Below are 54450 nucleotides of genomic sequence, written 5' to 3'. Positions count from 1 at the left end.
TCCATCAGCCTAGTCTGGCTGGCGCTGTCCTGCGGTGGCGCCGCGGCCAGAAGAAGCAAGGCAGGACCGGCGCAGCGTAGTGCGGGCACCATGTGCGTCTCCCCAAAATGAGAGAGGCCGCCGGGGCGTCTCCCGACGACCCGGCGACCTCCGACATGGTCAGCGGCCGGAAGCTCCAGCCCGGGAGACCATGCGGACCGCTTTGCTTCGGACTGGCGCCGTTGATTGGAGGAGAATACCTCCCGGCGCCTTACGATCGGAGGGCTTCCGATCGCGTCAAAAGCTCAGCGGTGCGTCTCCCGAACGAACTGAACCGACCCCATTGCTGAACCATGAGACATCGGATCACCTCCTTTCGCCAGTTGAAGAGCACGTACCCTCGAAGGGCACGCCAACACATTGAATCACCGCGAGTCGCAGAACAAGTCTTGTATAAAATCTTTTTCTGAGCGATTCTGGAATTCTGGGCCCGAAAGGCGGTCGCCCTTCCCCCACAGCCCAGCCACCAACCATCCTGCCCGGTGCTAGTGGTGCTTGAAGTACTGCACCTCGCGCTCGTGCTTCTCCGCCGCCGCCCGCGTGTCGAACGTGCCGAGATTCCGGCGCTTGTGCGTCTCCGGATCGAGCTTGCGCGAATAGAGCCGATACTGGCCGGACTTGAGCTTGCGGATCATGGCATCCTCCTCGCGCGATCAATGCGCGAGAGCGGAAGAACTATCCGCGGCAATCCTCGGCGACGCGCAGGATCTCGGCATAGGCAGGCACCACCAGGGTCGGCAGACCGGCAGCCTCGACGAGGAAGCGGCCACGGCTATAGCCCATCGCATCGAGCACCGGATCGCGCGGCGCCAGGTCCGCCGCGAGCCAGGGCGAGCTCCCCGCCGCCACCGGCTGGACCGGCAGCTGGCGCAGCGTGCTGGTGGTGCGCAGCGTGACGCCCGCCACACCTTCGCCCTTGCGCGACAGCACCACGCGGCCGCGGCCGCTGTCGCAGCGCAGCGTCAGCTCGGCCTCCCCGCCCGCGACGCCGAACAACGCAATCGATCCGCGCCCGTCCTGGCGATAGGCCCAATTGCCCGGGGTCAGCGGCCAGTCCCGCCAATCGGCACTGCGCGCCGGCGTTGGCGTTGGCACGGGCGCCGGGGCCGGCGTGGGGGTCGGCGCTGGTCGCGGCGCGGGCGGCGGCACGATCGGCGGCGTTTCCGAACAGCCCGCAATGGCGAGCGCGGAGGCGAAGACGAGCAGCTTGCGATGCATGCGCGGCCTTATGGGGGAAGTACCGGGGCGGCTCAACCGGCTTGGCGGCGGATCAGGCGGCGCGCGGGACGATCCGGTCGAGTTCGCCGTTCAGCGCACGCTTGGCTTCGAGGAGTTCATACTGATCCTGGAGCCTTAGGAAGAAGCCTTCGGACATTCCGAAATAGCGTCCGAGCCGCAGATCCAATTCGGCGTCCATGGGCAGATCTCCCGCTATCACTGCGCGGATATGATCGGCGGAGGCGCCGATTGCAGCGGCCAACACGCCTGCATCCATTTGAAGCGGCTGGAGGAACTCACTGTCCAACATCTCGCCGGCATGCGCGTTGTGAAGCCAATCCGGATTAGTGATAATCTGTGATCTCGACACCGTCCGCGCCTCCATCGCGCCAAGCAAAGCATATACGCCATTGCATGTTAATGGAAATCGAGTGCTGCCCGGCGCGATCATCCTTTAACGCGTGAAGACGATTGCTTGGTGGGTTACGAAGGTCTTCTAATGTCTCCGCCGCGTCGAGCATCTTGAGGCGCAAATAGGCTCGGTTTTGGATCTCCGCCGGAAGCGATCGACAACGCTCACCATTCCAGATGCGCTCAGCCGCCTTGTCAGCAAAACTCAATATCATAGTCAGTTGCCCGCAGATCGGACGCATCACACTAAACGACGCGATCACCATGGGCGGCAATTTCTGACTAGAACTCGACTTCACCGCTCCAGCCGAGACACAGGAACATAGCAGAAACGGGCGCAGTTGCAACTAGCGCCGGCCGCCACCACCCCATTTCTTCTGCACCTTGCCATACCGCGTCTTGCGCGTACCCGGCTTGCCTTCGTTCGACCGCCCCATGATCGGCGCCTTGCGCTCCTCCTCGGGCAGGCCGAGCTCCTCGGCCTCGAGCGCGCGGATCTCGTCGCGCAGCCGCCCGGCTTCCTCGAACTCGAGGTTCGCCGCCGCGTCGCGCATCTTCTTCTCGAGCTCCTCGATGTACGCGCGGAGGTTGTGGCCGACCATGTGCGGGCGATCGGCGTCGATCTCCACCGTCACCTGATCCTTCGAGGCGACATGCGCGATGATGTCGCCGATATTCTTCTTCACCGTCTCCGGCGTGATGCCGTGCTCGGCATTATATTCCTGCTGCTTCTCGCGGCGGCGCCCGGTCTCGGCGAGCGCGCGCTCCATGCTGCCGGTCATCCGGTCGGCGTAGAGGATCACGCGCCCCTCGACATTGCGCGCCGCGCGGCCGATCGTCTGGATCAGCGAAGTCTCGCTGCGCAGAAAGCCTTCCTTGTCGGCATCGAGGATCGCGACGAGACCACACTCGGGGATGTCGAGCCCCTCGCGCAGCAGGTTGATGCCGACCAGCACGTCATAGACGCCCATCCGCAGGTCGCGAATCAGCTCGATGCGCTCGAGCGTCTCGGTATCCGAGTGCATATAGCGGACCTTCACCCCCGCCTCGTGCATATATTCGGTTAGGTCCTCGGCCATGCGCTTGGTGAGCGTGGTCACCAAAGTGCGATAGCCCTTGGCCGTTGTCGCCTTGCACTCCTGGATCAGGTCCTGGACCTGCTCCTCGACCGGCTTGATCTCCACCGGCGGATCGATGAGGCCGGTGGGACGGATCACCTGCTCGACGAAGACGCCGCCAGTCTGCTCCATCTCCCAGCCGCCGGGCGTGGCCGAAACATAGACGGTCTGCGGGCGCATCGCCTCCCATTCGTTGAAGCGCAGCGGCCGGTTGTCGATCGCGCTGGGCAAGCGGAAGCCATATTCGGCCAGCGTCACCTTGCGGCGATGGTCGCCGCGCGACATGCCGTTGATCTGGCCGATCGTCTGGTGGCTCTCGTCGACGAACAGCAAAGCGTTCTCGGGCAGATATTCGAACAAGGTGGGCGGCGGCTCGCCGGGCAGGCGCCCGGTGAGGAAGCGCGAGTAATTCTCGATCCCCGCGCAGCTGCCCGTCGCCGCGATCATCTCCAGGTCGAAGTTCGTCCGCTGCTCCAGCCGCTGATGCTCGAGCAGCTTACCCTCCGCTTCCAGCTCCTTGAGCCGCTCGGTCAGCTCGTGGCGGATGCCCTCCATCGCCTGCTTCATCGTCGGCCCGGGCGTCACATAGTGCGAGTTGGCGAAGACGCGGACATAGTCGAGGCTCGCCACCTTCGCGCCGGTCAGCGGATCGAACTCGGTGATCTCCTCGATATCGTCGCCGAAGAAGGAGATGCGCCAGGCGCTGTCCTCATAGTGCGACGGGAAGATCTCGAGGCTGTCGCCGCGCACCCGGAAATTGCCGCGCGCAAAGGCGGCATCGTTGCGCTTGTACTGGAGCGCGACGAGCTTGCGGATCACCTCGCGCTGATCGACCGACTGGCCCTTCTTCAGGTCGAAGATCATCGCCGAATAGGTCTCGACCGAGCCGATGCCGTAGAGGCAGCTGACCGAGGCCACGATGATCACGTCGTCGCGCTCGAGCAGCGAGCGGGTGGCGGAGTGCCGCATCCGGTCGATCGCCTCGTTCACCGAGCTTTCCTTCTCGATGTAGGTATCGGACCGGGGCACATAGGCCTCGGGCTGGTAATAGTCGTAATAGCTGACGAAATACTCGACCGCGTTCTCCGGGAAGAAGCTCTTCATCTCGCCATAGAGCTGCGCCGCCAGGATCTTGTTGGGCGCCAGCACCAGCGCCGGGCGCTGCAGCGTCTCGATCACCTTGGCCATGGTATAGGTCTTGCCCGAGCCGGTGACGCCGAGCAGCACCTGGTCGCGCTCGCCCTGCCGCGCCTGCTCGACCAGCTCGGGGATCGCGAAGCGCTGGTCGCCCGAGGGCTCATACTCGCTGACGAGCTTGAACAGCCTGCCGCCCTCGGACTTCTCCGGGCGTTGCGGGCGATGGGGGACGAAGCTCTGCCCGGTCTCGGGTTCGTCCAGGCTGGTGCGAATCTGGATTGCCATTGGAGGGAATATGGGAAGCGGCGCGGGCTGCGGCAATCGCGCCGATTGTTACAGCTCGATCGCGCCCAGTGGCGGAGGGGGGTATTTTATCGGCTTATCGCCATATCGATCGGCCAGGATACGCTTGCGTCGATCAGAGTATATTTCGGCTTCGTCCCAGCTGTCCGGATAGTAGAATTCCGCATCCAACGAGCCATGGACAATCGCATAGGCAAGTCCACTCCATTCCTTTCCGCTCGCCGCAGCTTCCCACAAAGACAATACGGCATCGTCTATCGAAGTATTATCGTAGATATAATCCACGTACTCACCGCGATCTATAAATAGTCCCCACGAAAATGCCCCAGATTCAACTTCAGCATATAGAAAAGCACCCTCTGGGTCGCCACCCACCGCTTCTGCCATAAGGCGCCCCACCTTCTGCAAAGACTCTTCCATTCGGCTATTCATTTTAATTTCGCCTTCGGAGAATTTGGAAAAATACGCTTATGGTGCTCGCCATCCACCCACCATTCCACTTGAACCGTCGTCGGGCGCCGCGACAATCCCTCGTAAAAGAAGTGAATATCAACGGAAACGCTATGCTTCGCTTCCTTCAACGCCGCCCAGCCAGCCTCAAGTGAGGCGTACGCGCTTCTATTGAAAGAGGCATCTTGGGCAAAGTGATTGAAGAAAAATCTGGGGCCGTTGAATCGCACCGCGATGATATGCCCGCCTTGATCCGATGACAGTCGGTCCGGCTTTCCTGCATTTATTTGCGTGTAGCGAGACCGCCCGCCATCTCCTAGATACAAATCCGCTCTAACGCGCTGAATTCTTTCAGTAACGTCGGTATAGAAGTTGTATCCGTTGGCGATATAATGATGCCGTATCTCATTCGCCTGCGCGATTACCGACGGAGGATTCGCCGGATCGGGTGGATCTCGACCATCGTGTAGAATTCGATATGTCGCCAGCTCCATGAACTTCTTTCGCGCGTCCTTCGCTTCATCGAGCGCACGCTGCGTGGGCAGCATGAGCATCTGCCCGATGCGCAATTTTCCTGTCGGAATGCGGTTGAGACCCGTGAGATATTCAACGGTCAGACCTTTTCGCATCCGCGCGATGCTGGTCAGGCTGTCGCCCCGTTTGACGTAATAGACTCTCCAATTAGCCGGATGCCACGGGCTCGCATCGCTATAGTCGGGAACATAGGGATCCCGCGCCGAAGGTTGCCGGCGCCCGCCATAGGCGGCGCGTATGTCCCTTGCGCCGGCCTCGCGGTCGCGCTGCGTGATGCCGCGTTCCGCGTCGCGGTCCTGATAGGCGCCGTTCTGATAATAGCGCCCCTGCCCGACAAAGGTGAAACGCCCGTTCTCGGTATCGTGCCAGGGGTTGAATTTGAGCTCGACCCCGGGTGCCGCCCGGTAGCCCGTTCGCAAATAGACCGCAAAAGGGCTCTCAACCTTTCGCGAATTCGATCGCCCCAAAGCCATCCCATCCTCTCCCTATCGAAGATAGATGGGACCCAATTAGAACAAATCAAGAACATTATGAACCGATTTGGTTCATACCTTGCGCCTACGCCAATGCACTTCCGATCTAGGCTTGTATTCAGACGCGACTTCGAGTGTGGCTGCGCCATACGCCAACCCCAGGGGATTGAGATGCGCCTGACGATTCTTGCCGCCGGAGCGCTGCTCCCGCTCGCCGCCTGCAACCAGGGCCCCTCGACCGAGCAGAGCGCGCGTCAGACCGGGGAGATTCGCCTCGAGAACGCCAGCATGGAGGAAGTCGCCAAGCAGAGCGCGGCGGCGGATGCCAAGACCGCGGCGCAGCCGGGCCAGTGGGAAAACAGCTTCCAGCTCGTCGCGCTCGAGACCGGGGGCGTGCCCGAGCCGATCGCCTCGCAGATGAAGGCCGAGCTCGGCAAGCCGCCCAAGACCGAGACCAGCTGCCGCAAGGCCGAGGACGTCAAGCCGATCGACGTCTCCAAGCTCTCGCCGATGCAGCGCGGCTGCACCTTCCCGAAGTACAAGGTCGTCGGCGGCAAGATCGACGCGGTGATGGAATGCGACACGCCGATGGGCAAGTCGCACATGACGATCACCGGCAGCCAGACCAAGACCAGCTACGACCTGACGATGAGCCAGAGCCAGACCGTGCCGGGCCAGACCAAGCAAACCTCGATGACGGTGCGGATCACCGGCAAGCGCCTGGGCGAATGCAAGGCGTGATCCGCGCGCTGGCGGCGCCCGCTGCAGCCACCGCCCTGGTGCTGCTGACCGGCGCCGGCCGCGCCAGCGACGGCTTCACCCTCACCGATGCCACCGCAAAGCAGGTGGCCGATGCCTATTGGAAGGCGCGGCCGGGCGGGCCGATGCGCATGGGCCAATGGGAGCGCATGATCGCGATCACTGCGTTCGACCTGCCCGGCCAGCCCGCCGCCGCCGAGCGCGACGCGCTGATCGCCAAGGCGAAGCAGCAGAAGACGACCGAAAGCGTCTGCCAGTCAGGCACCGATCTCGCCGCGCCCGAGCCGGCGCAGATCTTCGAGATGCAGGGCCAGAAGTGCCATTATCAGCGCCTGACCATGGGCGGCGGAAGCTTTGCCGGCCAGCTCAGCTGCGAGGGCGAGGAGTTTGGCGAGAGGATCGATGTCGCCGTGTCGGGCAGCTACACGCCCGAGCGCTTCGCCATCCGCCTCGATGTGGATCGCCAGCCTGTCGATCGAACCCAGCGCGTCGTCATGACGATGCAGCTGAATGGCCAGCGCACCGGGGAATGCGCAAAATAAGCCGGGAGCCTAGCGCTCGCGGCGATAGGCGATCCGCCACATCAGCACTCCCGTCGCGCCGGCGAACAGCGCTAGCACGCCGCTCGTCGCGATCGCGCTGAGCCAGCGCAGCAGCAGCGCGCGATTGTCCATCGGCGGCATCTCGAACAGCCCGAAGCCATAGGTCTGCGCGCCAACGAAGATGGCGAGCGCGGTGATCGCGCCGACCAGCGCGGCATGGCGCGCACGGCGCAGCCCGGCGACGTGCATCACCAGCCATAGCGGCCCGCCCACCGCGGTGATCGCCACGCCGGCGATCACGCTGCCGATCAGCCAGCCGCTCACCAGGCTGAACGCGTCGCGCTTGCCGCCGAGCAGCAGCAGCCCAAGCACGATCAGCCCCGCGAACGCGCTGCCGACGCCGAGCGCAAGCCCGGCGCGGTCGATCGTCGTATCATAGCGTCGCACGGCGCCCATCGCGCGGTCGTTCACTTGGGGACCCCTCCCGGATTCGCCGGAGGATAAACCCTGCGCCCGAGTCCCTTCAAGCGTCTGAAATCAGGCCGCCCGCCCGTTTTGGCGCATCAGCGCAGCGCGTCGAAGCGTCCGGCCCCGATGCAGCGCTCGAGGCCCGCATAGTCAGGCGCCGGCGATGCGACGCCGGGCAGCGGCACCGCGAAGGTTTCGCCGATCCGGTGCCCGGCGAAACCCGCCGGATTCTCGCCCGCGCAGCGCAGCATGCCGGCCAGCATCCGGGGCGGCGTGGCATAGCCCTCGCGCGACAGGCGGAAGGTACCCCAATGCACCGCCAGCGAAGGCGGTCGGCCCAGCCCGTCCCAAACCCGGATCGCGTCCTTCGGCCCGATATGGCTGCCGCTCGCCATCTGCCCCTCGTCGAAGCGGAAGGCGCCGATCGGGATCGCGGCAAACCGGATCGGACCCAGCGCCGCCGCCTCGGCGGGCCATTTGCCGTCGCCAAGGCCGGTATCGCCGGCAAAGAAGAAATTGCCGTGCGGCAGCGTCACCACGAAGCTCGACCAGAGCGCACGGCTGCGATCTGAGAACCAGCGGCTGCCCCAATGATGGCTGCGCGTCACCGTCACCGCGACGCCGGGGCGCAGCGCGATCCGCCCGCCCCAATCGAGCGCGCGGCTCGGCACGCCGGCACCCTCAATCACACTGTAGTTGCCGAGCGAAGTGACGACGAGCGGCCGATCACGCTTCCACAACCGCCCCAGCGTCGTCAGGTCCATATGGTCATAGTGATTGTGGCTGACGAGGACGAGATCGATCTTCGGCAGGTCCTCGAAGCGCACGCCCGGCTCGGCCACGCGGCGGGGCCCGAAACCCCAGGGGCCGACGGTGTCGCTCCACACCGGATCGGTGAGGATGTTCACGCCGTCCGCCTGCACCAGCACGGTGGCGTGCCCCACCCAGGTCACGCGCATATCTGCGCCGGTCACGCGCGCCGGCGGCTTGCCGGGCGTCACCGCGACACGGTCGGGCCAGGCCGGCCGGGTGGGGTCGCCGAACGCCTGCTGCCAGAGCAGCCGGTTGCGCCGGTTCGCCGAGATGTCGAGCGCGTCGCCATCGGGATTGAAGAAGTGCTGCCCGTCGAAATGGCTGCTCACCGGTCCGCGATAATAGATGCGGTCGAGGAAGAAGGGCGCCGCGGTCGCGACCAGGCAGAAGGCCACCACGATCCATAGCAGGGCGGCGAGTACGATCCGGATCACGCGCATTGGCCGCTATGTCGTTACGCCTCCGCGCGTCTTCAAGCGCGATCGCGCTTGATCGCGAAGCCGCCGCCAGCCTAACCCGGCGCCATGGATCCGATCCCCCAGACTCCGGAAGCCGCCGCCGCCGAGCTCGAGACGCTCGCCGCCGAGATCGCGCACCACAACCGCCTCTATCATGCCGAGGACGCCCCCGAGATCAGCGACGCGGCCTATGACGCGCTGATGCGGCGCAACGCTGCGATCGAGGCGGCCTTCCCCGATCTGGTCCGCGCCGATTCGCCTTCGAAGCTGGTCGGTGCCGCCCCTTCCGGCGCACTGGCCAAGGTCGCGCATGCCCGGCCGATGTTCAGCCTCGACAACGGCTTCAACGACGAGGATGTCGCCGACTTTCTCGGCCGCGTCCGCCGCTTCCTCAACCTGGGCGATGCCGAAGCCGTGGCGCTCACCGCCGAGCCCAAGATCGACGGGCTTTCCTGCTCGCTCCGCTACGAGAATGGCAGGCTGGTCCAGGCGCTCACCCGCGGCGACGGCCAGATTGGCGAGGATGTGACGCCGAACGCGCGCACCATCGCCGACATCCCGCACGCGATCGCCGGCGCCCCCGAGGTCTTCGAGGTGCGCGGTGAAGTCTATATGGCGAAGGAGGATTTCGCCGCCTTGAACGCCCGGCTGCTCGCCGAGGCGGAGGAGGCCGGCAAGGAAGCCCGCCAGTTCGCCAATCCGCGCAACGCCGCTGCCGGCTCGCTGCGCCAGAAGGATGCCGCGGTCACCGCGTCGCGCCCGCTGCGCTTCCTCGCCTGGGGCTGGGGCGAAGCCACCGCGCTGCCGGGCGAGACCCAGGTCGAGGTGATCCGCGCAATCGAGGCAATGGGCTTCCCGGTGTCCGACCTGTTCATCGGCCCCGTCGATCTCGACGCCGCGCTGGCGCAGTACAAGAGGATCGAAGCGGTGCGTGCCGATCTGCCCTTCGATATCGACGGCGTGGTCTATAAGGTGAACCGGCTCGACTGGCAGGCGCGGCTTGGCTTTGTCGGCCGTTTCCCGCGCTGGGGGCTGGCACACAAATTCCCCGCCGAGCGCGCCCAGACGACGCTGCGCGCGATCGACATCCAGGTCGGGCGCACCGGCAAGCTCACCCCCGTCGCCCGGCTCGAGCCGGTCACCGTCGGCGGCGTCGTCGTCACCAACGCCACGCTCCACAATGCCGACGAGATCGCTCGGCTCGGCGTGCGCCCGGGCGACCGCGTCGTCCTTCAGCGTGCCGGCGACGTGATCCCGCAGATCGTCGAGAACCTGACGCGCGACGAGGATCGCGAACCCTGGGCCTTCCCCAGCCATTGCCCGATCTGCGATTCCGAGGCGGTGGCCGAGGAGGGCGAGGTCGATATCCGCTGCACCGGCGGGCTGATCTGTCCGGCGCAGCGGCTCGAACGGCTCAAGCATTTCGTCAGCCGCGGTGCGCTCGATATCGAGGGGCTGGGCGAGAAGACGCTGATCGAGTTCCTCGACCTCGGCTGGATCGCCGAGCCCGCCGACATCTTCCGCCTGGCCGCGCACCGCGAGGCCTTGCTCGGCCGCGAAGGCTGGCAGGAAAAATCGGTCGATGCGCTGATGGCGGCGATCGAGGCCAAGCGCGCACCCGATGCGGCGCGCCTGCTTTTCGGGCTCGGCATCCGCCATATCGGCGCGATCACCGCGCGAGACCTGCTGAAACGCTATGCAACATTGCCCGCGCTCCAGGTGCTGGCCGACGAGATCATCGCGATGCGCGATGCAACGCCGCCACAGATCGGTGAGACCGAATCGAAACACCGCGCCCGGCTCGACAAGGCGATCACCGAGCTGATCGGCGTCGAGAATGTCGGCGGTGCCGTCGGCCAGGCGCTGGCCGATTTCTTCCACGAACCGCATAACCGCGCCGTGTGGGAAGACCTGCTCGGCGAAGTCGCGCCGCCGCCCTTCATCGTCGAGACCCGCGAATCGGAAGTCTCTGGGAAAACGCTGGTTTTCACAGGCACGCTGGAAGCCCTGAGTCGCGACGAAGCCAAGGCCCAGGCCGAATCGCTGGGTGCCCGAGTCGCCGGATCGGTGTCCGCCAAGACCGATCTGGTGATTGCCGGCCCCGGCGCGGGTTCGAAGCTGAAAAAGGCCGCAGAACTGGAGATTCGCGTGATTTCTGAGGGGGAATGGCTCGAAATCGTCGCCGGAGCGCAGTGACTTTTTTGCAACGCAACAAAGCTGAATTGTCGATTAACAGGCCCCCTCCGCAGGACTCGGATTGACTGTCACAGGACCGACATAAATTAATCGCATGGGCGGCGACGACGGTGAAGCACACCGCGTCAGTGCACACGATAAGCACACACCGAAAGGGAAACACCTCTAATGCGCACCAAGCTTTTTGCGGGCGTGGCTTTTGCCGCGCTGATGGTCCCGGCGAGCGCGTTCGCGCAGTCGACCGGTTCCGCGGACTTCGAAGGCGAGGAAATCGTCGTCACCGGTTCTCGCGTCAACACCAACCAGATCACCATCCCTGACGTGCCGAAGTCGCGTGTGACCGTTGGTGCCGAGACCATCTCGCGCCAGCGCCCCGGCCAGACCGTCAACGAGATCATCAACCTCGTCCCGGGTGTGAGCTTCCAGAACAACGACGCGACCGGCGCTGCCGGCGGCACGTTCACGATCCGCGGCTTCGACAGCTCGCGCATCTCGCAGACGCTGGACGGCATTCCGCTGAACGACACCGGCAACTACGCGATCTACACCAACCAGCAGCAGGATCCGGAAACGCTGGATTCGGTCAGCGTCAACCTGGGCACCACCGACGTGGACAGCCCCACGGCCTCGGCCGTCGGCGGCACCGTCAACATCCGTACGCGCGTCCCCTCGGAGACCTTCGGCGGCATGCTGTCGGGCACCTATGGTGACTATATCGGCGAAGGCAACAACATGAGCCGCCCGATGTTCCGCGTGTTCGGCATGGTCGACACCGGCGACATCGCGCACTCGGGTGTCCGCGCCTTCTTCTCGGCCTCGAGCCTCGATGCGCGCCAGCCGTTCAACAACTACGGCAAGCTCAAGAAGCAGCAGTACAACGCCCGCATCTATAAGAGCCTGGGCGACAATGGCGACTTCATCTCGCTCGCCGGCCAGTACAACGAGAACCGCAACAACTTCTTCGGTTCGGTTCCGCTGCGCAACGACGCGTACCAGACCTACACCTATGTCCCGGCCGCCGGCACCACCCCGGCCTATATCAACAAGACCGGCTACCGCGTCGTCGGCCCGAACAGCGCCAACCGCTTCCCCTGGACCCGCGACGAGCGCTACTACAACATCAACTATCCGTGCGTGATCGGCGGCCCGACCCCGGCGACCGGCACCACCGCCGGCGCGGCCTGCGGCACCGAGTATGACCGTCGCTACAACCCGTCGAACACCGGCAGCGTCCGCTTCGGCTCGCGCTTCTCGCTGACCGACAAGCTCGTGTTCACGCTCGACGCCAGCTACCAGTACACCAAGGCGAACGGTGGCGGCACGGTCACGCTGTACGAAGGCTGCGGCGCCATCGGCAACACCAGCCGCGTCGCCTGCACCTCGACCACCTATACCGGCGTGATCAACACCACCGGCAACACCGGCAACGGCTCGCCGGGCGGCTTCGCCTATTACACCGGCCGTGACCTGAACGGCGACGGCGTGGTCACCCCGAACACCTCGGTCACCGGCATCGCGCCGAGCCAGACCCAGACCCGCCGCTTCGGCGCGGTCGCCGGTCTCGCCTACGACCTGGACGAGAACAACCGCGTCCGCCTGAACTACACGTTCGACTATGGCCGTCACCGCCAGACCGGCGAAGCCGGTTTCCTGGCCACCAACGGCGAGCCGCTCGACGTCTTCCCGGTCAACGATCCGATCCTCGACGGGTACGGCGCGCCGATCGAGAAGCGTGACCGCAAGTCGATCGCGATGCTGAACCAGGTCTCGGGCGAGTATCGCGGCCAGTTCCTCGACGAATCGCTGATCGTGAACATCGGCGTCCGCGCACCGTTCTTCCAGCGTCGCCTGGATCAGCGCTGCTTCACCGTCGCCGCCAACGGCAACGTCTCGTGCGTCTCGCCGAGCCGCGCCGCCGCCTACGGCCTCGCCAACCCCTATGCGTATTTTGCACCGGGCCAGGCGACTGCGGTCAACAGCCTCGGTGCCACCGTCGCGCGTCCGGCTACCGGCTCGTGCGCCGTCACCACCCGCGCCTGCGTGATCGGCTTCTCCGCGCCGCAGAAGCGTGAGTTCAACTACAACCGCGCGCTGCCGAACGTCGGCCTGACCTACAAGTTCGGCGACGGCTTCAGCGTCTATGCCAGCTATGCCAAGGGCCTCTCGGTCCCGGGCACGGACAACCTGTACAACTCCTTCTACTATGCGGAAGGTTCGGAGCAGGCGACGCCGAAGCCGGAGACGACCGACAGCTTCGACCTGGGCCTGCGCTACAACTCGGGCAGCATCCAGGCGCAGCTCGCGGGCTGGTACACCAAGTTCCAGAACCGCACCGTCTCGGTCTATGACATCGAGAGCGACACCAGCATCTACCGCAACCTCGGCAAGGTCGATAAGTACGGCTTCGATGCGTCGATCTCGTATCGTCCGACCCGCGACCTGATGGTCTATGTCTTCGGTTCGTACCTGCACTCGAAGATCCAGGACAACATCGAGGCGGGCGTGACCTCGGCGGGCGTCACCAACTACTTCCAGACGGCCGGCAAGAGCGAAGGCGGCTCGCCGAACTGGACGTTCGGTGGCCGCGTGCAGGGCACCGTGGGCCTGTTCGACTTCGGCGTGCAGTCGAAGTACACCGGTCCGCGCTGGGTCAACGACGAGAACCTGCCGGTCTATGCCTGCGCCGGTTCGACCTCGGGCGGCCTCTGCCCGACCGGTCAGGAAGTGCAGATCTACACCGCGAAGATCCCGGCCTATGCGGTCGTCGATCTCGACCTGCGCTTCAACTTCGGCCGTCTGCTGAACGACAACAAGACGTTCTTCCAGCTGAACGTCAGCAACCTGTTCGACCGCTTCTACGTGGGCGGTCTGTCGGGCTCGTCGGGCTTCGTCGGCCTGCCGAACCGCTACTCGATCGGCAACGCCATCATCGGCACGCCGCGCTCGATCACGGGTTCGCTGGTGGTGTCCTTCTAAGACATCGCTGCAAGCACGAAACAGCCGCCGTCCCGGGCAACCGGGGCGGCGGTTTTCGTTTGGGTACTTTCCCCGATCGCCTCAGGCCAGCTCGGCCGCCCTGGCGTAGAGGCTGTTGATCGGCCGCGCGAACACCCGCCGCACCATCGGCTCGAAGAAGGCAAGCGGCGCGCTGGCATAGGCGGGGTCGAACGCCGCCTGGTCGTACTTCTCGCAGAATTCCGCGCAGGCCTCGAAATGCGGATGCCCGCGGAACGCCTCGCGCACGTCGCGGTCCATCCCGAGATGGTGGAAGAAATAATAGCCCTGGAAGGCACCGTGCCTGTCGGCGATCCAGTGCAGTTCCTCGCTGACGAAGGGGCGCAGGATCGCTGCGGCGATCTCCGGATGATTGTAGCTGCCCAGCGTGTCGCCGATGTCGTGGAGCAGCGCCATCACCACATAGTCTTCGCCCCGGCCGTCGCGGTGCGCACGCGTCGCGGTCTGCAGCGAATGCTCGAGCCGGTCGATCGCAAAGCCGCCGAAATCGCCGTCGAGCAGCTTCAGATGCGTCAGGATCCGGTCGGGCAGCCCGCCAGCAAAGCCGCGGAACGCGCCGCCGATGATCGCCCAGTCCTCGGCCGTGCCCTCAGCCATCGCATGGAATTTCGCGCGTTCGCCGCCCTGGTCCATCCTCGCTCTCCCATTTCGTGCCGGTCTTGCGCCGGCGCCGCGACGCTACGCCTCTTTGCCCCGCTCGGCGAGCGGTGTTAGAGGCAGGACGTGGCTACCCTGGACCCAAGCTCTCCGTTCCTCGTCCAGCCGTTGAAGCAGCCGGCCGCGTTGTCGCGTCCGTTCTTCGAGGACAAGAACCGCGCCTTCTGGATGCTCCAGGCCGGCGGCTGGACCGGCTATCTGCTGCTGCGCACGGTTTCCTCGGTGTCGAACTCGCAGCCGATCGAAGGCGCGATCGCCGGCATTGTCGAGGCAATCATCGGCTATTGCCTCACGCTGCTGCTCTCGGCGCTCTACGGCACCTATCGCAAGCTGCCCCGCGTCCCCTCGATCCTGCTGACCCTGGCGACGCTCGGCATCGCCACGATCATCTATGCGGTGCTCGACGCGTTCATCTATTCCTTCGTCAAGATGCCCACCCCCGGCATCACGCTCACGCTGGTCACGGGCACGGTGTTCATCAACTTCACCGTGCTGGCCGGCTGGTCCGCGCTCTATTTCGCGATCAACTTCTATCTGATCGTCGAGCGGCAGATCGATCAGATGCAGGCGCTGGAGATGCAGGCGAGCCAGGCCCAGCTGGCGATGCTGCGCTACCAGCTCAATCCGCATTTCCTGTTCAACACGCTCAACTCGATCTCGACGCTGGTGCTGCTCAAGCAGACCGAGCGGGCGAACATCATGCTGAGCCGCCTCAGCTCGTTCCTGCGCTACACGCTGGCCAACGAGCCGACCGCGCACGTCACGCTCCAGCAGGAGGCGGAGACGCTCAAGCTCTATCTCGAGATCGAGAAGATGCGCTTCGACGAGCGGCTGCGCACCCATTTCGAGATCGACGAGCGCGTCGCCAAGGCGCGGCTGCCGTCGCTGCTGCTCCAGCCGCTGGTCGAAAACGCGATCAAATATGCCGTCACGCCCCAGGAAGAGGGCGCCGATATCACCGTTTCCGCTCGGCTCGCCGGAGAACGAGTGCAGATCGCCGTATCCGATACGGGTCCGGGATTGATCGAGGCCAGGCAGCGTCCGACCCTTTCAACTGGCGTGGGGCTCGCCAATATCAAGGAGCGGTTGGCCCAGGCTTTTGGGCCTGACCATCGATTCGAGGCGCGTTCGGACCCAGGGAAGGGGTTCAGCGTTGAGATCGAGATACCGTTCCAGATCGAGGAACCTAATCGAGAGGCCGCATGACCATCCGCACCATCCTGGTAGATGACGAACCCCTGGCCATTCAGGGGCTCGAGCTGAGGCTCCAGGAACATGAAGATGTCGAGATCATCGACAAATGTTCGAACGGACGCGAGGCGATCCGTTCCATCAAGACCCATAAGCCCGACCTTGTATTCCTGGACATCCAGATGCCCGGCTTCGACGGCTTCTCCGTCGTCCAGGGGCTGATGGAGATCGAACCGCCGCTGTTCGTCTTCGTCACGGCCTATAGCGATCATGCCATCCGCGCCTTCGAGGCGCAGGCGATGGATTATCTGATGAAGCCGGTCGAGCCCGCGCGCCTGGCCGACACGATCGAGCGCGTCCGCCAGCGCCTCAGCGAGAAGCGCGGTGTCGAGGAGATCGAGAAGCTCAAGGAAGTGCTCGCCGAAGTCGCCCCGGAGGCGGTCGACGAGATCGCCGCTTCCGCGATGGACGGCGAAGTCGCCTCCAACCGCTTCGAGAAGCTGATCAACATCAAGGATCGCGGCCAGATCTTCCGCGTCGACGTCGACACGATCGAGCGGATCGACGCCGCGGGCGATTACATGTGCATCTATACCGGCGACAACACGCTGATCCTGCGCGAGACGATGAAGGATCTGGAAAAGCGCCTCGATCCGCGCCGCTTCCAGCGCGTCCACCGCTCGACCATCGTCAATCTCGACCTGGTCCGCCAGGTCAAGCCGCACACCAATGGCGAATGCTTCCTGGTGCTCGATTCGGGCGCCCAGGTGAAGGTCAGCCGCTCCTACCGCGACGTCGTCGCGCGCTTCGTCCACTAGCGTTGGACTCAATTGGCGTTGATCCCAAAAGCCCTCCCCCTTGATGGGGGAGGGTTGGGTGGGGGTGACCTCTCCGCATCGGACAGTCGCGCGAGGAGAGCCCCCTCTCCCCACCCTCTCTCCAAAGGGGAGAGGGTTCCAATAGCCAGATCCAGGCTAAGCAGAGTTCCTACCCGCGCCGGCAGCGCCCCCGGCCATTTCCATAATGAAGGGTGCACTGGCACCTCGCCCCTGCGGCGCAGACCGGAACGCGTTCCCGCCCTCCCATCGCGGTCAACCCAGAGCCCACGGACTCTTGCCTCGCCCGCCCCGCTCCTATAGAACATTACAAGAACAACAGGGGTTCTCCATGTCCAAGTTCCAGTCCTTCGCCGCGCTTCACGTCCCGGGCGATCCGGTGATCCTGTTCAACGTGTGGGACGCAGGCAGCGCGCGCGTGGCCGAGCGTGCGGGGGCGAAGGCGATCGCCACCGGCAGCGCTTCGGTATCCACCGCGCATGGCTATGACGATGCCGAGGCATTGCCGCTCGATCTGGCGCTGGCCAATGCCCGCCGCACTGCGGCGGCGGTATCGCTGCCGGTGAGCGTCGATTTCGAGGGCGGCTATGCCGTCGATCCCGATGCAGTCGCCGCCAATGTCGAGAAGCTCGCCGCTACCGGGGCGATCGGCTGCAATTTCGAGGATCAGATCGTCACCAGCCACGGCACGGCGGCGCGGGAGATGCACAGCGTCGCGGACCAGGCGGCCCGCATCGCCGCGATCCGCTGGACCGTCGGGCCGGACTTCTTCCTCAATGCCCGCACCGACATCTTCCTGATCGCCCCTGGCGACAGTCATGACGAAACGATGGCCGATGCGGCGATCGCGCGCGGCAAGGCCTATGCCGATGCCGGCGCCAGCGGCTTCTTCGTGCCGGGCCTTGCCGATCTCGCCTTGCTGGAGCGTGTGGCGCGGGCAGTGCCGCTGCCGGTCAACTTCATGGCCTTTCCCGGCGCCCCCGATGCTCGGGCCGTCGCGGGGACCGGCGTGGCCCGGATCAGCCACGGCCCCTTCCCCCACCTCGCCGCGCTCAAGGCCTTCGAGGACGCAGCCCGGGCGGCGTTCGCTTAAGCGTCATGCTGAACTTGTTTCAGCATCCAAGGTGCGGCGGGCGGTAAGGGTGTCGAGGGACCGCACCCCTTGCACCTACATCCTCGCCAGTGGACCGAGAGGCACGATCTACATCGGCGTCACCTCGGACCTGCCCGGCCGGCTCTTCCAGCATCGCACGGGCGTGACCGGCGGTTTCGCGAGCAAGTACGGGACTTATCGGCTCGTCTGGTATGAAGTCGCCGAATGCATGGATGCAGCGATTGCCCGCGAGAAGCAGCTCAAGCGCTGGCACCGCGACTGGAAGCTCAACCTGATCGAGCGCCAGAACCCGGAATGGAACGACCTGGCCCACTCTCTAGGAATCGCCGAACCGCTGTCCCACCCCCGCCGTCATGCTGAACTCGTTTCAACATCTAAGGTGCGGCAGGCGGCGCCGCCCGATCTTCTTCGCCATGGCCAGGCCCGACCTTGGACCCTGAAACAAGTTCAGGGTGACGAAGTAAAATAGGGCAAACACTCCGCGCCGCAGCAGGAGCCGGCTACTTGAAATGTAGGATTTCGCCCGCCACTTCCGGCGGGCTCTTTCTCACCGTCGAGACCGCACGCGCCTGCCCGTCCGCGCGCGTCAACATAACGCGCAACCGAAAGGTTGAACGTCGGCCCCGCACATGAAAGCGAGTCAACGGAATCAACGAATCGCTCAACCGGATGGTTGAGGATCAGCCCTCGGCGCTGTCGTCCGCGGCGCCTTCGGCAGGCCGCTCGAACCAGGCTTCGACCGGGCCGACCAGCTTGATCGTCAGCGGGTTGCCCTTGCGGTCGACCTTGTTGCCCAGCGCGACGCGGACCCAGCCTTCGGAAATGCAATATTCCTCGACGTCGCGGCGCTCGTTGCCCTTGAAGCGGATGCCGATGCCGCGCTCCAGCAGCTCGCGCTGGAAATAGGGGCTGTTCTGGTTGACCGACAGGCGGTCGGGAGGCGTGTCACTCATGGGCCAGCCCTTTGCCGCTATTGGCGCAGGCTTTCAAGGTAGCGGTGGATCGACGATACCACCACCGATCCCTCGCCGACGCCCGAGGCGACGCGCTTGACCGATCCCGAGCGGACGTCGCCGACTGCGAAGATGCCGGGCTTGGACGAGCAGAAGAAGGTCTCGCCACTGCCCGTCTTCACGAAGCCGGCGGAATCCAGCTCCAGGCAATCCTCCAGCCAGTCGGTCGAGGGCACCGCGCCGATCATCACGAACAAGGCGCCGATATCCCGCTGCACCGACTCGCCGCTGTGCCGGTGCGTCCAGCTGCACCCGGTCAGATGCCGCTCGCCCTCCAGCGCGGTCACTTCGGTGAAGGGATGGAGCGTGATCCGGTCGGAAGCCTCGATCCGCTCGATCAGATAGCGCGACATCGTCTCGGCCAGCCCGGGGCCGCGCACCAGCATGTGGACGTGCCCGGCGGTGCGGGCGAGGAACATCGCTGCCTGCCCGGCCGAATTGCCGCCGCCGATCACCACCACTTCCTGGTTGGCGCAGAGGCCGGCCTCCATCGCGGTGGCGGCATAATAGATGCCGTTGCCCTCCAGCTCGGCATAGCGCGGCAAGTCGAGCTTGCGGTAGCGGGCACCGGTGGCGACCACTACGGCGCGGGCACGCACTTCGGTGTCGTCGTCGAGCTTCACCACAAAGGGTGCACCCGAGCAGTCGAGCCCCGCCGCGCCCCGCGAGACGAGCAGCCGCGCGCCGAACTTCTGCGCCTGCACCTGCGCCCGCCCGGCGAGCGCCTGGCCCGAAATGCCGGTGGGAAAGCCCAGATAATTCTCGATCTTCGAGCTGGTGCCCGCCTGCCCGCCCGGCGCGATCGATTCGATCACGATGGTGTCGAGCCCTTCGGAGGCGGCATAGACGGCCGAAGCCAGCCCCGCCGGGCCACCGCCCACCACCGCGACGTCATGGACATGGTTCTGGTCGAGCTCGACGGTAAGGCCCAGCGCATCGGCGACCTGGGCGTTGCTCGGCCGGCGCAGCGCCTGGCCGCGGACCAGCACCACCGGCAGATCGGCGTCGGTGAGCTGGAAGCATTCGAGGAAACCCCCGGCATCGACATCGGCCTCGGTATCGATGCGGCGATGGGGCAGGCCGTTGCGGCGCAGGAAGGTTTCGATCCTGGCAGTATCGGCGGCATGGCCGGGCCCGATCAGCGCCACCCCGGCCTCGCCGTGCAGCATCATGCCGACGCGGCGCAGGATGAAGGCGCGCATCACCACTTCGCCGATATCGGGCTCGGCGGCGATCAGCCGGCGAAAGGCGGCGCGGCCGACGCGGACCACCCGGGTGCCGGCGCGCGCGCGCGCGGTGACGAGGATCTTGCGGTCGTTGAACAGGTCGAGCTCACCGGTGAACTGGCGCGGCCCGTGGAGATGGACGAGGCATTCCTGGCCCTTGGCATCGGCGTCGAGCACTTCGACAGCGCCGTCGAGGATCAGGAAGAAATCGACGCTGCGATCGCCGCGCTCGAACAACGAACCGCCCTCGGGCAGTTCCTCCACCGTGCCGAAGCCGGTGATGCGGGCGGTCATGTCGTCGGAAAGCTCGGGAAAGGTCTGGGCTTCCCGGCGATAGGGATCGGAAGGATCGAACGGCTGGAGGCGCGAATCATGTCCCATGCGCCGCAGCCTAGCGGGGGGCCAGCGCGAGGCTAGCCCCCCTTAAGGGTGTCAGCGGCAGTAGCGGACGCGAACCGAACGGCCATAATAGGGGTCATAGACCCGGCGGACCTCGCAATAGCCGCGATACGAGCGGTAGTGGTTGCGATAATAATAGCCGTCGGTCGGGTAATAGCCGTGCTGGCGGTAATAGCCGCGATCATAGTCGTAGCGGCGGTCGTTGCCGGCGATGGCGGCACCGATGGCGATGCCGGCGATGCCCGCGACGATCGCGGTGCCGGTGTTGTCATGGCCGCGATAGTGGCGGTCGCCATAATAGCCGCCGCGATAGCGCTGCGCTTCGGCAGCCGGAGCGGCCGCGGCCAGGGTGGTGGCGGCGACGACGGCGCCGAGCACTGCCTTCTTCATGAACTTGCTCATCACTTTCCTCCTCATTGCTGGCGCCTGCCGGCCGTCCGAGGAGGGACGAGTCGCGGCGCTGAGGTTAGGGAGATAACGCTCGGCGGCTGAACTGGTTCGGAATCGGTTGTTAAGCAGCGGTTTAGGCGGTTAATGCGGGCGGCATGCGATATTGGCTGCTCCGCTCCGAACCCGATGCCTATAGCTGGGACGACCTGATCCGCGACGGCGCGACCGAATGGAACGGGGTGCGCAACTACACCGCCCGCAATTTCCTGAAGGAGATGGAACCGGGCGACCAGGCACTATTCTATCACTCGAACACCGAGAAGGCGGCGGTGGGGATCATGGAGATCACCCGGGCCTGGCAGCCGGACGGGGACGATGGCAAATGGGCCAGCGTCGCGGTGAAGCCGGTGCGCAAGCTCGCCAAGCCGGTGACGCTCGCGATGCTCAAGGCCGAACCGCGCCTCGCCAAGCTCGAGGTGCTGCGCCAGTCGCGCCTGTCGGTCACGCCGGTGCGCGACGACGAATGGGCGGTGCTGCTGGAGCTGGCCAAGGCCTGACGCAGAAAAAGACCGCGAAGGGTTTTGCGCGGCCGGCCGTTAAGGCCTGTGCAGAGCAGGACAGTCTATGCCGGTCTGGTGTTGATGCATGGGATGAACGACGACGCCGTGATGCGCCGGATCGCACAGCGCGATGCGGCGGCCTTCTCGCATGTCGTCGACAGCCATGCCGAGCGGCTGCATCGCATCGCCTGGCGGATGATCGGCGATGCCGCGGAGGCGGAAGACGTGGCGCAGGAATCCTTGTTGCGGCTTTGGGCCCAGGCCGGCGCGTGGCAGAGCGGGAAGGCCGGGATCGGCGCGTGGCTCAACCGGGTCGCGATGAACCTGTGCCTCGACCGGCTGCGCCGCCGCCGCTTCGCCAGCGACGAAGAAGTGCCCGAGCGCGCCGACGACAGCCCGGCCGCCGATGCGCTGCTCGATTCGGAGCGGCTGCGGGCGCAGGCAGTGGCGGCGCTGGGTGCGCTGAGCGAGCGGCAGCGTGCAGCGATCGTGCTCACCTATTATGAGGAACTGCCCAACACGATGGCGGCGACGGCGATGGACATGAACCTCAAGGCCTTTGAATCGCTGCTGTTCCGCGCACGCGCCGCGATGCGCGAGGCACTGGCGGCGCGCGGGCTGATCTCACTGGAGCGCGCGGCATGAACGGCGACCCCTTCACCGCCGCCGAAAAGGCTGCGCTCGACCGGGCGAGCCCGCCGCCGCTGCGCGCCGGCTTTACCCGCGACGTCACCGCGGCCGCGCTCGCTGCCCGCATCCCGCCGCCGCGGCGCTCGCTGCGGGGAAGCATCCGCCGGCATCGCGGCCTGCTCGCCGGCGCCGGCGCGCTGCTGCTGACCAGTGCGGCCGCCGCAGCCTCTGGCGTGCTCGGCAAGCTGCCCGATCCGCTGCCGGCGATCGCCGCGGTCTTCGCCCCTGCCCCCAAGCCGACGCCCGCGCCGCCGCCCCGGCCCCGCGCCGCCAAGCCGCAGCAGGTCGCGGTGCCCATCGCCTCGCCGACCCCCGTTGCCGGGCCGCAGCAAGGCATGCTCGCCCGCCGGCTGGAGCGCCGCGCAGCGATCCGCGAACGCATCCAGTCGATGACGCCCGAACAGCGCGAGGCGCTGCGCCGCCGCGTCGCCGAGCGCCATCCCGAGATCACCGCCCGCGCGCAGCAGCTGCGCGAGGAAGGCGATCCGCACCCGATCGCCCGCGCCATCTCCGAAAGCCCGCGCGCGCAGCAGATCCGCGAGCGCTTCGAACAGCGCCGCGAATGGCGGGCGCGGCGGCGGGCGGAAATGAACCGCGAAGGGAATCTTCCGATCGACCGTTGAGGAAGCAGGCAGGTCACGGCCTGCCCAGCAAACCACGGAGAACCGCCATGAAGAGCCTGTTGTGTATCGCCCCCCTGGCCCTGATCGCCCTGCCTGCCCATGCCCAGTCCACGCACTCCACCACCGTCGACCGCCCCAATTATGAGGGCTCGCGCACCGTCACCCGTGACGGCCAGGGTTCGGTGAGCCTCGACTCCAGCGTTACCCGCAAGTCCGACGGCGCCACCGCCAGCCGCGACTATGACCGCACCCGCACCGACAGCGGCTGGACCGCGAGCGGCAGCACCACCGGCTTTGCCGGCCGCACCGCCGGCTTCAACGCCAGCCACAGCCATGGCGGCGGCACTGCCTCGACCAGCGCCAGCGCCAGCGCCACCGGCTTCGGCGGCCGCTCGGTCAACTACCAGGCTTCCGCCGCCCGCACCGGCAACGGCTATACCCGCTCGGCCGACCTGACCGGCGGCAATGGCCGCCTGCTCCATTCGCGCGATGTCTCGCAGTCGCGCGGCAACGGCTATTTCAGCCGCTCCGTCTCGACCTCGCGCATCCGCCGCCGCTGAGCTCTCGTCCGGCGGCCCGCAATCCCGCGGGCCGCCGAATTCTTCAGGGCACCAGCAGCGGACGCATCGTCGACACCGCCACCGCCAGTTCGTCCGCCACCATCTTCGAGAAGAAGTCGGCCCCCACCGGCCCCAGATGGGTATAGTCGAAGGCCAGCTTGGCATCGCCGAGCGGCTCGACCGCCGCATTGCTCTGTGTCGCCGCAGCGGGCGCCGCGGGCGTCGCCGCCGGGTTGGCGATCGTCGTTCCGGTGAGCGCCGCAGCCGAGACTTCGCGCACCGGCGGCACCTGGGCGAAGCGATTGGCCATGGACGGTCCCAGCGCCTCGACCGCATCGGCGCTGCGCTTGTTCAGATCGACCAGCGGCACGTTCATCTCCGCCGCCACCTTGCGGATCGACTCCGCCCAGGCATCGAGATCGCGATCGAGCTTGCCGGCCTTGAACTGGCGGCGCGTGAGCGGGGTGAGCAGGATCGGCTCGGCCCCGGCAGCGCGCGCTTCCTTCACATAGAGCCGCAGATTGGCCGGAAACTCGGTGGCGAGATCGGTCGAACGGCCCGGCTTGCCCGGCTGGTCGTTATGGCCGAACTGGATGAGGACATAGGTCTTCACGAAGCCTGGCGTCTTCATTTCGGCGAGCGCCAGGTCCCAGCTGCCTTCCGCCCGATAGCTGTAGGTGCTGCGCCCGCCCCGCGCGAGGTTCACGCAGGCGGCAAAGCTGGTGACGTGATAGGCGCAGAAGCTGCCGCCCCAGCCCGACAGCACCTGCGTGGTCGAATCGCCGACCAGGATGATCTTCGACGCCTTGATCGGCACTGCCGGCGGGCGGTCCTGCGGTGCAGTCTGCGCCTGCGCCGCCGTCGCCGAAAGCGCCAGGCCAAGCCCGGCAAGCATCAATCCACGCATCCAATCCCTCCCGAATCTGTTTGCCCGGAGGCTAGATGACACCGGTGCCAATAACAATCAGGGCAACGGCAGGCGCACCTCCAGGTCACGCAGCCGGCGCGGCTCGGGCGCAGGCAAATCGTCGAGCGCGATGGCGACCCGGCCGCTCTTGTCCGGCTTCTTGCGGAAGGCACGCCCCACCCCGCCGATCGCATCGCCGACGAGCTTGACCGGATTGGTCGCCTCGCCCGGCTCCTCACAGCAGCTGTTCGGATCGATGACCTTGCCGACGCCGCGAATCAGCGCGGTGCCCATGCCGAGGATGTTGATGCCGGTAGTGCAGCCTTCCGACCGGGTGGCGCAGGGTGCGATCGAGGCATTCAAGGCGCCGATGCCGCTCACGTCCGGATTGCTCGGCATCGGGCGGTCAGGCGGGCCGCGCTGGCCGGGCAGCGGCAGGCGCGGCTCGGCCTGAGCGCCCTGGCCGCAGACGACGATCTCATCGGCTTTCCGCGGCGGGCCGCTGGTGCAGGGGTCGTTGAGGATCGACCAGCTCTGCTTGCCGTCGGCTTCCTGCTTCGGCGCGTTCTGCGTGCCCGGCACCTCCTGCGCGGCGATCAGGGCCAGCATCGTCAACAGCATGAAAAAACTCCGCCCGGTCCACTGGGGACTAGACGGAGCTAATCACAGATAGCCGCCTGTAGGAAAGACCCGAGGCGAAGCTCTATCCTCCTACCGTCACCCCGGCCCAAGGCAGGGGGTGACGGTGGAGATCGCCCTTAGCCGGCGTTCTTGGCGCGGCTGGCGCGCTTGCGCTCGTGCGGATCGAGGTGGCGCTTGCGCAGGCGGATCTTGGTCGGCGTGACTTCGACCATCTCGTCATCGTCGATGTACGCGATCGCCTGCTCCAGCGTCATCTTCTTCGGCGGGGTGAGGCGGACGGCGTCGTCCTTGCCACCCGAAGCGCGGAAGTTGGTGAGCTGCTTCGCCTTCATCGGGTTGACCTCAAGGTCTTCCGTCTTGGCGTTCTCGCCGACGATCATGCCCTCGTAGAGCGCCTCGCCATGCCCGACGAACAGGATGCCGCGCTCTTCGAGCGGGCCGAGGGCGTAGCTCTGCGCTTCGCCGTTGCCGTTCGAGATCAGCACGCCGTTCTTGCGGCCTTCGATCTGGCCCTTGTGGGGGCCATATTTCTCGAACAGGCGGTTCATGATGCCGGTGCCGCGGGTGTCCGACAGGAACTCGCCATGATAGCCGATCAGGCCGCGCGACGGCGCCGAGAAGGTGATGCGGGTCTTGCCGCCACCCGAGGGACGCATGTCGGTCATCTCGGCCTTGCGCTGGTTCATCTTGTCGACGACCGTGCCCGAGAATTCATCGTCCACGTCGATCACGACGGTTTCGTACGGCTCGGTCTTCTTGCCGTCCTCTTCGCCGAACAGCACGCGCGGACGGCTGATGCCGAGTTCGAAGCCCTCGCGGCGCATCGTCTCGATCAGCACGCCGAGCTGAAGCTCGCCGCGGCCCGCGACTTCGAACGAATCCTTGTCCTCGCTCTCGGTGACCTTGATCGCCACGTTCGATTCCGCTTCGCGCTCGAGGCGGTCGCGGATCATGCGGCTGGTGACCTTCGAGCCTTCCCGGCCCGCCATCGGCGAATCGTTGACGGCGAAGCGCATCGACAGCGTCGGCGGATCGATCGGCTGCGCCTGGATCGGCGTCGACACCGAGGTGTCGGCGATGGTGTTCGACACGGTGGCGACCGTCAGGCCGGCCAGCGAAATGATGTCGCCTGCCTTGGCTTCGTCGGTAGGCACGCGCTCGAGGCCCTGGAAGGTCATGATCTTCGAGGCGCGGCCGGTCTCGATCACCTTGCCGGTGGCGTCGAGCGCGTGGATCGGCTGGTTGAGCTTGACCGTGCCCGACTGGACGCGGCCGGTGAGGATGCGGCCGAGGAAGTTGTCGCGATCGAGCAGCGTCACCAGGAAGCTGAACGGCGCATCGACGTCGAGCGCGGGCGGCGGCACATGCTCGACGATCTTCTCGAACAGCGGCTGCAGCGTGCCTTCGCGGGCGTCGGGATCGTCCGAGGCATAGCCGTTGCGGCCCGAGGCGTAGAGCACCGGGAAATCGAGCTGCTCGTCATTGGCCTCGAGCGTGACGAACAGATCGAACACTTCGTCGAGCACTTCCTGCACGCGCGCATCCGAACGGTCGATCTTGTTGACGACCACGATCGGCTTGAGGCCGAGCTTGAGCGCCTTGCCGGTGACGAACTTGGTCTGCGGCATCGCGCCTTCCGACGAATCGACCAGCAGGATCACGCCGTCGACCATCGAGAGGATGCGCTCCACTTCGCCGCCGAAATCGGCGTGGCCGGGCGTGTCGACGATGTTGATGCGAACCGGATCGCCGCCGCCCGGAGGCGCCCATTCGACCGAGGTCGGCTTCGCCAGGATGGTGATGCCGCGCTCCTTTTCGAGGTCGTTCGAATCCATCGCGCGCTCTTCGACGCGCTGGTTGTCGCGGAAGGTGCCGGACTGACGGAAGAGCTGGTCGACGAGCGTGGTCTTGCCGTGGTCGACGTGCGCGATGATCGCCACGTTGCGGAGGTTCATGATGCTATCCTGGAAATAAGTTGGCGGGCCCGTACAGCAATTTGTGCGCTGCGGGAAGCCCGGTGTTCGTGCAGGCGCCTCGGCGAAAATGTTGACTCCGTTGACTCGCCATACGGGCGCGGGAGGCCCGAAAGTCACAAAAGTCTCGACAGCTACGCGCGAGGCCGTCCCCTGCGAGATGGGCGTGCGAGATCCTACCGGCAAGGCCGGGCCGCAGCCGGGGATCGGCATTCGCCAAATGGGTGGTTGGAGCGGAACCGCGCATCATACATTCTGAACCACAAAAGCGCCGTGTAGGACAGCGCCAGATCGCATGAAGGGAAAAGCATGACCGAGCCGCTCAAGATCCTCGTCATCCTGGGCAGCGTCCGCGAGGGGCGGATGGCCGAGCCGGTGGGCAAATGGGTGATCGAGCAGGCGGCGGCACGCGACGGGCTCGACCCCGAACTGATCGACCTGAAGGACTGGGACCTGCCCTTCTACCATTTCGCCAAGCCCCCGGCGGCAGGCGGCTATACCGACGCCAAACAGATCGCCTGGGGCGAGAAGGTGGCGAGCGCCGACGGCTATATCCTGATCTGCCCCGAATATAATCACGGCATCCCGGCGGTGCTCAAGAACGCGCTCGACTTCGTCTATGCCGAGTGGAACCGCAAGCCCGCGGCGATGCTGGGCTATGGCGGCAACGGCGCCGCGCGATCGATCGAGCAGCTGACCATGGTGGCGCGCGAGCTGCAGATGGCGCCGCTGGAAGCGTCGGTGCACATCATGGGGGTGTGGGGCAAGGCGCAGGGCGGCAGCTTCACGCCCGACGACAAGGACCTGCGCTGGACCGGGCACCTGCTCGACGAGCTCGAATGGTGGGGCCGGGCGCTGAAGAACGGGCGCGAAGCGGGCTAAGCGATCAACGCAGACCAGAGCGCGACGGAGACGGACGCCGCGACGCCCCTACGCGTTGTACCGATCCCGCCGCCCCGCTAGCGCTGAAGCGTTTCTGTCGGGAGGCGATCGGGATGCGCGCGACTTTGGTGGCCCTGTACTGCGCGGCGCTGGCACCGCCGATGCTGGCGCCCGTTCCGTCAAGCGCACAGACGGCGCGGCCCGCCGCGCTGGACCCGATGCAGCGCAGCCAGGTGATCGGGAACATCGCCGCCGCCGCCGAGGCGCGCTATGTCGATCCCGCGGCCGGCAGGCGGATCGCGGCGCATCTGCGCCAGCGGCTGGCCGTGGGCGCCTATGACGGGATGGCCGACCCGATCGCCTTTGCCGCGGCGATCACTGCCGATGTCCAGTCGGTGATGCCCGATGTGCACCTGCGCGCCGTCTATGAGCCCAACCGCTCCGCGCAGACGGTGCGCGTAGTGGCGCCCGCCGGCCAGCCTGCGCCCGCCGGCTCCGTGGCGGGGCCGCGCAATTTCGGGCGGATCGACCCGCGCAGCGAAGCGCAGATCGCGCGCAGCAATTTCGGCTTCGACGCCGTGCAGCGGCTGGGCGGCAATGTCGGCTATCTCCGGATGAGCCGCTTCGTGCCGCTGGCGATGTCCGAGCCCACTGCCGGTGCGGCGATGGCGTTTCTGGCGAATAGCGACGCAGTGATCGTCGACCTGCGCGGCAATATCGGCGGCGCCCCCGATCTGGTGCAGCGGCTGATCAGCTATTTCACCGGGCCCGAGCCGGTGCAGCTGATGGAGAGCTATTTCCGTGAGGGCGACCGGACGGAGAAGCTGATGAGCCTCGCCGAAGTGCCGGGGCAGCGGCTGACCGGCAAGCCGCTCTATGTGCTGATCGACGCGCGCACCGCCTCCGCCGCCGAGATGTTCGCCTATTTCGCCCAGCACCGGAAGCTGGGCACGGTGGTGGGCATGGTGAGCGCGGGCGCGGGCAATGGCGGGGCGATGTTCCCGGCGGGATCGGACATCTCGTTCTTCCTGACCAGCATCAAGCTGATCGACGGGCCGGGCTGGGAGCGGACCGGTGTGACCCCGGACATCGCCGCCGCACCGGAAAACGCGCTGGACACGGCCCATCGCGGCGCGCTGGCCGATCTGGTGGCGCGTGCCACCGAGCCGGCGGTGAAGCGCGAGCGCGAATGGGCGCTGGAGCTGCTGACACAAGCCGCTGCACCAGCGGGAGCGCTCGATGCCTATGCCGGCAGCTTTGGCACGCGCAGCTTCAAGGTGGAGCAGGGCAGGCTGGTCGCCATCCCTGCCGGCAGCGGGCCGCAGCCGTTGCAACGCGTCGCCCCCGACATCTTCCGCACCGAGACGAGCCGCTATTCCTTCGAGCGCAATGCTGCCGGCGCGGTGACCGCGGTTCGGGTGGAGACGCTGAGCGGCACGGACATGCGCGCGGCCCGCGACGCGGGCTGAACCGCCCTCGCCCCGGCGCGAAACCGCGCTATGCTGGGGGCGAAGGAGAATTCGATGAACAAGATGATGCTGGCGGCGCTGGTGCTGCTCGCCGGCTGCTCGGCCAAGACCGAGAAGCGCGAAGTGAGCCTGGTGCTCGAAGCCGATTTCGCCAGCGGCAAGCTGATGCTGACCTGCCGGGAATCGAGCAGCGGCAGCTGCCATGCGCTGGTGGCGGGATCGGGCGAGCCGGTGCGGCTGACCGCGGCCAAGGGCGCCACCGCCGAGAGCCAGCGCGGCGCGGCGGACGGCGCGCGCTTCTGCGCGGGCGCGAGCGAGCCGCAGAATGGCTGCCGCCTGACCGAGCTGCGCGACGGCGAGAACATCTTCCGGGCAAGCGAGATCAAGACCGAAAGCCGCTAGGGCAAACCCTTGGCCCTTGGCGGGCAGGACTTGGTGTATTACATAAACGACACAGTTGGACTGCCGTCCGGATGACCCTATGCTGGGGCCGAACGGTTTTGGAGGCGTAGAATGGCGAGCGAAACTCTGATGGCCGAACAGGATCTGGTGCTGACTCCGCCCGAGCCGGTGAAGGTCGTGGCGCCCGAGAAGGCGGCCGGGCTGGTGCCGGTGGAGGACGCCAAGAAGACCGAGCTCGAAGCGCGGGTCGATGGCTTCATCGACGACCTCGTCGCGCAGGACGTCAACTCGCCCGAGTTCGGCAAGCGCGTCGATGCGATCGCAGCGATGGGGCAGAAGGAGATCCGCGACGCGGCGGGCCAGTCCAACCGCTTCCTCGACCGGCCGGTCAAGGCGATGGGCAATGACGGCGTCGGCGCCGACCTGCTCGCGCTGCGCAAGAAGGTGGAGGAGCTCGACCCCAGCCAGAACGGCAAGCTGATCGGCGGCAGCGGCGGCTTCCTGTCGAAGCTGTTCGGCGGCGGCATGACCCAGTATTTCCGCAAGTACCAGTCGTCCCAGACGCACATCAACGGCATCCTCAAGAGCCTGGCCAACGGCAAGGATGAGCTGCTGATGGACAATGCCGCGATCGATACCGAGCGGACCAATTTGTGGACGGCGATGGGCCGGCTCGAACAGATGATCTATCTGTCCAAGGCGATGGACGCGAAGATCGAGGACAAGGCCAACGAGCTCGACCACAGCGATCCCGCCAAGGCCAAGGCGCTGCGCGAGACCGCGCTCTTCTATGTCCGCCAGCGCACGCAGGACCTGCTCACCCAGATGGCAGTGACGGTGCAGGGCTATCTGGCGCTCGACCTGGTCAAGAAGAACAATGTCGAGCTGGTGAAGGGCGTCGACCGCGCCAGCACCACCACCGTATCGGCGCTGCGCACCGCCGTGACGGTGGCGCAGGCGCTGACCAACCAGAAGCTGGTGCTCGACCAGATCACCGCGCTCAACACCACCACCGCCGGACTGATCGATTCGACCGGGCAGCTGCTCAAGAGCCAGTCGGCGGCGATCCACGAGCAGGCGGCGAACTCGACGATCCCGGTGGAGACGCTGCAGCGCGCCTTCCAGAACATTTATGACACGATGGACGCGATCGACACCTTCAAGATGAAGGCGTTCGACAGCATGAAGACCACGGTGGGTACGCTGTCGAACGAGGTCGAGAAGTCGAAGGGCTATATCGCGCGGGCCGAGGGAGCGGCGCAGAACCAGGTCTCGGGCGGGGCGGAGCAGTTCAAGCTGGAGGCGATGTAGGCCGTGCCCACCGATGTCGATCGCGAACTGAGCCGGATCGGGAACACGCTGGACCGCGTGCGCGCGCGCACCGACATTGCGGTGTCCGGCCGCAACCGCCAGCACAAGGAAGCCGAAGTGGTCCGCCGGATCGGGCGGATCGCCGCAGCCGACGGCGCGATCCTGGCGGGCGCGATCGTCTTCGGGCTGGCGGTGGCGCCGCTCGGCATGATGGGCGCGATGCTGGTGGCGCTGCTGCTGATCGCGGCGACGATCTTCTTCGCGGTGCTGCCGGCGAGCGCGCCGGTGAATGTCGAGAAGCTGGCCGAAATCCCGCTCAAGGCGCTACCGCGCTCGACCGAGCGCTGGCTCGAGACGCAGCGCCCGGCACTGCCCTCGCCGGTGCGCGGACTGGTTGATTCGATCGGCGTGAAGCTGGAGACGCTGGCACCGCAGCTTGCCACGCTCGACGAGAACAGCCCGGCGGCCATGGAAGTGCGCAAGCTGGTCGGCGAGCAGCTGCCCGAGCTGGTGAAGGGCTATGCCCGCGTGCCCGAGCCGCTGCGCCGGGTGGAGCGCAACGGGCTCACCCCCGACCAGCAGCTGGCGCAGGGGCTGCAGCTGATAGACGACGAGATCGCCGAGATGACCAGCCAGCTCGCCCAGGGCGACCTCGACGCGCTGGCGACGCGCGGGCGGTATCTGCAGATCAAATATCAGGGCGACGAGGGTTGATCCTCGCGCCGCTGGCGCTGCTGGTCGTCCAACAGGAGGACCCGGAGCTCGAGCGGCTGATCCGGCTGACCTATGCGCTCTATGTCGGCGCGGACGCGATGCCGCGCCCTGCGATACCACTGACCCCGAGGCTGGCGGCGACCGAGGCGGAGTGCGCGCGACTGCGGAAGCGGATCGGCAGGCCCGCAGCCCACAAATGCGGCGGCAACCGCGACGTCCTGTGCCAATGCACCAACCCCTATGACTTTGCCTGGACGAAGATCGGGGTGACGGTGCGCTATCTCGATCCGACCACCGCCCAGGCAGTGATCGACATCCCGCCACCGCGCACCGAGGTGCCGGACGGCAAGCCCGATGTGGCCTGGCTGTTCGTCAGGAATGACGGGCAATGGGCGATCGCCGATTTCGGCGAATATGGGCGCGTGCCGGCCAGCTATCGCGACCGGCTGGTGTCCGACATCCAGGCGATGCGCGGGCAGCTCAAGCTGCCGACGTGGCGCTATGCAGGACCGTAGCGCAGCGCGCATCGAAGCTGCGGGCAAGCTCGGCCAGGCTCACGGCACCCAGTCGCGCAATCAATAAAGCCTCCGCCGCGCGCAAGGCGTCGTCCAGCGCCTCGTTGACCGCCGCCTCGACCGCGCAGGTAGGGCTTTCCTGCTCGCTGCCGATCGCAAACAGCGTCGGGCCGCCCACCGCGCGGTGGATGTCGAGCAGCGACACCTTCTCCAGATCGGCGGCGATGGCCCAGCCGCCGCCATGCCCCTTTTCCGAGCGGACATAGCCGGCGTCGCGCAGCCCCGCCATCGTCCGGCGGACGACCACGGGATTGGTCTGCAGCATCTGCGCGATCTGCTCGGAAGTCATCGGCCCATCATGTCGCGCCATGTGGAGCAGCACATGGAGCATCCGGGAGAGGCGGCTGTCCTTTCGCATGCCATGCTTCCTCCAATGCCGGCCGGCCATTGGCAAGCACGGGCTTTCACGATACTTATGATGTTACATGATTCGTGAGAGGCCGACAATGACCGAGAAGAAGCACGAGAACCCCGCGCATTGGGACGATACGGCGGCCACCTACGAGCGCACCGCCCACCCTTTCACCGCGCAATTCGCCGAGGAAGCGCTGGCACGCGTGACGCTGACGCCGGAGACGCGCGTGCTCGACGTGGCGGCGGGCACCGGCGCGCTGGCACTGGCCGCCGCCCGCAGCGGCGCGCAGATCGTGGCGACGGACTTCTCCCCCGGCATGGTCGCGCGGATCGCAGCGGCGGGGCTGGCCAATGTCGAAGCGCGGGTGATGGACGGGCAGGCGCTCGACCTGCCCGATGCAAGCTTCGACATCAGCTTCTCGATATTCGGCGTCATCATGTTCCCCGACTGGCGCAAGGGGCTGGCCGAGATGGCACGGGTGACGCGGCCCGGCGGGCTGGGAGTGCTCGCCACCTGGCAGAGCGAAGGCGCCGCGACCTTCCTGCTGCTCTCGCAGATCCGGCGACGACTGTTCCCGAAGCTGGACGGCAAGACCAGGCTGCCCGAAGGCGCGGTGGCGCTGGGCGATCCCGAATGGCTGTCGGCCGCGATGGTCGATGCGGGCTTCCAGGCGCCGCGGATCGATGTGGTGGTGCATGATTTCGAACTGGACGTGCGCCAGCTCGACACGCCCGACGAATTGTTCGGGATGAGCCCGGACTGGCTGGCGCTCGACGACGACCAGCGCGCGGCGGTGGTGGCCGAGGTGCGGCGCATGGCGGAAGGCAGGGCGATCCTGCCGATCCCCTCGACCGCGTTGATCGCAGTGGCGGCGCGCTAGCTCAACGCGCCTCGCTGCGCAGGAACGCTTCGAGCATCGCCCGCACCGTGGCGCGGCCCTGATCGGTCAGCTCGACCATGAAGCGGCGCTTGTCGAACGGATCGGGCACGCGAAGGACCAGCCCCTTCTCCTCGAGGATGGTAAGGTGGCGCAGCGCCGTGGTGGGCGGCACATGCCCGGCGAGGCAGGCGCTCGACACGCAGACGTCACGCCCCTTCTGCTCGCTGACGAACAGATCGATGAGGATATCGGACGCAGGCTCGCTGAACACCTGGGCACCGAAGCTGCCGCAGCGCACGTCGCGCCATTTGAGCACGCGCTGGGCAATGTCGAGCAGCGCGGGATCGCCCGCAGGCGGCGCATCGATCGCCTCGACCGTGGCGACCCACACGGTGCCGCCGATGCCGTTGGTGGTGCTTGAAACATGATTGCGCACCCAGGTGATCGAACCGTCTGCCAGGACATAGCGTTTGACGATGACGAACGGGTGCGCGTGCTGGCGTAGATTATCGATATGGATCGTATTCGGGATGCGATCTTCTTGGTGGGTGATCTCGAGAATATCGAGCTGACGAAGTTCTGGAAGGTCACGCTGGACTATTTCAGAGAAAAGCGGATCAGCTTCCAATATGCGAAGGTTTGTATTGGTAACGCATTGCGCGATGATCGACCCCTTGCCGCTTCGCAATTCCAATGCCTCCCTCTCCGCATTGAAAAATGATCTCGCTCTTCTTTTGGAGCGCGATACCAGAGCTAGGAAGGCAATATTTCCAAAATGTGTCCCTGAGGCGGCGAGCCGTCCCGGCGCTGGACAGTTCAGCTCTCGAGCGCCTCGCGGGCGCGGTCGGCCAGCCGTTCGACCGCGGCATCGTGGATGCCGGGTGCGCTGGCGAGTACCCCAAAGGCCTGGGCACGCGGGGTGTTGAAGGCAAGCGGCTGGCCAATGGCATCGCTGATCGCCGCCCCTGCCTCGCGCGCGATCAGCACCGCGGCGGCGACGTCCCATTCATTGCCCCAGCGGATCGTGGCGAGCAGATCGGCCTCGCCCGCCGCGACCATCGCGATGCGCAGCGCGATCGAATTGGGCCGGTCGACCATCCTGAGATCGGCATCGACCTGCGGCAGATGATCGGCAGGCACGCGGGCGCCGGCGAGCTCCGAGCGGGGCGCAACTGCGAGCGCCACGCCATTGCGAAAGGCGCCCCGCCCCGCCTCGGCGGTCCAGACTTCGCCGCGCGCCGGGGCATCGAGCACGCCGATCACCGGCTGGCCATCCTCGACCAGCGCAACCGACACTGCCCAGCCGGGCCTGCCGCGCAGATAGTCGCGGGTGCCGTCGATCGGATCGACCACCCAGGCCTGGCGCCGCGAGAGCCGCGCGCTGTTGTCGGCGGTTTCCTCCGAAAGCCAGCCGGCGTCGGGCAGCAACGCTGCGAGACGCACGCGCAGCAGCGAATCGATTTCGAGATCGACGTCGCACACCGGGCTGCCCGGCACCTTCTCCCAACGCTTGAAGTCGGTATCCCAGCGCGCCATTGCGAGGCGCCCCGCCTCCGCGGCGATTGCCGCGACCTGGGAGGCGAGGCCGGCCTCAGGCACCGGCGATCGTCATCCCGTCGATGCGGATCGTGGGGGCGTTGATCCCGTAGCGGAACTCCAGGTCGCTCGCCGGCGTGAGGTTCAGGAACATGTCCTTGAGGTTCGAGGCGATGGTGATCTCCGACACCGGCCGGGTGATCTCGCCCTTCTCGATCAGGAAGCCGGCAGCACCGCGGCTATAGTCGCCGGTAACGCCATTGACGCCCTGGCCGATCAGCTCGGTGACGAGAATGCCATAGTCGATCTCGCCGACCAGCGTCTCCGCCGGAATGTGCCCGGCTTCCATATAGAGGTTGGACGGCGCCACGCCGGGCGCGCCGCCGATGCCGCGCGAGGCATGGCCGGTCGGCTCGAGGCCCAATTGACGCGCCGAAGCGCTGTCGAGCAGCCAGGTCTCGAGCAGGCCGGCATCGACCAGCTTGACCGGCTGGACCGGCAGCCCCTCGCCGTCGAAGGGGCGCGAGCGCAGGCCGCGCGGGCGGTGCGGATCGTCGCAGATGGTCACCCCGCGCGCGAAGATCTGCTGGCCGAGCCGATCGAGCAGGAAGCTGGTCTTGCGGGTGATCGCCGAACCGGCGATGGCACCGAGGAAATGGCCGATCAGCCCGGCCGAAACGCGGCGATCGAACACGACCGGCATCGCGCCGCTGGGGATCTTGGCCGGATCCAGCCGCGCCACCGCACGCTCGCCGGCGCGCCGGCCGATCGCCTCGGGCGCTTCGAGCGCGGCGGCGTGGCGGGCGGAATGATGGGCATAGTCGCGCTCCATCCCGCCGCCGCTGCCGGCGAGGACGCTGGCCGAGATGCCATGGCTGGTCTGGGCATAGCCGCCGGTGAAGCCGTGCGAGGTTGCCAGCGTCATCACCGAGCGCGAGGCACCGGCGCTGGCGCCTTCGCTGTTGGTGACGCCCTCTACCGAGCGTGCTGCTTCCTCGGCCAGCTGGGCGACCGCCTTGAGCGAGGCGGGATCGACCTGGGCACCGTCATCGAGATCGAGCATCGGCGGGCGGCCATGGAGCAGCCGCGCCTCGGGCGCGAGGCCGGCCCATTTGTCCTCGGGCGCTTCCTTCGCCATCGCGACGGCGCGCTCGACGAGCAGGGCAAGCGCGTCGCCGCTGAGATCGGAGGTGGAGACGCTGGCCGAGCGGCGGCCGATGAAGACGCGCAGGCCCAGCTCCTCGCTCTCCGAACGCTCGACGTCTTCGAGCGCGCCCATGCGCACCGAGACGGACTGCGAGCTGTCGGCGGCGAACACGGCATCGGCGGCATCGGCGCCGGCGGCGCGCGCCCGCGCGACGATGTCGGCGGCGCGTTCGCAGGCTTCTGGAATGGTCAGCATCGAGCGCACTTAGGTATGCAGGCGGTGAAGGTCAAAGTGTCTGCCCCACGACGAAGCAGGCGGCGAACATCAGCAGCCCGGCATTGCGGTTTGAGCGGAAGCGGACGAGCGCGTTGGCGCCGTCCTGCGGGTTCAGCGTGGCGACCTGCCAGAGCAGGTGCGCAGCCATCGGCAGCAAGGTGGCGAGCGCCAGCGGATCGGGGCGGAGCGACCAGATCGCCGCCGCCCAGCAAGCCAGCGCGACGAGGTAGAAGCCGGTGACGCCGCCGCGCACATGGCGGCCCATCGCCCGCGCCGAGGAGCGGACGCCGACCAGCGCATCGTCCTCGATATCCTGCACCGCGTAGATCGTGTCGTATCCGATCACCCAGGCGATGCAGCCGGTATAGAGCAAGGCGAGCGGGAGCAGCGGATAGGTGCCGATCTCGATCCAGCCGACCAACGCCGCCCAGGAGAAGACCAGGCCGAGCCAGGCCTGGGGCCACCAGGTGATCCGCTTCATGAAGGGATAGGCGGCGACCGGCGCGATGCTGGCGAGCGCGACGAGGCGCGCGGGCCAGTGAAGCTGGAGCCAGACGACCAGGCCGATCAGGCAGAGAAGGGCGAGCCAGATCGTGGCCGCCTTCACCGAAACCGCCCCGCTCGCCACCGGGCGGCTGCGCGTGCGCGCGACCTGGGCATCGAGGTCGCGATCGACGATGTCGTTATAGACGCAGCCGGCGCCGCGCATCGCGATGCTGCCGAGCAGCAGCCACAGGATCAGGTCCCAGCGCTCGACCGCACCCTTGGAAAGCGCGACCGCCCAGGCACCGGGCCAGAACAGCAGCCACCAGCCGATCGGCCGATCGAAGCGGGCGAGCAAAGCATAGGGGCGGGCCGCGACGGGAAGCAGGCCCACCAGCCCGCGATGCTCGGTATCGGGTACGATCTGCTGCGCGTCTGCCATGGCCCGTCCTCCGCGCAAGGCACGCAAAGATCAAGCCCGCAACAATCTGGCATAATTCTGCGACAAAGCGGGCGCACGGGCAGGCTGGGCTCCATTTCATTCCGGAAATATCGATGCGCCTTCTCCTCGCCAGCCTGACGCTCGTGACCGCCGCCACCCCTGCCCTGGCCGATGGCCCGCCCAGCTTCTTCATCAGCCCGATGGGCGAGCCGTTCCGCGGGCCCGATGCGCCGAACATCTGGTTCGACAAGGCGGACGCCAATCATGACGGCGTGCTGACCCAGGACGAGATGGAAGCCGATGCCGCCCGCTTCTTCGCCACGCTCGATCGCGGCAAGGACGGCGAGATCGATCCCGAGGACCTGGAATATTACGAGACCGAGATCGCGCCGATGATCCGGGTGGGCAGCTATATCGGCAGCGCGCCCGAATCGAGCGAGGACAGCGGCGATGGCGACGGCCCCAAACGCAAGGTCGCCTATGTCGCGCAGGGTGCGGCGCGCTTCGGCTATTTCGATTATCCCGAGCCGGTGGCAGTCGCCGATACCAATTTCAACCGCGGCGTCGACGCCAAGGAGTTCCGCACCGCCGCCGACAAGCGCTTCGCGCTGCTCGACAAGAATGGCGACGGCAAGATCGAGAAGAGCGAACTGCCCAAGCTCGACGCGGCGAACTTCAAGCCCGGCAAGCGTGGTGGCGGCGGGCGCGGCATGGGCCGCGGCGGTGGACGTCGTGGAGGCGGGGGCGGCTTTGGCGGCGGAGGCGGCGGCATGGGCGGGATGGGCCCGGGCGGCGGCATGGGTGGCATGAGCGGCGACTAAGCTGGGGGAGTGACGCAGGGCCGATCCGGGCGCTAGAGCAGGCTTATGCCCGCTACGCCCGCCTGGCCGCCCCAATCCGCCCCGCGCCTGTTCGTCGAGACCGAGCTTTCGCGCGGCGAGATCCGCATCGACGGACCGCAGGCACACTACCTGATCTCGGTGATGCGGATAAAGATCGGCGAGGCGATCAAGCTGTTCGACGACAGGACCGGCGAATGGGCCGGCGTGGCGCGGGCGATCGGCAAGCGCGACCTGATCCTGGAAGTCACCGATTGCCTGCGCGAACGCGAGCCGGTGCCCGACCTGTGGCTGTGCGCCGCGCCGATCAAGAAGGGGCGGATCGACTGGATCGCCGAAAAGGCGTGCGAGCTGGGCGTCGACCGGCTGGTACCAGTGCTGACCCGGCGCGCGGTGGTCGACAAGCTCAACCTCGAGCGGCTGCGCACGCACATGATCGAGGCGGCCGAGCAATGCGGGCGCACCGCGCTGCCGCAGTTGGCCAAGATGGTGAAGCTGCCCGCGCTGCTGCGCGACTGGCCCGAGGAGCGGGTGCTGTTCTTCGCCGACGAGACCGGCGGCGTGCCGGCGATGGAGGCGATGCGCGCGCATCCCGGGCCGGCGGCGATCCTGATCGGACCCGAAGGCGGGTTCGACGACGCCGAGCGCGAGGCGATCCGGGCGCATCCCCGCGCGGTGGGGATCTCGCTGGGGCCGCGCATCCTGCGCGCGGAGACGGCGGCTGCGGCGGCGGTGAGCCTGTGGATGGGGGCTGCGGGGGATTGGTGACATAGCCGTCATCCCGGCGAAAGCCGGGATCTCAGGCGAAGGCGCGGGACAAGAGTCGCCTGAGATCCCGACTTACGTCGGGATGACGACCAGTTTCGCCGCGATGGCGGATCAGCCGCGCAGCTTGCTTCCAGCCCAGGCGAAGAAGCGCGGGACCGGCGCGTTGCGAGCCATCCAGGCGCTGTATTCCTGATAGGCCGGGTCGGAGCCCAGATGTAGCTCCTCGGTGCGCGCACGCCAGTAATAGACGCCACTCACGCACGCCATGATCGCGGCGTTGCGGATGCCTTCCAGCCACGTGGTGGTGGCGAGGAAGGGCAGACCCGAGAGCCACCAGAACAGGTTCTTCGACAGATAGGCCGGGTGACGGCTCCACGCATAGGGCCCATGGGTGAGGATGCCGCGATGGGTGAGGTTAGAGAAGCGGATGCCGAAGGCGATCGTCGCCCAGGCATAGATGCCGGTCAGCACCACCAGCACCGCGCCGAGACCGCCGAGAATCCAGGGATGGCCTGCGAACCACCAGGTCCAGTCGGCGCTGCCCGGATGATAATCGAGCACGCCGCCTTCGTTCATCAGCACGAAGGGGGGGTAGCAGATCAGCGCCGCGGTCCAGCCCGCCGCATAGGGCGTGGCGGTACGGATATGCGAATCGAGCGGGCGCATCGTCAGGATGTACCCCGCGGTGGCGAAGGCCACGTCGATCACGAACATGAAGCTGATGCAGTAATTGGCGATCACCGCCGGGCTCTCGAACATCCGCGCGAAGTTCCAGCCGACGAAATCGCCGAAATTTGGCGGCACGATCGAAAGCATGAAGGCGAGGAAGAAGCCCTTCACCGCCCAGCCACGCAGATGGTTCTGGATCGCCTTGTGGTCGATCGGCTCCTTCAGACCCATCAGCCAGGCGCCGAGATGCCAGGCGCCATCCTTCGGCTGCACGAGCTTGCGATCGAGCCACAGGACATAGGGGATGGAGAGCAGGAACAGCGCCGGCGCCGCCATCTCGATGCACCAGATCGACCAGGCGAAATTGGCGTAGCGGCCGGTCCACCAGAAGCGGAAGGTGGCGTAGATCAGCGCGATCCCGCCCCAGGTGAGCCACAGGCCGGTGAGCTTGGTCACCGAAATGTCGAGCGTGTCCTTGAGCGTGCGCGTCGAGGACCAGTCGATCCCGGTGGTCGGGTTCAGGTGGACCTTGTCGACGAGCAGCGACCACAGCACCATCGGGATGGCGCAGGCAAGGACGTTGACCATCGCGGAATAGGGCCCGTCGAGCCCGTATAGCGTGGCGAAGAGCGTCCATGCGCTCATGCCCGCAAGGCCGGCCATGCCGACGCCGGTGCTCACCGCCGAACGGGGGCGCGGATCGGCCTGGGCTTCGGCGGCCAGCTTGGGATCATGATACATGGCGGAAACGACTAGCGCGCAATGGTTAGCGTCCCGTTAGCACCTGCCCGCCGCCCCGCGCGGGGCTGCGGAGAATTGCACCCCCGCCCGGAGGGTCCTATGACCCTTCGCTTCGAAAAAGAGAGGTCGCTCCCCCATCATGATCCGTGCGCTTGCCGCAGCTGCCCTGCTCGCTTCCGTTTCCGCCCCGGCGCTTGCCCAGAACTCGGCACCGGCGCAGACCGCGCCCTATCCCAACACGATCCCCGACGCGCGCGATGTCGCCTATCCCGGCACGCTGACGCTCGACATCGACGCGACCGACATCACGCGCGGCATCTTCAACGTGAAGCAGACGATCCCGGTAGCGAAGAGCGGCCACATGGTGCTGCTCTATCCGAAGTGGATCCCTGGCAAGCACGGCCCGCGCGGCGAGATCGAGAAGCTGGGCGGCCTGGTGATCAAGGCGAACGGCAAGGTGATCCCGTGGAAGCGCGATCCCGTCGACGTCTTCGCCTTCCACATCGACGTGCCGGCCGGCGCCAAGAAGCTGGACGTCGCCTTCAACTTCGTCTCGGCGACCGTCTCGGACCAGGGGCGCGTCGTGATGACGCCCAATCTGATGAGCCTGCAGTTCTTCTCGCTCAGCCTCTATCCGGCAGGCTATTTCGTCCGCCGCATCCCGATCCAGGCGAAGGTGACCTATCCCCAGGGCTGGACCGCCAGCTCGGCGGTCGACGCGAAGGTGGCGGGCAACGTCTATACCTATGACAAGACCAACTACGAGATACTGATGGACTCGCCGGTGCTCGCCGGCCGCTATTACCGCCAGATCAAGCTGACCGACCGCGTCTCGGTAGAGACCTATGCCGACACGCCCGAAGAGCTCGCCGCCAAGCCCGAGCATGTCGAGGCGCTCAAGCGGCTGGTCGACCAGGCGGTGAAGACCTTCGGCGTCGAGCATTACGACCATTACCGCTTCCTGTTCTCGATCAGCGACGAGCTGGGCGGGATCGGCGTGGAGCACCACCGCAGCTCCGAGAACGGCACCGGGCTGGGCTTCTTCACCAAGTGGGACGAGAAGGCGACCAGCCGCAACCTGCTGCCGCACGAATACACGCATAGCTGGGACGGCAAGTTCCGCCGCGGCGCCGACCTGTGGACCCCGGACTTCCGCACGCCGATGCGCGACTCGCTGCTGTGGGTCTATGAGGGCCAGACCCAGTTCTGGGGCTATGTGTTCCAGGCGCGCTCGGGCCTGGTGAGCAAGGCAGACACGCTCGAGGCCTATGCCGGCATCGCCGCCAACCTCGACAATCGCCAGGGCCGCACCTGGCGCCCGATGGGCGACACCACCAACGATCCGGTGATCGTCGCGCGCTCGCCCAAGGGCTGGGTGAGCTGGCAGCGCTCGGAGGATTATTACAACGAGGGCCTGCTGATCTGGATGGACGCCGATTCGATCATCCGCGAGAAGAGCGGCGGCACCAAGTCGATCGACGATTTCGCGCGGATCTTCTTCGGCGGCCGCGACGGCGATTATGGCGAGCTGACCTACACGTTCGACGATGTGGTTTCGACGCTCAACCAGGTCGTGCCGTACGACTGGCGCAAGTTCCTCGACGAGCGGGTGAACCAGGTCTCCGACCATGCCCCGCTCCAGGGCTTCGAGCGCAACGGCTACAAGCTGGTCTATACCGAGACGCCCAACAAGGCGACGTTGCGCGGGGGCGGCACCGACCTGTCCTATTCGCTGGGCCTGACGATCGGCAGCAAGGGCATTTCGGGCGTGATGTGGGGCAGCCCTGCGTTCGACGCCGGAATCACGCTGGCCGACGAGATCGTCGCAGTGAACGGCCAGGTCTTCACCGGCGAGAAGCTGACCGCCGCGGTGAAGGCCGCCAAGACCGGCAAGGACCCGATCCGGCTCACCCTGAAGCGTGGCTCGCGCTACCGCGATGTTGCCATCGACTATCACGATGGCCTGCGCTATCCGCACCTCGAAAAAACAAGTGAAGGAGAGGGTGGCCTGGATAAACTCCTCCAGCCCAAGTGAAGTTGGAGGGGCGCCAAACCGCCCAGCTAAGGAAATACTAGCGTGCGTATCGATTTGATTCCGGTGGGTGATGATCCGCCGAACAGCCTCAATGTGATCATCGAGGTTCCCGTCGGCGGCGAGCCGGTGAAGTATGAATTCGACAAGGCGAGCGGCGCGCTGTTCGTCGATCGCATCCTGCATACGCCGATGCGCTATCCGGCGAACTACGGCTTCGTGCCGCACACGCTGTCGCCCGACGGCGATCCGCTCGACGCGCTCGTCATCGCGCGCTCGCCCTTCGTCCCAGGCTGCGTCGTGCGCGCGCGCCCGATCGGCGTGCTGAAGCTCGAGGACGAAGCCGGCGGCGACGAGAAGCTCGTCTGCGTGCCGGTCGATTCGACCTTCCCCTATTATTCGGACATCGGCGAGCGCGGCGACCTGCCGTCGATCGTGCTCCAGCAGATCGAGCACTTCTTCAAGCACTACAAGGACCTGGAGTCCGAGAAGTGGGTGCGCATCGGCCAGTGGGGCGATGCCGAAGAAGCGAAGAAGATCGTGCTCGAAGCGATCGAAGCCGCAAAGAAGGCCAAGGAGGCCGCGGCCGCCTGAACGCGGCGCTGGCCTGGCGACTGTGCGCAGTGGCCGGGCTGGCGACGCTCGCGGCGTCGATGGGCTTTCCGCCCGTCGACGCCTGCGGGCCGACCCATGGCGCGGGCCCGATCATCGCGTTCGAGCTGGTCCGCAACCCTTCCCAACTGGCCGAGCTGTTCGGCCCGCCCTCGTGCTCCGGCGCCTTCCAGGCCGCGCAGACCCGTGCAAGCTGGTGGGACGCGCTGGCCTTCATCCCCGCCTATGCCGCCTTTTTGGCGCTCGGCGCATGCGCGATGCGGAACGACGCGCGCCGGCTATCGCTGGTCGCCGTGGCGACCTTCCTGGTTGCGGCGCTGCTCGACCAGATCGAGGGGCTGATCCTCTTCCAACTCGCCGCGCATTGGCAGAGTCCGCCCGGCCTGTTCGGCGCGCTGTTCTTCACCGTCCGCCCCAAATTCGCGCTGCTCGGGATCGGGTCGCTGTTGCTTGCCGCGCTTGCCTGGCGCGGGACGCTGTTGGGCAAGATCGCCGCCGTGCCGCTGGCGGCGGGTGGCCTCGCCTCGCTCTGGTTCCTCTTCACCGACCCGCATGATCCGGCGATGATGCTGGGGCATCGCTATGCCTGGATGGCGCTGCTCGCGCTCGCCGCCATCGGATCGATCAACCCGCGCTGGACCAACCGAACATGAGCACGCCGCATCGCAAGGGCATCGGCAACATCGTCGCGCCGCCGCGCTTCCTGCTGTTCCTTGCCGCCACATTGGGTGCGGGCTGGCTGCTGCTGCCGCGGCTCGGGCTGCACTTCGGCGTGATGCTGGCGTTCGACGTGGGCGCGGCGGTGTTCCTGCTCTCGGTGATTCCGTTGCTCGGCCACCGCGCCAGCGGAATGCGCGAAAGCGCCTGCCGCAACGACGCCAACCGGCCGGTGCTGCTGCTGATCACGGTGATGGTGGGCGTGGCGGTATTCGCCGCGATCGCCAGCGAGCTGATGAGCGGGATCAAGTCCAACCCCTGGGCGCTGCCGGCGATCCTGGGAACGCTGGCGCTGAGCTGGACCTTCAGCAACACGATCTACGCGCTGCACTATGCCCATCTCTTCTACACTGCCGGGCGCGGCGGAGCGGACCAGGGCGGGCTGCAATTCCCCGAGACCAAGGAGCCCGATTACTGGGACTTCCTCTATTTCGCCGTCTGCCTGGGCATGACCTTCCAGACCAGCGACGTAACCATCTCCAGCCGCCAACTGCGCCGCGTGGTGACCGCGCATTGCCTGGCCGCCTTCGTGTTCAACCTGGGCATCCTGGCATTCACGATCAATGTGCTGGGAGGCTAGCCCTTCCTCGCCCTAGGCTTCTTCTTCGGCGCCCTTTGCCCCGCCGCGATCGCCAGCCCAGCCCATTCGCGCAGCGCATCGGCATCGTCATAGGTCTCGCTCGGCGCGCGGCGATAGTTCATGCTGTCGACCATGCCGGTCTTGAAGGTGATGGTGAAGCGCTCGATATGGCCGGCTTCGTCCCAGATCGCATTGCTCTCGGCATCGGCCTTCAGCCACAGCTCGCCATCATGGACGATCGCGAAGGTGGTTCCGTCGAGATAGAGCACCGCCCCGCCCATCATCCGGCGCATCGTCACCGTGCCGAGCGGCTCGAGTGCCTCGCCGACCCAGGCGACCAGGCCCTCGTCGACCGCCATCAGTGCGCGGTCAGCTTGAGGCCGGCGATGCAGCCGACCACGCCGAGGATCAGCAGGCTGCGGACCAGCGTGAACGGCTCGCCGAACCAGATCATGCCGACGATCACCGTGCCGAGCGCGCCGATCCCGCCCCATACCGCATAGGCCGTGCCCATCGGGATCGAGCGCGAGGCGAGCTCGAGCAGCCCCATCGACAGCGCGACCGAGGCGAGGAAGCCGAAGGTCCAGGGGATGTTGCGGAAGCCGTCGACATAGCGAAGGCAGGTGGTGAAGCCGACCTCGAAGCAGCCACCGAGGATGAGCAGCGCCCAGGCCATCAGGCGCGTCCCGCCAGGGCGACGAGCGCATCGCCGGTCACGCGCTGCACGGTCCATTCGTCCATCGGCTGCGCCCCCATCGCCCGGTAGAAATCGATCGCCGGCGTGTTCCAGTCAAGCACCGCCCATTCGAAGCGGCCGCAATCGCGGTCGAGCGCGATACCGGCGAGATGGCGGAGCAGCGCCTTGCCGACGCCAGCACCACGCGCATCGGGGGTGACGTAGAGATCCTCGAGATAGATGCCGGGCTTGCCGGTCCAGGTCGAGAAATTGTGGAAGAACAGCGCGAAGCCCACGGCGACGCCGTCCAGCTCCGCGATCAGGCTCTCGGCGACGCGCGTCTCGAACAGCGCCTTGCGGAGCATCGCCTCGGTCGCCACCACGGCATCGGGCTCGCGCTCATAGACGGCAAGCTCGCGCACCAGGTCGAGGATCAGCGCCACGTCCTCGGGCGCGGCGGGGCGAATGGCGATCATGACAGAGCGGGCTCCACTTCGTGCTCGGCAAGGCCGGGCTGGTTGCGCGCCGCCATCCAGCATCCGGCGACGATCAGCAAGGTGCCGGCTACCGTCACCAGCGCGAGCGGCTCGCGGAAGAACAGCCAGCCCATGATCCCGGCCCAGACAAAGGCCGTGTATTCGACGGTGAGCAGCACCTGTGCCTCTGCCCGGGCATAGGCCCAGGACAGCAGCAGCAGCGAGACGATCGCCAGGCCGGCGGCGAGGATCACCATCCACCACTGGCCGGGCGCGAGCGGCGCCAGCAGCCAGGGCGCGGGCAAGGCGAACAGCGCCAGGATCATCCAGTTCTGGAAGAAGGCGATCTCGATCGGCCCGGCATGCTGCGCCTGGTGGCGGGCGATGACCAGATTGACCGCATAGAACACCGCCGAAGTGAGCACCGCCGCCATGCCGAGCGCCGAATCGGGCCGGTGCGGCGCGCCCAGCTGCCCCGCCAGGATGATGCCGACGCCGGCGAGCCCGAGCAGCGAGCCGAGCAGCGAACGCGCGCCGATCTTCTCCTTCAGGAAGACCGCGGCGAGCGCGAGCGCGATCAGCGGGGCGATGAAGGTGAGCGCGATCGCCTCGGCCAGCGGCACCCGGACGATCCCCCAGAAAAAGGCGATCGCCATCACGGCGATGATCGCGCTGCGGATCGCATGGATGGCGAGCACGCGCCGCGCTGGCATGCGCGGGCGGGTGAAGGCGAAGAGCGGCGTCATTATCGCGGCGCCCGCGGACAGCCGCCAGAATAGGGCGACATAGGCGCCGGTGACGAGGCTGACCTGCTTCATCACCGCGTCCATGATCGAATAGAGCGCGATGCCGGCACAGGCGGCGAGCAGGGCGGCGGGAACGGAAGCGCGCATCAGCCGCGCTTAGCCGCCGGCCGGGCCGGCGTCACGCGTCGCGGGCGTCGCTGGGCTTGTCGTCGCGCAGAACCAGCCGGCCGACTTCCAGCTCGTCGATCCGCAGCTTGTGGATCCGCGCCTTGCCGATGCGCAGGCGCCCGATCGCGACTGCCCCGACGGCCACCGCGCCAAGCGCGAATCCGCCGATCATCGCGGCCGTGAGCGCCAACGCCCCGACACTCGCCGCGCCAACCGCGGAGGCGCCCGTCGCTTCCGCCTTGTGTTTGGAGACCCCGGCCGGGTCGTGATGCGCGGGCGGCCGGGGCACGCGCTATTCCGCTGCCTGGGCGGCGGCTTCGCTCGCCGCTTCGATCTCTGCCGCCTTGGCCTCGACCAGCTTGACGATGTGATCGAGCATGTCGGCATCGGCCACCGTGTGATCGGTGACACCCGACAGATAGACCATGTGCTTGCCGTTGCCGCCGCCGGTGAGGCCGATATCGGTCTCGCGCGCCTCGCCGGGGCCGTTGACCACGCAGCCGAGCACCGAGAGCGACAGCGGCGTGCGGATGTGCTGGAGCCGGTCCTCCAGCGCCTGCACCGTGCGGATCACGTCGAAGCCCTGGCGCGCGCAGCTCGGGCAGCTGACGACGCGGACGCCCCGGTTGCGGATGCCGAGCGCCTTGAGGATCTCGAAGCCAACGCGGACTTCCTCCTCGGGCTCGGCCGAAAGCGAGACGCGAATGGTGTCGCCAATGCCGAACCAGAGCAGCGAGCCGATGCCGATCGCCGACTTCACCGTGCCGCCGACGAACCCGCCCGCTTCGGTGATGCCGAGGTGCAGCGGGCAATCCACCGCGTCGGCGAGCTGCTGATAGGCAGCGACGGCGAGGAACACGTCCGATGCCTTCACCGCGACCTTGAACTCGTGGAAGTCGCGGTCCTGGAGCAGCTTGATGTGATCGAGCGCCGATTCGACCAGCGCCTCGGGGCATGGCTCGCCATATTTCTCGAGCAGGTCCTTCTCGAGCGAGCCTGCGTTGACGCCGATACGGATTGCGCAGCCATTGGCCTTGGCGGCATTGACGACCTCGTTCACGCGATCTGCGCTGCCGATATTGCCCGGATTGATGCGCAGGCAGGCGGCGCCGGCATCGGCGGCCTCAAGCGCGCGTTTGTAGTGGAAATGGATGTCCGCCACGATCGGCACGCGGCTGGCGCGGACGATCTGCTTGAGCGCCGCGGTCGATTCGACGTCGGGGCAGGAGACGCGGATGATGTCGACGCCCGCGTCCTCGCAGCGGCGAATCTGGTCGATCGTCGCGCGGGCATCGGAGGTGGCAGTGTTGGTCATGGTCTGCACCGTCACCGGCGCATCGCCGCCAACGGGAACGTTGCCGACCATGATCTGGCGGCTGGGCCGCCGCACGATATCGCGCCAGGGACGTACGGACATGGCGGCCATATAGGCGCTTTGGCCGCGGGGGGCCAGCCGCGAGAACAGGGAGTTTCCATGCAGAAATGCGGGGGCCCGACTTTACGCGATGCTAAGCATCCTGGGTTAGCGTGCCGGGCTGTTCGAACTTCGAGGCCTGCGTTGCAGCACGACCCGACCCCTGCTGCCACGCCACGCTCCGGCCCGCGCCACTATGGCATGGACTGGCTGCGCATCGCCGCGTTCGGCCTCCTCATTCTCTACCATATCGCCATGGCCTTCTCGCCCTGGGACTGGGTGATCAAAACGGGTCACGCCTTCCAGTGGCTGATCCCGCCGATGGCGCTGCTCACGCCCTGGCGGCTGCCGCTGCTGTTCGCCGTCTCGGGCTATGCCTCGCGCAAGCTCTATGACCGCAATCCCGGCGACTTCGCCCGCAGCCGGGCGCTGCGCCTGCTCGTCCCCCTCGCCTTCGGCATGGTGGCGCTGGTGCCGCTCGAAATGTGGGTGCGGGTGCTGGAGAATGGCTATCCGCACGGATATCTCCATTTCTGGGCGCTCGACTATTGGCGCAGCGGCGACTTCTGGGGCCGCGAGTTCCCGAGCTGGGAGCATCTGTGGTTCGTCGCCTATCTCGCCGCCTATACCCTGCTGCTCGCCGGCGTGCTGGCGTGGCGCGGCGCGCGGGTGCTGCGCGCAATGGCGGCGGCGGCGCAGTGGCTGGCCGGAGGGCATCGGCTGCTCTGGGCGCCGGTGATCCTGCTGACCGGGGCAAGGCTGGCGCTGCTGTTCGTCGCGCCCGAGCGCCAGGGGCTGTTGCGCGACTGGGGCGGCCATGCCCAATATGTGCCGATCTTCCTGTTCGGCTTCGCGCTGGCCGGGAGCCCGCAGCTCTGGCCGGCGATCGTCCGTTGCTGGAAGCCGGCGCTGGCGCTGGCGGCGCTGGCCGGCGCGCTGATCGTGGCGGTGGAGGTCGCCTTTCCGGGCGCTCAGGTGCCGCCGCACGACGTGATGGCGCTCGATCGCGCCGCGCGCACCGCCATGGCCTGGGGGATGATCCTCGCGCTGTTCCACATCGCCGAGACCCGGTGGAACCGCGATCATCCGCTGCGCAAGCCGCTCGCCGAAGCGGTGTTTCCCTTCTACATCGTCCATCACCCCGCGATCGTGTTGATCGCCTGGTATTCGCTGCCGCTCGGGCTGAGCGCCCCGGCCGAGTTCGCGTTGCTGCTGGGCGGCACCGCCAGCGTCTGCGCGGCGACCTACCTGATCGGGCGACGCATCAGCTGGCTGCGGCCGCTGATCGGACTCAACCGGCTGGCCAAGCCCGAAAGCTCTGCTAGGGAGTCGGCGCCTGCCTCTGGAGTAGTCTGATGCGCCTTCTCGTGATCCTTGCGGCCCTGATCGGGTTCGCCGCGCCCGCCAATGCCTATTGGGAATATGGCCATCAGACCGTTGGGGCGATCGCCTGGCGCAACATCACCCCGGCCACCCGGGCGAAGGTGAGCCAGCTGCTCCGCCAGACCGACCTGCTCAAGACCGAAGGCTGCCCGGCCACCACGATCGAGGATGCCGCGGTCTGGGCCGATTGCATCAAGAAGCTCGGCGCCGACTGGCGCTATGCCTCGGTATGGCATTACCAGGATGCCGATATCTGCAAGCCGTTCGACGTGACCGCCGAATGCAAGGACGGCAATTGCGTCTCCGCCCAGATCGAGCGCGACGTGAAGATCCTGAAGGACCGCAAGGCGCCCAAGGTGGAGCGCGTGAAGGCGCTGCTCTTCCTCGTCCATTTCGTCGGCGACATCGGCCAGCCGCTGCACGGCGCCGAGCATGACCATGACGCCGGCGGCAACAAGGTGCTGGTGAGCTACGGCATCTACACCACCGACCGGCTCAACCTCCATTCGGTGTGGGACGGCCTGCTCGCGGAGCGCGCGATCACCTCGGGCCCGAACATCGTGCGCACCTATAACCGCGCCGATCGCGCCAGGTTCGGCGGCGGCACCGTCGCCGACTGGGGCAAGGACAGCTGGGCGTTGTCCCAGACCGTCTATGCCGACCTGAACGGCGGCGAGGCCTGCAAGCCGATCACCGGCCGCGTCGCGATCACCGAGGCGATGATCGAGAAGTGGGTGCCCGAGGCACGCGACCAGGTGATCAAGGGCGGGCTCCGGCTGGCCCGCCTGCTCGACGAGGCACTCGCCTGAGCTAGCGCTTCGCGGTGACGAACCCGGCAACGGCATCAACCAGCGCCGGGGCGACCGGCAGCGCTGCATTGCCATAGGTGGCGGTGCTTGCTGCGAAACCCTCGCCTGCCGCGATGCGCAGCACATGCGTCATGTCCGGAATGATCGCGCGCTTCGCCGCCGGATTGGCCCCAGCCAGTGCCTGCGCGTCGCCCGGGTTGATCTGCACGTCACGGTCGCCCTGCACCACCAGCAGCGGCACCTTGAGCGCGGCCGCAAGCTTGGGCGGATCGTAGCGGAACTCGTCGATCAGGAAGTCCTGCACGCGCTCCGGAAAGAGCTGCGGCAACGGTGGGACCAAGGTTGCGGGGTCGACATGCTTGCCGGCTTCGAACGCGTCGATCATGCCGAGCGCACTGTCGAGGAACGGCGCATTGCCAGGGTTGCCGCGGAACTGCTCGCGCATGATCGTGGCGAGCGGCCGGCCGGCGGCGCCGATCAGCACGACCCCGCAGACGCCTTGCGGGTTCTGCGCGGCGACAAGCTCCACCAGCCCGCCTTCGCTATGCCCACCCAGCCAGACACAGGCGCGGCCGGTGCGCTGGCGGGCGGCATCGATCCAGGCGCGCGTGTCGGCGGCATAATCGGTGATGGTCACCCGTGTCGGATCCGCGACGGCGGCCTTGCTGCCGAACATGCCGCGCTTGTCGATCCGCAGCGTGGCGACGCCGCGCTTGGCCAGCGCCTCGGCCAGCTGGCGATACGGGCCGCCGGCGACGCCATAGCGATTATTGCCATCGCGATCGGTGGGGCCGGAGCCGGGCACGATCAGCAGCAGCGGTGCCTTGGGATCGGGATCGATCAGCGTGCCGGCGAGATTCCCCTCCGGCCCCGGGACGGTGATTTCCACCCCGGCGGGCGCATCCTGCGCCAGCGCGGCGGGAACGGCAGCGAGCAGCAGCGTCGCAGCACAAAAGCTTTTGCCGATCATCTAGACGGGCCTCCCTTTCGAGTCCTCGATTCTTCGCCCGGGCTTCACTCCTTGGCGTAATGCTCGAGGAAGCCGCAGCGCGGGCAGCGCCAGGTCTGGATGCCGATCGGCTTGTGCGGCAGCTTCAGGCCAAGCAGCAGCTTTTTCTGCGGCGGGCCGGCAACCCAGCCGGTCGTGCGGCGATAGCTGTCCTGGTCAGCCAGCGTGAAGCCTTCTGCCATCGCGCTCTGGCATTTCGGGCAGGTGTTCGATCGTATCGGCATCAGGCATCCCCTCCCCAGCGGAAGCCAAGATCGCCGTCGGTCTTGGTCGCGATCAGCCACAGAAAGCCGCCAATCAGCGGCACCAGCAGCACGAACCAGATCCGGTCGCGGTGCGTCGCGAAATTGACGATCAGGCCGAGCAGCGCGCCAAAGGCGAAGGTTGCCGCCCAGCCCTGCCAGGTGACCGGCACCGCGCCGAAACCGAAGCGCTTCGGGCGGAACCAATAGCCCGGGCGAACCGGGCCGCCGCGGCCCCAGCCGGCACCGATCACAGCAGCACCGCGGCAAGGATGCCGGCAACCAGCGCGATCGCGGCCACGGCAAGGACGAAGGGCAGCCGCTCGCGGCTGACATACATGGCAAGGAACATCAGTTGCTTCCTTCCTGGCCATCATCGGCGGCAGGCGAAGACATGCGCCAGGCGATGACGACGAACAAAATCGTGGGGGCGGCGAACAGGATCGCCCAGGCGGCGACACGGACCGGCTCGGGCGGAATGATCACCGGTGTGAGCGCCAGCGTGAACAGCACATAGGCGACCGTCACCAGCCAGCCCTGCCTCGAACAGGGCGTAATGCTATACTTGGCACCTCGGCGGATCCGCACGAACCAGGCATCGGGACGCTGAGGCCGGATCATGCTTCGTCCTCCTTCGGCTTGGGCGGGCGACCGCGCTTGGCGCGCACGGGCTCGGCCAGCTTCACCCCGCGCCGCCCCAGCGCCTCGCGCAACAGGCACTCGACCTGGGCATTGACGCTCCGCAGCTCGCTCGACGCCGACCGCTCGATCGCCGCGTAGAGCGCGGGATCGAGGCGGAGCGGAAAGGCTTTCTTCTGGGGCGGCTGGGACACGGACCTGGCCTTACTGGTAGAGCGAGCCCGTGTTGACCACCGGTTGGGTGTCACGCTCGCCGCACAGCACGACCATCAGGTTCGAGACCATCGCGGCGCGGCGCTCGTCATCGAGATGGACGACATCCTTGGCCGAAAGCTGGGCAAGCGCCATCTCGACCATGCCCACCGCGCCTTCGACCAGCGTCTGGCGCGCGGCGACCACCGCCTGGGCCTGCTGGCGACGGAGCATCGCACCTGCGATCTCCTGCGCATAGGCCAGGTGGGTAAAGCCGCATTCGTCGACAGTGATGCCGGCGACGCGCAGCCGGGCGATCAGCTCCTCGCGCAGCTCCGAGCCAACCTGATCGTGATTGCCGCGCAGCGTGACTTCCTGGTGCTCGAAATCGTCATAGGGATAGCGCGAACCGATGGTACGCACCGCCGCCTCGATCTGGACGTTCACGAACGCCTTGTAGTCGTCGACGTCGAACAGCGCCTGCGCCGTGTCGGTCACGCGCCACACCACCTGCGCCGCCATCTCGATCGGATTGCCGCGCAGATCGTTCACCTTGATCCGCTCCGAGATGATGTTGTTGGCGCGTACCGAGACCTTCTTCTTGATCAGCCACGGCATAGCCCAGCGCAGGCCCGTGGTGCGATCGGTGCCCTGATAGTCGCCGAACAGCGTGATCACCGCCGCCTGGTTGGGCTGGAGCAGATAGAAGCCGCACAGCACGAACAGCTCGACCAGCACCGAGGCGACCAGCCACGATACCACGATCCAGTCCGCCATGCGGTCGATCTGGGTGATCGCCCCCACCGTGGCGGCGAACGCAAGCAACAGCACGAGCAGCATGCCATAGCCGCTCGCCGTGCTGGCGGGCTTCTCGCTGCTCTGACGCAGGGCCGGAGCGGCACTACGAACGTCGGTCATCATTACCTCCCGAAATTATGATATCGTATTTATATCGATTCCAATGGGCCCGCAAGCGGATTCGGAAAGGCGGTTCATCCCGGGCTAATCGATGGGGGCGAGAGTGGCGCCGCCGTTCGAGAGGGGGAATCGATGCGACCTTGCCTGCCTGCCGCCCTGTGCGCCGTTCTGCTGGTTTCGGCAGTGCCGTCCCTCGCGCAGCCCTCCCCCGCGGCGATCGCCCGCGGCGCCGATGCGGCGATGGCGGCGGCGATCGACCCGAAGGGGGCGGGCGCCGTGGTGGTGATCGCGCGGGGCGACACGATCCTCTACCGCAAGGCGCGCGGGCTGGCCGAAGTCGAGCTGGGCGTGTCGCTCGCCCCGGATCAGAGCTTCCGTATCGCGTCGATCACCAAGAGCTTCACCGCTGCGCTGCTCGTCCAGATGGCGGCGCGCGGCGAAGTCGCGCTCGATGCACCAGTGGTACGCTATCTGGCCGACGTACCGCTCGATCCGCGGATCACGCTGCGCCAGCTGCTCAGCCACACCGCCGGCGTTTCCGAGACCGATGCCGTGCCGCAGCCGCCCTTTGGCAATGGCGAGGTACCGATCGCCGAGCAGGTCCGGCGGATCGCTGCGCGGCCGCTCGCCTTCGAACCCGGCACCGCACAGCGCTATTCGAACGCGGGCTATATCCTGCTCGCCGCGGTGATCGAGAAGGTCACCGGGCAGAGCTGGGATGCCGCGATGCGCGCACGGCTGTTCGCGCCGCTGGGGCTTGCCGATACCGATTATGACCGCGCCGGTGCGATCGTGCCGGGCCGGGTCAGCGGCTATACGAGCGACAAGGGCGTGCTGCGCAATGCCGCACCGTTCAACCTCTCGATCCCCAAGACCGCCGGTTCGCTCCGCTCCACCGTAGCAGACCTGCTGCGCTGGATGCGGGCGCTGTCGCAGGGGAAGGTCGTCGGTACGGAAGGTTTTGTGGAGATGAGCACGCCGGCGCTGGCGACGGTCGGCGTGCAGGAGCGCTACGGGCTCGGCCTCTATCGCTGGCAGATTCGCGGGCAGGACGCGATCGGCCATACCGGGCAGATCGACGGCTTCGCCTCGGCGCTGTTCTACCTGCCGGATGCGGATGCGACGGTGGTGGTACTCGCGAACAGCGACAGCTTTGACGCGCAGACGCTCGCCCGGCGCATGGCGGCTATCGCGATCGGCAAGCCCTATCCACTGCCGCATCCGGGCGACGCTCGATCCGAGGCACTGGCAGCGCTCGCCGGCCGTTATGGCAGCGATCCCGCCACTACCCGCACGCTCGCGGTGCAGGACGGCAAGCTGATGATTGGCCGGCCCAATCGCAACAGCATCCCGACGATCCTGGACAGCGACGGGGCGATCCGCTTCGTGCCCGACGAGCTCAGCTATTTCCGGCCGGTGCGCGATGCGGCGGGCACGGTGATCCGGCTCGACTATTTCGCCCACGGCGAAGGCCCGGCGCTGCCGCTCGCGCGCCAGCCCTGAGACCATGAAAAAGGCCGCCGGAGACGCCCCCGGCGGCCGTTTCCTGATCGGCGAAACGCCTCAGCTGATGACGATGGTCACCGCGCGGCGGTTCTGCGCCCAGCTGGCATCGTCCGAGCCCAGCGCGATC

Annotated in this window: 63 protein-coding genes and 1 pseudogene (2 of these 64 running past the window's edge); 28 read left to right on the top strand and 36 right to left on the bottom strand. The window is 66.8% G+C overall.

What is annotated here, in order from left to right; translation table 11 throughout:
• The 8 genes from P6144_RS13670 to P6144_RS13635 all read right to left on the bottom strand — a co-directional run.
• Positions 1-92 carry the beginning of a hypothetical protein gene (locus P6144_RS13670; protein ID WP_277768311.1) on the bottom strand. Its footprint begins 376 nt before the window's first position, so the window shows 92 of its 468 coding nt (coding positions 1-92); the start codon lies at positions 90-92; its stop codon lies beyond the left edge, outside the window.
• Positions 93-524: 432 nt separating this feature from the next.
• The gene (locus tag P6144_RS13665; RefSeq protein WP_277768310.1) at positions 525-674 is read right to left on the bottom strand and encodes a hypothetical protein; all 150 of its coding nucleotides are present in this window, start codon (positions 672-674) and stop codon (positions 525-527) included.
• Between the two features lie 40 nt (positions 675-714).
• Entirely contained in the window at positions 715-1257 is a 543-nt protein-coding gene (locus P6144_RS13660) for a hypothetical protein (protein WP_277768309.1), read from the bottom strand.
• Positions 1258-1309: 52 nt separating this feature from the next.
• Positions 1310-1642 carry a HigA family addiction module antitoxin gene (locus tag P6144_RS13655; RefSeq protein ID WP_347275821.1) on the bottom strand — a complete coding sequence of 111 codons (333 nt, stop codon included), beginning with the start codon at positions 1640-1642 and terminating at the stop codon, positions 1310-1312.
• Positions 1602-1967, bottom strand: a complete 366-nt coding sequence (locus P6144_RS13650) for a type II toxin-antitoxin system RelE/ParE family toxin (RefSeq protein ID WP_347275820.1) — start codon at positions 1965-1967, stop codon at positions 1602-1604. Before P6144_RS13650 ends, P6144_RS13655 begins: the two co-directional genes overlap by 41 nt.
• A gap of 48 nt (positions 1968-2015) precedes the next feature.
• A complete protein-coding gene (gene uvrB, locus P6144_RS13645) occupies positions 2016-4208 on the bottom strand; it encodes an excinuclease ABC subunit UvrB (protein WP_277768307.1) in 2193 nt (730 codons plus the stop codon).
• Between the two features lie 48 nt (positions 4209-4256).
• Positions 4257-4646 (bottom strand): hypothetical protein, encoded by a 390-nt coding sequence (locus P6144_RS13640; protein WP_277768306.1) that lies wholly within the window; start codon positions 4644-4646, stop codon positions 4257-4259.
• A gap of 8 nt (positions 4647-4654) precedes the next feature.
• Positions 4655-5683 carry a DNA/RNA non-specific endonuclease gene (locus P6144_RS13635; protein ID WP_277768305.1) on the bottom strand — a complete coding sequence of 343 codons (1029 nt, stop codon included), beginning with the start codon at positions 5681-5683 and terminating at the stop codon, positions 4655-4657.
• A 171-nt stretch (positions 5684-5854) separates the two neighbouring features.
• Between P6144_RS13635 and P6144_RS13630 the strand changes: the two genes are divergently transcribed.
• Positions 5855-6424: a DUF3617 domain-containing protein gene (locus tag P6144_RS13630; protein ID WP_277768304.1), complete on the top strand. Its 570-nt coding sequence runs from the start codon at positions 5855-5857 to the stop codon at positions 6422-6424.
• Positions 6412-6984, top strand: coding sequence for a DUF3617 family protein (locus tag P6144_RS13625; RefSeq protein WP_277768303.1), 573 nt, complete (start codon positions 6412-6414; stop codon positions 6982-6984). The genes P6144_RS13630 and P6144_RS13625 overlap by 13 nt, the downstream gene beginning before the upstream one ends.
• Positions 6985-6993: 9 nt before the next feature.
• Here the strand turns inward: P6144_RS13625 and P6144_RS13620 are convergent, their stop codons facing one another.
• Positions 6994-7455 (bottom strand): hypothetical protein, encoded by a 462-nt coding sequence (locus P6144_RS13620; RefSeq protein WP_277768302.1) that lies wholly within the window; start codon positions 7453-7455, stop codon positions 6994-6996.
• 92 nt (positions 7456-7547) lie between these two features.
• Complete coding sequence (locus tag P6144_RS13615) at positions 7548-8705, bottom strand: MBL fold metallo-hydrolase (protein WP_277768301.1); 1158 nt, start codon at positions 8703-8705, stop codon at positions 7548-7550.
• An 84-nt stretch (positions 8706-8789) separates the two neighbouring features.
• Here P6144_RS13615 and ligA point away from each other — a divergent pair, with 84 nt between their 5' ends.
• Together ligA and P6144_RS13605 are read left to right on the top strand one after the other, a co-directional pair.
• Positions 8790-10919, top strand: a complete 2130-nt coding sequence (gene ligA, locus P6144_RS13610) for an NAD-dependent DNA ligase LigA (protein ID WP_277768300.1) — start codon at positions 8790-8792, stop codon at positions 10917-10919.
• A gap of 168 nt (positions 10920-11087) precedes the next feature.
• Entirely contained in the window at positions 11088-13895 is a 2808-nt protein-coding gene (locus P6144_RS13605) for a TonB-dependent receptor (protein ID WP_277768299.1), read from the top strand.
• A gap of 81 nt (positions 13896-13976) precedes the next feature.
• Here P6144_RS13605 and P6144_RS13600 read toward each other — a convergent pair whose 3' ends face one another.
• Positions 13977-14567 (bottom strand): HD domain-containing protein, encoded by a 591-nt coding sequence (locus tag P6144_RS13600; protein WP_277768298.1) that lies wholly within the window; start codon positions 14565-14567, stop codon positions 13977-13979.
• A gap of 192 nt (positions 14568-14759) precedes the next feature.
• Between P6144_RS13600 and P6144_RS13595 the strand changes: the two genes are divergently transcribed.
• The 4 genes and pseudogenes from P6144_RS13595 to P6144_RS13580 all read left to right on the top strand — a co-directional run.
• On the top strand, positions 14760-15797 hold the full coding sequence (locus tag P6144_RS13595) for a histidine kinase (protein ID WP_277768420.1): 1038 nt from the start codon (positions 14760-14762) through the stop codon (positions 15795-15797).
• On the top strand, positions 15794-16600 hold the full coding sequence (locus P6144_RS13590) for a response regulator (protein ID WP_277768297.1): 807 nt from the start codon (positions 15794-15796) through the stop codon (positions 16598-16600). Before P6144_RS13595 ends, P6144_RS13590 begins: the two co-directional genes overlap by 4 nt.
• Before the next feature lie 349 nt (positions 16601-16949).
• Positions 16950-17711: an isocitrate lyase/phosphoenolpyruvate mutase family protein gene (locus tag P6144_RS13585; protein ID WP_277768296.1), complete on the top strand. Its 762-nt coding sequence runs from the start codon at positions 16950-16952 to the stop codon at positions 17709-17711.
• Between the two features lie 49 nt (positions 17712-17760).
• A pseudogene (locus P6144_RS13580) lies at positions 17761-18069 on the top strand (GIY-YIG nuclease family protein); the annotation flags it as partial.
• Positions 18070-18412: 343 nt separating this feature from the next.
• Here P6144_RS13580 and P6144_RS13575 read toward each other — a convergent pair.
• The 3 genes from P6144_RS13575 to P6144_RS13565 are packed head-to-tail and all read right to left on the bottom strand — an operon-like array spanning position 18413 to position 20772.
• Entirely contained in the window at positions 18413-18685 is a 273-nt protein-coding gene (locus P6144_RS13575) for a DUF3297 family protein (protein ID WP_277768295.1), read from the bottom strand.
• Between the two features lie 17 nt (positions 18686-18702).
• Complete coding sequence (locus P6144_RS13570) at positions 18703-20352, bottom strand: FAD-dependent oxidoreductase (protein ID WP_277768294.1); 1650 nt, start codon at positions 20350-20352, stop codon at positions 18703-18705.
• 51 nt (positions 20353-20403) lie between these two features.
• The gene (locus P6144_RS13565; RefSeq protein ID WP_277768293.1) at positions 20404-20772 is read right to left on the bottom strand and encodes a hypothetical protein; all 369 of its coding nucleotides are present in this window, start codon (positions 20770-20772) and stop codon (positions 20404-20406) included.
• A 143-nt stretch (positions 20773-20915) separates the two neighbouring features.
• On the opposite strand from P6144_RS13565, the gene P6144_RS13560 reads away from it, so the two are divergent.
• From P6144_RS13560 to P6144_RS13545, 4 genes are all read left to right on the top strand, one after another.
• A complete protein-coding gene (locus P6144_RS13560; protein ID WP_277768292.1) occupies positions 20916-21317 on the top strand; it encodes an EVE domain-containing protein in 402 nt (133 codons plus the stop codon).
• A gap of 93 nt (positions 21318-21410) precedes the next feature.
• A complete protein-coding gene (locus P6144_RS13555; RefSeq protein WP_277768291.1) occupies positions 21411-21965 on the top strand; it encodes a sigma-70 family RNA polymerase sigma factor in 555 nt (184 codons plus the stop codon).
• On the top strand, positions 21962-22633 hold the full coding sequence (locus P6144_RS13550; RefSeq protein ID WP_277768290.1) for a hypothetical protein: 672 nt from the start codon (positions 21962-21964) through the stop codon (positions 22631-22633). The genes P6144_RS13555 and P6144_RS13550 overlap by 4 nt, the downstream gene beginning before the upstream one ends.
• Before the next feature lie 47 nt (positions 22634-22680).
• Positions 22681-23193 carry a hypothetical protein gene (locus tag P6144_RS13545; protein WP_277768289.1) on the top strand — a complete coding sequence of 171 codons (513 nt, stop codon included), beginning with the start codon at positions 22681-22683 and terminating at the stop codon, positions 23191-23193.
• Positions 23194-23236: 43 nt separating this feature from the next.
• On the opposite strand, the gene P6144_RS13540 is transcribed toward P6144_RS13545, so the two are convergent.
• The 3 genes from P6144_RS13540 to typA all read right to left on the bottom strand — a co-directional run bounded on the left by P6144_RS13540 (position 23237) and on the right by typA (position 26697).
• The gene (locus tag P6144_RS13540) at positions 23237-24100 is read right to left on the bottom strand and encodes a rhamnogalacturonan acetylesterase (protein WP_277768288.1); all 864 of its coding nucleotides are present in this window, start codon (positions 24098-24100) and stop codon (positions 23237-23239) included.
• Between the two features lie 57 nt (positions 24101-24157).
• The gene (locus P6144_RS13535) at positions 24158-24721 is read right to left on the bottom strand and encodes a hypothetical protein (RefSeq protein WP_277768287.1); all 564 of its coding nucleotides are present in this window, start codon (positions 24719-24721) and stop codon (positions 24158-24160) included.
• Positions 24722-24858: 137 nt separating this feature from the next.
• Positions 24859-26697, bottom strand: a complete 1839-nt coding sequence (gene typA, locus P6144_RS13530; protein WP_277768286.1) for a translational GTPase TypA — start codon at positions 26695-26697, stop codon at positions 24859-24861.
• Positions 26698-27024: 327 nt separating this feature from the next.
• On the opposite strand from typA, the gene P6144_RS13525 reads away from it, so the two are divergent.
• From P6144_RS13525 to P6144_RS13500, 6 genes are all read left to right on the top strand, one after another.
• Complete coding sequence (locus P6144_RS13525) at positions 27025-27597, top strand: NAD(P)H-dependent oxidoreductase (protein WP_277768285.1); 573 nt, start codon at positions 27025-27027, stop codon at positions 27595-27597.
• 113 nt (positions 27598-27710) lie between these two features.
• Positions 27711-29066 carry a S41 family peptidase gene (locus P6144_RS13520; protein WP_277768284.1) on the top strand — a complete coding sequence of 452 codons (1356 nt, stop codon included), beginning with the start codon at positions 27711-27713 and terminating at the stop codon, positions 29064-29066.
• Between the two features lie 54 nt (positions 29067-29120).
• Positions 29121-29468, top strand: coding sequence for a hypothetical protein (locus P6144_RS13515; protein WP_277768283.1), 348 nt, complete (start codon positions 29121-29123; stop codon positions 29466-29468).
• Positions 29469-29579: 111 nt separating this feature from the next.
• Positions 29580-30779 (top strand): toxic anion resistance protein, encoded by a 1200-nt coding sequence (locus tag P6144_RS13510; RefSeq protein WP_277768282.1) that lies wholly within the window; start codon positions 29580-29582, stop codon positions 30777-30779.
• A gap of 3 nt (positions 30780-30782) precedes the next feature.
• A complete protein-coding gene (locus P6144_RS13505; protein ID WP_277768281.1) occupies positions 30783-31493 on the top strand; it encodes a hypothetical protein in 711 nt (236 codons plus the stop codon).
• A complete protein-coding gene (locus P6144_RS13500; RefSeq protein ID WP_277768280.1) occupies positions 31490-32008 on the top strand; it encodes a hypothetical protein in 519 nt (172 codons plus the stop codon). Before P6144_RS13505 ends, P6144_RS13500 begins: the two co-directional genes overlap by 4 nt.
• On the opposite strand, the gene P6144_RS13495 is transcribed toward P6144_RS13500, so the two are convergent.
• Positions 31974-32426: an Rrf2 family transcriptional regulator gene (locus P6144_RS13495; protein WP_277768279.1), complete on the bottom strand. Its 453-nt coding sequence runs from the start codon at positions 32424-32426 to the stop codon at positions 31974-31976. The two genes, P6144_RS13500 and P6144_RS13495, sit on opposite strands and share 35 nt — an antisense overlap.
• Positions 32427-32514: 88 nt before the next feature.
• Between P6144_RS13495 and P6144_RS13490 the strand changes: the two genes are divergently transcribed.
• Positions 32515-33303, top strand: coding sequence for a class I SAM-dependent methyltransferase (locus P6144_RS13490; RefSeq protein ID WP_277768278.1), 789 nt, complete (start codon positions 32515-32517; stop codon positions 33301-33303).
• Position 33304: 1 nt separating this feature from the next.
• Here P6144_RS13490 and P6144_RS13485 read toward each other — a convergent pair whose 3' ends face one another.
• The 4 genes from P6144_RS13485 to ubiA form a co-directional block, all read right to left on the bottom strand.
• Positions 33305-33931 (bottom strand): hypothetical protein, encoded by a 627-nt coding sequence (locus P6144_RS13485; protein WP_277768277.1) that lies wholly within the window; start codon positions 33929-33931, stop codon positions 33305-33307.
• Positions 33932-34119: 188 nt separating this feature from the next.
• Positions 34120-34902 (bottom strand): 3'(2'),5'-bisphosphate nucleotidase CysQ, encoded by a 783-nt coding sequence (locus P6144_RS13480; RefSeq protein WP_277768276.1) that lies wholly within the window; start codon positions 34900-34902, stop codon positions 34120-34122.
• Positions 34895-36241: a metallopeptidase TldD-related protein gene (locus P6144_RS13475; protein WP_277768275.1), complete on the bottom strand. Its 1347-nt coding sequence runs from the start codon at positions 36239-36241 to the stop codon at positions 34895-34897. Before P6144_RS13475 ends, P6144_RS13480 begins: the two co-directional genes overlap by 8 nt.
• A 31-nt stretch (positions 36242-36272) precedes the next feature.
• Positions 36273-37187, bottom strand: a complete 915-nt coding sequence (ubiA, locus tag P6144_RS13470) for a 4-hydroxybenzoate octaprenyltransferase (RefSeq protein ID WP_277768274.1) — start codon at positions 37185-37187, stop codon at positions 36273-36275.
• Positions 37188-37300: 113 nt separating this feature from the next.
• Here ubiA and P6144_RS13465 point away from each other — a divergent pair, with 113 nt between their 5' ends.
• Both P6144_RS13465 and P6144_RS13460 read left to right on the top strand, forming a co-directional pair.
• On the top strand, positions 37301-38008 hold the full coding sequence (locus P6144_RS13465; protein ID WP_277768273.1) for an EF-hand domain-containing protein: 708 nt from the start codon (positions 37301-37303) through the stop codon (positions 38006-38008).
• 45 nt (positions 38009-38053) lie between these two features.
• Positions 38054-38794, top strand: a complete 741-nt coding sequence (locus tag P6144_RS13460) for a 16S rRNA (uracil(1498)-N(3))-methyltransferase (protein ID WP_277768272.1) — start codon at positions 38054-38056, stop codon at positions 38792-38794.
• A 111-nt stretch (positions 38795-38905) separates the two neighbouring features.
• Here the strand turns inward: P6144_RS13460 and P6144_RS13455 are convergent, their stop codons facing one another.
• Positions 38906-40204, bottom strand: a complete 1299-nt coding sequence (locus P6144_RS13455; RefSeq protein ID WP_277768271.1) for a DUF1295 domain-containing protein — start codon at positions 40202-40204, stop codon at positions 38906-38908.
• Between the two features lie 139 nt (positions 40205-40343).
• Here P6144_RS13455 and P6144_RS13450 point away from each other — a divergent pair, with 139 nt between their 5' ends.
• The 4 genes from P6144_RS13450 to P6144_RS13435 are packed head-to-tail and all read left to right on the top strand — an operon-like array spanning position 40344 to position 44145.
• Positions 40344-42239 carry a collagenase gene (locus tag P6144_RS13450; protein WP_277768270.1) on the top strand — a complete coding sequence of 632 codons (1896 nt, stop codon included), beginning with the start codon at positions 40344-40346 and terminating at the stop codon, positions 42237-42239.
• Between the two features lie 42 nt (positions 42240-42281).
• Entirely contained in the window at positions 42282-42830 is a 549-nt protein-coding gene (gene ppa / locus P6144_RS13445; RefSeq protein WP_277768269.1) for an inorganic diphosphatase, read from the top strand.
• Positions 42831-42859: 29 nt separating this feature from the next.
• On the top strand, positions 42860-43501 hold the full coding sequence (locus tag P6144_RS13440) for a hypothetical protein (RefSeq protein ID WP_277768268.1): 642 nt from the start codon (positions 42860-42862) through the stop codon (positions 43499-43501).
• A complete protein-coding gene (locus P6144_RS13435) occupies positions 43498-44145 on the top strand; it encodes a DUF1345 domain-containing protein (protein ID WP_277768267.1) in 648 nt (215 codons plus the stop codon). Before P6144_RS13440 ends, P6144_RS13435 begins: the two co-directional genes overlap by 4 nt.
• Here P6144_RS13435 and P6144_RS13430 read toward each other — a convergent pair.
• From P6144_RS13430 to ispG, 6 genes are all read right to left on the bottom strand, one after another.
• Positions 44142-44504 (bottom strand): TfoX/Sxy family protein, encoded by a 363-nt coding sequence (locus P6144_RS13430; protein ID WP_277768266.1) that lies wholly within the window; start codon positions 44502-44504, stop codon positions 44142-44144. The genes P6144_RS13435 and P6144_RS13430 overlap by 4 nt on opposite strands.
• Positions 44504-44821 carry a multidrug efflux SMR transporter gene (locus P6144_RS13425; protein ID WP_277768265.1) on the bottom strand — a complete coding sequence of 106 codons (318 nt, stop codon included), beginning with the start codon at positions 44819-44821 and terminating at the stop codon, positions 44504-44506. Before P6144_RS13425 ends, P6144_RS13430 begins: the two co-directional genes overlap by 1 nt.
• A complete protein-coding gene (locus P6144_RS13420; protein ID WP_277768264.1) occupies positions 44821-45297 on the bottom strand; it encodes a GNAT family N-acetyltransferase in 477 nt (158 codons plus the stop codon). Before P6144_RS13420 ends, P6144_RS13425 begins: the two co-directional genes overlap by 1 nt.
• Positions 45294-46190 carry a DMT family transporter gene (locus P6144_RS13415; RefSeq protein ID WP_277768263.1) on the bottom strand — a complete coding sequence of 299 codons (897 nt, stop codon included), beginning with the start codon at positions 46188-46190 and terminating at the stop codon, positions 45294-45296. Before P6144_RS13415 ends, P6144_RS13420 begins: the two co-directional genes overlap by 4 nt.
• A 31-nt stretch (positions 46191-46221) precedes the next feature.
• Positions 46222-46401, bottom strand: a complete 180-nt coding sequence (locus P6144_RS13410; protein ID WP_277768262.1) for a hypothetical protein — start codon at positions 46399-46401, stop codon at positions 46222-46224.
• Between the two features lie 102 nt (positions 46402-46503).
• Positions 46504-47628 carry a flavodoxin-dependent (E)-4-hydroxy-3-methylbut-2-enyl-diphosphate synthase gene (gene ispG / locus P6144_RS13405; RefSeq protein ID WP_277768261.1) on the bottom strand — a complete coding sequence of 375 codons (1125 nt, stop codon included), beginning with the start codon at positions 47626-47628 and terminating at the stop codon, positions 46504-46506.
• 198 nt (positions 47629-47826) lie between these two features.
• On the opposite strand from ispG, the gene P6144_RS13400 reads away from it, so the two are divergent.
• Positions 47827-48981 (top strand): acyltransferase family protein, encoded by a 1155-nt coding sequence (locus P6144_RS13400; RefSeq protein ID WP_277768260.1) that lies wholly within the window; start codon positions 47827-47829, stop codon positions 48979-48981.
• A complete protein-coding gene (locus tag P6144_RS13395) occupies positions 48981-49817 on the top strand; it encodes a S1/P1 nuclease (RefSeq protein WP_347275819.1) in 837 nt (278 codons plus the stop codon). The genes P6144_RS13400 and P6144_RS13395 overlap by 1 nt, the downstream gene beginning before the upstream one ends.
• A gap of 1 nt (position 49818) precedes the next feature.
• On the opposite strand, the gene P6144_RS13390 is transcribed toward P6144_RS13395, so the two are convergent.
• From P6144_RS13390 to P6144_RS13365, 6 genes are all read right to left on the bottom strand, one after another.
• Positions 49819-50787: an alpha/beta fold hydrolase gene (locus P6144_RS13390; RefSeq protein ID WP_277768259.1), complete on the bottom strand. Its 969-nt coding sequence runs from the start codon at positions 50785-50787 to the stop codon at positions 49819-49821.
• 44 nt (positions 50788-50831) lie between these two features.
• Positions 50832-51050, bottom strand: coding sequence for a PF20097 family protein (locus P6144_RS13385; protein WP_277768258.1), 219 nt, complete (start codon positions 51048-51050; stop codon positions 50832-50834).
• Positions 51050-51322, bottom strand: a complete 273-nt coding sequence (locus P6144_RS13380) for a hypothetical protein (RefSeq protein ID WP_277768257.1) — start codon at positions 51320-51322, stop codon at positions 51050-51052. Before P6144_RS13380 ends, P6144_RS13385 begins: the two co-directional genes overlap by 1 nt.
• Before the next feature lie 97 nt (positions 51323-51419).
• A complete protein-coding gene (locus tag P6144_RS13375; protein ID WP_277768256.1) occupies positions 51420-51689 on the bottom strand; it encodes a hypothetical protein in 270 nt (89 codons plus the stop codon).
• Positions 51686-51901, bottom strand: a complete 216-nt coding sequence (locus tag P6144_RS13370) for a toxin-antitoxin system HicB family antitoxin (RefSeq protein ID WP_277768255.1) — start codon at positions 51899-51901, stop codon at positions 51686-51688. Before P6144_RS13370 ends, P6144_RS13375 begins: the two co-directional genes overlap by 4 nt.
• A 10-nt stretch (positions 51902-51911) precedes the next feature.
• A complete protein-coding gene (locus P6144_RS13365; RefSeq protein ID WP_277768254.1) occupies positions 51912-52817 on the bottom strand; it encodes an SPFH domain-containing protein in 906 nt (301 codons plus the stop codon).
• Between the two features lie 183 nt (positions 52818-53000).
• Between P6144_RS13365 and P6144_RS13360 the strand changes: the two genes are divergently transcribed.
• A complete protein-coding gene (locus tag P6144_RS13360; RefSeq protein ID WP_277768253.1) occupies positions 53001-54320 on the top strand; it encodes a serine hydrolase domain-containing protein in 1320 nt (439 codons plus the stop codon).
• Positions 54321-54380: 60 nt separating this feature from the next.
• On the opposite strand, the gene pal is transcribed toward P6144_RS13360, so the two are convergent.
• Positions 54381-54450, bottom strand: the 3' portion of a protein-coding gene (gene pal, locus P6144_RS13355) for a peptidoglycan-associated lipoprotein Pal (protein ID WP_277768252.1). It continues 443 nt past the right edge of the window; only the last 70 of its 513 coding nucleotides appear in the window; its start codon lies beyond the right edge, outside the window — the gene reads right to left on this strand; it ends in the stop codon at positions 54381-54383.

The sequence above is a fragment of the Sphingomonas sp. HITSZ_GF genome (assembly GCF_029543155.1).
In the GTDB taxonomy this organism is placed as follows: Bacteria; Pseudomonadota; Alphaproteobacteria; order Sphingomonadales; family Sphingomonadaceae; genus Sphingomonas.
Note: the sequence above shows the minus strand (reverse complement) of the source record. Positions and strands in the feature narration are given on the sequence as shown.

Coding starts and splice junctions, on each gene's coding strand:
- P6144_RS13665 (WP_277768310.1), bottom strand. CDS start 674: ATGATCCGCAAGCTCAAGTCCGGCCAGTATCGGCTCTATTCGCGCAAG.
- P6144_RS13660 (WP_277768309.1), bottom strand. CDS start 1,257: ATGCATCGCAAGCTGCTCGTCTTCGCCTCCGCGCTCGCCATTGCGGGC.
- P6144_RS13655 (WP_347275821.1), bottom strand. CDS start 1,642: ATGGAGGCGCGGACGGTGTCGAGATCACAGATTATCACTAATCCGGAT.
- uvrB (WP_277768307.1), bottom strand. CDS start 4,208: ATGGCAATCCAGATTCGCACCAGCCTGGACGAACCCGAGACCGGGCAG.
- P6144_RS13640 (WP_277768306.1), bottom strand. CDS start 4,646: ATGGAAGAGTCTTTGCAGAAGGTGGGGCGCCTTATGGCAGAAGCGGTG.
- P6144_RS13635 (WP_277768305.1), bottom strand. CDS start 5,683: ATGGCTTTGGGGCGATCGAATTCGCGAAAGGTTGAGAGCCCTTTTGCG.
- P6144_RS13630 (WP_277768304.1), top strand. CDS start 5,855: ATGCGCCTGACGATTCTTGCCGCCGGAGCGCTGCTCCCGCTCGCCGCC.
- P6144_RS13625 (WP_277768303.1), top strand. CDS start 6,412: ATGCAAGGCGTGATCCGCGCGCTGGCGGCGCCCGCTGCAGCCACCGCC.
- P6144_RS13615 (WP_277768301.1), bottom strand. CDS start 8,705: ATGCGCGTGATCCGGATCGTACTCGCCGCCCTGCTATGGATCGTGGTG.
- ligA (WP_277768300.1), top strand. CDS start 8,790: ATGGATCCGATCCCCCAGACTCCGGAAGCCGCCGCCGCCGAGCTCGAG.
- P6144_RS13605 (WP_277768299.1), top strand. CDS start 11,088: ATGCGCACCAAGCTTTTTGCGGGCGTGGCTTTTGCCGCGCTGATGGTC.
- P6144_RS13600 (WP_277768298.1), bottom strand. CDS start 14,567: ATGGACCAGGGCGGCGAACGCGCGAAATTCCATGCGATGGCTGAGGGC.
- P6144_RS13595 (WP_277768420.1), top strand. CDS start 14,760: ATGCTCCAGGCCGGCGGCTGGACCGGCTATCTGCTGCTGCGCACGGTT.
- P6144_RS13590 (WP_277768297.1), top strand. CDS start 15,794: ATGACCATCCGCACCATCCTGGTAGATGACGAACCCCTGGCCATTCAG.
- P6144_RS13585 (WP_277768296.1), top strand. CDS start 16,950: ATGTCCAAGTTCCAGTCCTTCGCCGCGCTTCACGTCCCGGGCGATCCG.
- P6144_RS13575 (WP_277768295.1), bottom strand. CDS start 18,685: ATGAGTGACACGCCTCCCGACCGCCTGTCGGTCAACCAGAACAGCCCC.
- P6144_RS13570 (WP_277768294.1), bottom strand. CDS start 20,352: ATGGGACATGATTCGCGCCTCCAGCCGTTCGATCCTTCCGATCCCTAT.
- P6144_RS13565 (WP_277768293.1), bottom strand. CDS start 20,772: ATGAGCAAGTTCATGAAGAAGGCAGTGCTCGGCGCCGTCGTCGCCGCC.
- P6144_RS13560 (WP_277768292.1), top strand. CDS start 20,916: ATGCGATATTGGCTGCTCCGCTCCGAACCCGATGCCTATAGCTGGGAC.
- P6144_RS13555 (WP_277768291.1), top strand. CDS start 21,411: ATGAACGACGACGCCGTGATGCGCCGGATCGCACAGCGCGATGCGGCG.
- P6144_RS13550 (WP_277768290.1), top strand. CDS start 21,962: ATGAACGGCGACCCCTTCACCGCCGCCGAAAAGGCTGCGCTCGACCGG.
- P6144_RS13545 (WP_277768289.1), top strand. CDS start 22,681: ATGAAGAGCCTGTTGTGTATCGCCCCCCTGGCCCTGATCGCCCTGCCT.
- P6144_RS13540 (WP_277768288.1), bottom strand. CDS start 24,100: ATGCGTGGATTGATGCTTGCCGGGCTTGGCCTGGCGCTTTCGGCGACG.
- P6144_RS13535 (WP_277768287.1), bottom strand. CDS start 24,721: ATGCTGTTGACGATGCTGGCCCTGATCGCCGCGCAGGAGGTGCCGGGC.
- typA (WP_277768286.1), bottom strand. CDS start 26,697: ATGAACCTCCGCAACGTGGCGATCATCGCGCACGTCGACCACGGCAAG.
- P6144_RS13525 (WP_277768285.1), top strand. CDS start 27,025: ATGACCGAGCCGCTCAAGATCCTCGTCATCCTGGGCAGCGTCCGCGAG.
- P6144_RS13520 (WP_277768284.1), top strand. CDS start 27,711: ATGCGCGCGACTTTGGTGGCCCTGTACTGCGCGGCGCTGGCACCGCCG.
- P6144_RS13515 (WP_277768283.1), top strand. CDS start 29,121: ATGAACAAGATGATGCTGGCGGCGCTGGTGCTGCTCGCCGGCTGCTCG.
- P6144_RS13510 (WP_277768282.1), top strand. CDS start 29,580: ATGGCGAGCGAAACTCTGATGGCCGAACAGGATCTGGTGCTGACTCCG.
- P6144_RS13495 (WP_277768279.1), bottom strand. CDS start 32,426: ATGCGAAAGGACAGCCGCCTCTCCCGGATGCTCCATGTGCTGCTCCAC.
- P6144_RS13490 (WP_277768278.1), top strand. CDS start 32,515: ATGACCGAGAAGAAGCACGAGAACCCCGCGCATTGGGACGATACGGCG.
- P6144_RS13475 (WP_277768275.1), bottom strand. CDS start 36,241: ATGCTGACCATTCCAGAAGCCTGCGAACGCGCCGCCGACATCGTCGCG.
- ubiA (WP_277768274.1), bottom strand. CDS start 37,187: ATGGCAGACGCGCAGCAGATCGTACCCGATACCGAGCATCGCGGGCTG.
- P6144_RS13465 (WP_277768273.1), top strand. CDS start 37,301: ATGCGCCTTCTCCTCGCCAGCCTGACGCTCGTGACCGCCGCCACCCCT.
- P6144_RS13460 (WP_277768272.1), top strand. CDS start 38,054: ATGCCCGCTACGCCCGCCTGGCCGCCCCAATCCGCCCCGCGCCTGTTC.
- P6144_RS13455 (WP_277768271.1), bottom strand. CDS start 40,204: ATGTATCATGATCCCAAGCTGGCCGCCGAAGCCCAGGCCGATCCGCGC.
- P6144_RS13450 (WP_277768270.1), top strand. CDS start 40,344: ATGATCCGTGCGCTTGCCGCAGCTGCCCTGCTCGCTTCCGTTTCCGCC.
- P6144_RS13435 (WP_277768267.1), top strand. CDS start 43,498: ATGAGCACGCCGCATCGCAAGGGCATCGGCAACATCGTCGCGCCGCCG.
- P6144_RS13430 (WP_277768266.1), bottom strand. CDS start 44,504: ATGGCGGTCGACGAGGGCCTGGTCGCCTGGGTCGGCGAGGCACTCGAG.
- P6144_RS13425 (WP_277768265.1), bottom strand. CDS start 44,821: ATGGCCTGGGCGCTGCTCATCCTCGGTGGCTGCTTCGAGGTCGGCTTC.
- P6144_RS13420 (WP_277768264.1), bottom strand. CDS start 45,297: ATGATCGCCATTCGCCCCGCCGCGCCCGAGGACGTGGCGCTGATCCTC.
- P6144_RS13415 (WP_277768263.1), bottom strand. CDS start 46,190: ATGCGCGCTTCCGTTCCCGCCGCCCTGCTCGCCGCCTGTGCCGGCATC.
- ispG (WP_277768261.1), bottom strand. CDS start 47,628: ATGTCCGTACGTCCCTGGCGCGATATCGTGCGGCGGCCCAGCCGCCAG.
- P6144_RS13400 (WP_277768260.1), top strand. CDS start 47,827: ATGGACTGGCTGCGCATCGCCGCGTTCGGCCTCCTCATTCTCTACCAT.
- P6144_RS13395 (WP_347275819.1), top strand. CDS start 48,981: ATGCGCCTTCTCGTGATCCTTGCGGCCCTGATCGGGTTCGCCGCGCCC.
- P6144_RS13390 (WP_277768259.1), bottom strand. CDS start 50,787: ATGATCGGCAAAAGCTTTTGTGCTGCGACGCTGCTGCTCGCTGCCGTT.
- P6144_RS13385 (WP_277768258.1), bottom strand. CDS start 51,050: ATGCCGATACGATCGAACACCTGCCCGAAATGCCAGAGCGCGATGGCA.
- P6144_RS13375 (WP_277768256.1), bottom strand. CDS start 51,689: ATGATCCGGCCTCAGCGTCCCGATGCCTGGTTCGTGCGGATCCGCCGA.
- P6144_RS13365 (WP_277768254.1), bottom strand. CDS start 52,817: ATGACCGACGTTCGTAGTGCCGCTCCGGCCCTGCGTCAGAGCAGCGAG.